This window comes from Lichenibacterium ramalinae, assembly GCF_004137085.1.
Lineage (GTDB): Bacteria > Pseudomonadota > Alphaproteobacteria > Rhizobiales > Beijerinckiaceae > Lichenihabitans > Lichenihabitans ramalinae.
Genome location: NZ_QYBC01000025.1, coordinates 1 through 56,019 on the forward strand (window position 1 = coordinate 1; position 56,019 = coordinate 56,019).

Sequence of the window (56,019 nt, forward strand, 5' to 3'; positions counted from 1 at the left end):
ATCGCCTTCGCCTGCGGCTTCAGCAGCCAGAGCCACCTGACGCGCGCCTTCAAGGCCGCCACGGGCGTGACGCCGGGGGCCTATCGGGGGCTGCTGTGAGAGGGCGGGACGGGCCGGTGGAGACGGCCGCGACGGGTCTTGAACCGATGAGAACTGGCCTGCCCGCATTCCGTTGATCGTGGAGCGCGGCCGGCCTGCGCCGGTTGCCTTCCGGCCGCTTCGACCCCAATCCTGCGGGAAGCGGGGGCGGATAGCGATGCGGGAGATCGGCGGTATTCAGGTGCTGCGAGGCGTCGCGGCGCTCGGCGTGGTGGCGTTCCATGCCCAGCAGGAACTGACGTGGCGCCACCTCCCCTTGTGGCTGCCGGATCTGCTCATCGGGGCGGCCGGGGTCGACGTTTTTTTCGTCGTGTCGGGCTTCATCATCCTCTACGCATCGGCCCCCCTGTTCGGTCGCGCGGCGTCGGTCATCCTCTTTGCCCGGCGGCGCGTGGCGCGGATCGTCCCTCTGTATTGGCTGACCCTGGCGGTTTACGCGCTCTACGCCGCCGCGTACCACCTGCCCCCCTACGACCTCCACGCCATCGAGCGCGGGCTGGTGCTGTCGATGCTGTTCGTTCCAGCCCACGACAACGCGCCACTGCTGACGACCGGGTGGACGTTGAACTTCGAGATGTTCTTTTACACGCTCTTCGCACTCGCGTTGCCGTTCGAGCGCCGCCGCGCGGTGGCGGCTTTGTCGGCGGGGCTCGTCGCCTACGGGGTTGCGGGAGTGCTCGGCTGGCTGCCCGGATGGGGCTCGGCCTTGGCAAGCTCACTCCTCTTCGAATTCGTGGCGGGCTTGTGGATTGCCGAGGTCTGCCTATCGGGGGTGCGGCTGTCACGCGTGGGTTCGGTCGCACTGGTCGGGGGCGGTGTTTTCGCCTTTGCCGTGATCGCGGCCTTCGACTTCGCATCCTATCAGCTGTGGCGCGGGGTCGTGTGGGGTCTGCCCGCCACGGCGCTCGTGGCAGGATGTGCCTTGGCCACGGGGAGGCAGGCCGGGCGGGTGCGCCGCATCTTCGAGCGGCTCGGGGACGTGTCCTATGCGCTCTACATCGTGCACTACGTCCTGTTTGGCTTCCTCTCACGCGTGGCGCTGCCGTGGTTCCCAACCGGGCGGCTCGGGGTGATGGCCTACTTCGCCCTGCTGATGGTGGCGGCGCTCGGCGCAGGGTGGCTCATCCACATCGCCCTTGAGCGGCCGATGTACCGTTGGATGACAGGCCGCCGGCTCCGCCCCACTGGGCCGAAACTGCCCGAAAGGGGCGCTCTCACCGACCTCGCGCTACCCCGAGTTGGTTTAGAGCGTATTTGAGAAGGGTTCCCTTGGGGGCTCGGGCGTGATTCGTGAGGGGTCGGATCGACCCTGTGAGCCGCTGATGATGCCAAGGATGAAGCTGCCGAGAAGGCGGGTCTACGACACCGATCTGAGTGACGGCCAGTGGGCGCTGATCGAGCCGATGATCCCACTGGCCGCACCTGGCGGTCGTCCGCGCAAAGCCGCGACGCGGGATCTCGTCGACGCCATTCTCTATGTCCTGCGTGCCGGCGGTAGCTGGCGCCTGCTGCCACACGATCTCCCACCATGGCAGACGGTCTACCACTACCTCCGCCGTTGGCAGCGGGAAGGCGTGTGGAACCGGGTCCACCATGCGCTGGTGATGGCGGATCGCGAACGGGTCGGCCGCGAGCCCTCGCCAAGCGCGGCCATCCTCGACAGCCAGTCGGTTCGCACCGCCGATCAAAGGGGAGGTCGAAAGGCTATGACGCCGGCAAGAAAATCAGCGGACGCAAGCGCCACATCCTGACCGACACCGACGGCCACCTGCTCGCCGTACATGTCCATGGCGCCGACATCCAGGACCGGGACGGCAGCAAAGGCGCGCTGAAGCGCTCGCGAGCGCGTTTCCCTTCGTGCAGCGTGTCTATGCCGATGGCGGCTATGCGGGGCGCCTCGTCGGATGGGCAAAGGACAAGACCTTCATCGTCCTGGAGATCATTCGCCGGAAGGCGATGGTCAAGAGCTTCGAGGTTCTGCCGCGCCGCTGGGTCGTCGAACGGACCTTCGCCTGGATCATGAAGAACCGCCGCTTCGCGCGCGACTGCGAGCGACCCACCAGCGTTGCTGAAACGCTCATCGTCATCGCGGCCTGCGCCACGCTCGTCAGGCGTTGGACGTGACAAGAAGCGGCCTTCTCAAACGCTCTCAGGTGGACGCTCCATGGGCCAGGGTCTCCACGGAAGCGCCACGACGACAGAGGCAGTCCCTCGCGCGATCCAATGACGTCAAAAGAGCGTGAGGGCCTTGGCCTGTCCGGCGGTCAGAAGCGGTAGCCGATGCCGCCGGTCACCAGTACGATGTCGCTGTGCAGACGCGTCTTGAGCGGCAGGACCGCTGGACCGCCCGGGACAGGTGCGGCGAGCCCCGACATGCGCTGTGCGACCCAGGCGTCCTTGATGTCGACGAACAGGCTCCATCGATCGTCGAGGTCGACGTCGACACCCCCGACCACGGCGCCCCCGACGCCGTCACGCAGGACGGGTTGGGCGATGGCGCCCGGGGCGTTGTGGAACACGACCGCGTAGGCCAAGCCGCCGCCGAGGTAGGGGTGGAGCCGGCCGTAGTCGAAGTGATAATGAGCCGTCGTCGTGATCGCGCCGACCCGCTCCCGCGCCAGGGTTCCGAAAGGAGCCAGCACGCCGGTGCCTTTCTCGGCGAGTTTCGGGGGCCAGCCACCCGAGATCGAGACCGCGATCTGCCGCGTGAAGAAATAGCCCGCTTCGGCGGCTGCGGTCACGACCGGACCCGTCTTCAGGCCACCGCCGATCACGGGCTGGCCAGCGATGCTGGCTCCGCCCAGGCCCTGGTCGAAGAAGGCGCCGGTCGCGCCGAGACGCACGAACACCGGACGGAACGGAGCCGGCGCGTCGGAGGCGATCGCCATCTGTGCCGGAACGTCGGCGGCCTGCGCGGGGCGGTCGAAACTGGCCGAGCCCATCAGCAACAAGACAGCCAGCCGCGAATGGGCTTTGGGACGTCGGACCATGAACAAGCCTGAAGTTGTCTGCGGTTCGCGCGACCCGACGCACCGGGCCCACGCGCCAGATGTGAAGAACCAGAAGTCTTAAGATGCAGCGTAGGTCGCCGAACCTGTCCCAGGCCTTTGCCGGACCTCGACAGGCCAGAGCCTTCGCGTCGGTCACGGCTGCGGTCGACACCCCTGCGACCGAGCGACGGGCGGTTGTCCGTCGCCCATCCCGGCCTTGCATTCGCAACGGCTGGACGGGGCGCATGCGGCCTTGGCCCGCGCCGTCTCCGGACAGCGTCTTCACGCCGCAGACCAAGAGCAGATCGCGATCAGGTCGCGTCACCTGATCGCGTGAAGGTGATCGCAAAACATGCCACTAGAGCTGAAGTCGCGAGCCAAGGCGAGCGGCGACGGCTCTAGCCCGCTCCGGGCGTCGCCGTCACCGCGACGGTGCGAGTTCTTTACGCTTGCCGCGTAAGGTCCTGGCGACCCACCGACGCCTCCTCGCACCTGTTCATCTCATGCCTTGTCCAAGAAGCTTGATCAGCGGTCTCGTGCTGTCCACGGTCTGGTTCGGCAGTTGCGCGGCCGGCACAGCGGGTGCGGAAGGCGTCTGGACGCGCGAGGACGGCGCGGGCAGCGTGCGGATCGCCCGCTGCGGGGACGCGCTCTGCGGGCACATCGTCTGGCTCAGGGATGCCGCCGGGCCGGGCCGCATGGGCGATCGGGTCTTCTACGACATGAAGGCGTCGGCAGCCGATCGGTGGTCGGGCTCGGCCCACAACCCGGAGGATGGACGCGACTACGCCGGGACCATGGTCCTGGCGGGCGATCGGCTCGTGACGGAAGGCTGTGCTCTCGGCGGCCTCGTCTGCAAGACCGTGCGCTTCCTCCGCCGGCCCTGAACCCGACGACGAGGGCGAAGCCTCGATCGGTCCCTGGCCCGCGCGACGCAGGCCGCTGAAAGGTCCACCATGTTGCTTTCCGCCGGCAAGCTTCAGGTTTGCTCGACACGTTCCACGACGCCGCTGGCGCAGGTCGGCGCGATCGCTCGGCTGCCCATGCAGATCGCCACGATGGTGCGAAGCCTCATCGACGTGTGGCCGGACGCGGTCTACTCGAAGGCGCTGGTCGAGACGCGACTGCTGGGGCGCACCACCGTCTTCGTCACGGACCCTCGGCTGATCCGGACCTTGCTGGTCGACCACGCGGATGCGCTGGCACGGGAGGAGGTCGCCCAGCGGGCCCTGGTGCCGGCGCTGGGGAATGGCATCCTCACCAGCGATGGGGCCGCTTGGCGCCTGCAGAGACGCACCGTCGCTTCGGCCTTCAGGCCGGACTGCATCCGCGCGCTGGTGCCTCGCATGCATGAGGCCGCCCGAAGGACCAGCGAGCGCTGGTCGCGCCGCAGCCCGCACGAACCGTTCGACCTGCTCAAGGACATGATGCGGACAGCGCTCGACATCGTCCTGGCGGCCCTCGTGTCGGGCGACAGCGCGCTCGACGTCGATGCCTTCGAGCAGGCGCTGGAGACCTACATCGGCACCACCAACTGGAAGATGGCCTATGCCATGGTGGGCGTGCCATCCTGGGTCCCGCATCCCCGCCAGGGGACGGGGGCCGAGGCGGCGGCGGCCTCCCGGGCCGCGATGGCCGCCATCGTGGCACGTCGGAGGACCTCGGGCGTGCAGGGCACGGACCTGCTCGGGATGCTGCTCGGGGCCCGCGACCCGGAGACCGGCACGCCGATGGACGACGCCGCCATCGTCGACAATCTCCTGACGTTCATCGCCGCCGGCCACGAAACGACGGCCCTCGCGCTCACCTGGACCTTGCGGCTGCTGCACGACCATCCGGAGGTCGAGCGGCGGGTCCTGGACGAGATCGAGGTGATCCGCCCCGATTTCACCGGCGATCCCGCCTGCGTCGATCGCCTCGTCTACACCCGGCAGGTGCTGATGGAGAGCATGCGGCTGTTTCCTCCCGCGCCGTTGATCGTTCGCCGGACGACCCGCCCGGTGCCGCTGGACGGGACGACCGTGCAGGCCGGCAGCTCGGTCCACATCCCGATCTACGCCCTCCACCGCCAGGAACGCCTGTGGCCCCGTGCCCAGACCTTCGACCCCGATCGTTTCGCGCCCGGTCCTGCGGCCGAACGGGAGCGCTTCGCCTACATGCCCTTCGGCGCGGGGCCGCGGGTGTGCATCGGCGCCGGGCTGGCGATGACGGAAGCCCTGGTCGTGCTGGCCAGCCTCCTCCCGAGCTACCGGCTGCGCCCCCGGCAGGCTACGCCGCCCCGCCCAGAGATGCGCATCACGTTGCGCCCCGCGGGTGGCATGTCGGTCACGATCGCGCGTCGCGGGTCCAGCCATGGGTAAGCCGGACCGACACGAGACGCCGATCCTGGCGGCGCTCGTCCACGAGACCGTGGTGGTGGCGAACTATTCCTCGATCGCCCACGTCGCCATCGCCCTGTCGATGAGCGTCTTCTTCTGGCAGAGCGCGCCCAAGCCCTATCTGATCTTCCTGGCGGCGGCCATGAGCGTCACCAATGCCGTCACGATCGCGCTCGCGATCAAGTTCAAGGACGCCATCCCCCAATCCAGTCCCTCGACGATCGAGCGCGGACGCCGCTTCGCGATCGGCCTCGCCTTCACGGTGGGGGCGATCTGGTCGACGATGCCCTACGCGCTGTTCAAGGATGCCGACGGTGGGCACCAACAGATCGTGATCGCCACCGCGGCGGGTCTCGTGTCCGACGCCTTCGTCGTCGGCCCCCTGCTGGCCGTCTCCATGGCCCTGGTGATCCCCATCGTGGCCGGCTCGGCCATAACTCTGTGCGTGCTGCAGCCGCCCTATTTCGAATACATCTCCGTCCTGCTGGCCATCTACGCGATCTTCGTCTTCGCCAGCCAGCGTCGCCTCGCGCGCTACGCCCGGGAGCGGATCCACGATCGCCTGCTGGTCGCCGAACAGGGCCAGACCATCGCGTTGCTCCTCAACGACTTCGAGGAAGGCGCGAGCGACTGGCTGTGGGAAACCGACGTCGAAGGCCGCCTGAGACACGCGCCCGCCCGCATGGCGGCCGCGCTGGGGTGCCGGATCGAGGACATCCAGGGCCAGGTCCTCGTCGCGGTCCTTGCGCGGCACACCCGCGGTGGTGACCCCGATGGCACGGTCGCGGCCGTCGCCCGGGCCATGGCCGGCCGCGACGCCCTCCAGGCCGCGACGCTGGCGTTGCGGATCGAGGGGATCGATCGCTGGTGGACCTTGAACGGCAAGCCGTACTTCTCCCTCGGCGGGGAATTCCGGGGCTATCGCGGCGTGGGATCCGACGTGACCCGCGATCGCGAGGCGGAGCTCCGCATCGGCTATATCGCGACCCATGACGTGCTGACCGGCCTGTCCAATCGCGCGGCCTTCCAGGACGCGCTCGCCACGGCCTGCGAGAGCGCCGATACCTGCGCGGCCGCGCTGCTCTGCATCGACCTCGACGGGTTCAAGGCCGTGAACGACCGGTACGGGCACGGCACCGGGGACATGCTGCTGGTTTCGGTCGCGAAGCTGCTGCAGGAACTCGCCCCGCGGGACGCCATGGTGAGCAGGCTCGGCGGCGATGAGTTCGCCATCCTGCTGACGGGCCAGGGACGGGGCGAGGCCGAAGCGCTCGCCACGGCCCTGGTGGCCCGCGTCGGCATGCCGTTTCGCATCGAGACCGAGCTTCTGGCCATCGGGGCGAGCGTCGGCGTCGCGGTCGCGCCCGAGGACGCGACCGATGCCGCGAAGCTCCTGGCGCGCGCCGATCTCGCCCTCTACAGCGCGAAGCAGGCGGGGAAGGGCCGGGCGGAGCACTACGACGTCATGCTCGATGAGCGCCTCGCGCGGCGCCGGCGCCTGGACCGGGACATGCGCCAAGCTTTGACCGACGGCGGCTTCGAGCTCCACTACCAGCCGCAGATCCGCCTGTCGGACGAGAGCGTCAAGGGCTTCGAGGCGCTGCTGCGCTGGCACCACGACGCCGAAGGCTGGATCTCCCCGGCCGAGATCATCCCGATCGCCGAGGCGACTGGCTTCATCGTCGAGATCGGGCGCTGGGCGCTGCATAAGGCCTGCGTGGATGCCCTGGCGTGGCAGGGTCGGCGCGTCGCCGTCAACATATCGTCCAATCACTTCAAGCTCCCCGACTTCGTCGAGAACGTCTTCGAGGTGCTCGACGTCACCGGATTGTCCCCACAACTGCTCGAGATCGAAATCACCGAGTCCATTCTGTTGGATCGCAGCTACGACGTCCTGGGTAACCTGGCACGCTTGCGGGTCCGCGGGGTGCGGATCGCGCTCGACGATTTCGGAACGGGATATTCGTCGCTGAGCTACCTCACGAGCTTCTCGTTCGACACGATCAAGATCGATCAGTCGTTCATCCGCAACCTTCGCGACCGTCCGGAAAGCGCCGCCGTGGTGGAAGCCGTCACGCTGATGGCTCGGGCCCTCTCCATGGAGGTCACGGCCGAAGGGGTCGAAGACGTCGAGCAGTTGAACCTGCTCCTGTCCAAGCGGTGCGACAACGTCCAAGGGTACCTCTACGGACGCGCCCAGCCCCTGTGCGCGCTGCCCCAAACCCTGCTGCAGATCCCGCAATATAGACAGGACGCCCGCTGGGTCGAGATGCCCGCCGTCGATGACCTGAATGCGCGGGTCGTTCGAAGCGCCTAGAGCAGTGTCGGCTTGCTCCGAGTCGCCGTGGCGACTCCGAGCCGACGACACTGCTCTCGATTCGAGAGCTGGAGCGAAAGCGCTCCAGGCGTCGACCGTGAACCGGCGACCACTGTGGATATCGTGTCGGAGCCGGCAGGCCCCAAGTCGCGCGGCGCAGCATGACACGAGCGCATCTCGTGACGGCCGGACCAGCCACGGAGCGGACCCACCGAGCGCGGTCCCTCTGAACCGTTCCGACCGGGAAGGCGCGCCGGTCGTGATGGTCCTCGGCAACGGCGTCATGACCGGCGAGACCTTGCCCATGGGTCGCGGCGCACGCTGGGTTCGACCTGCCCGATCCGCGACCACGCTCCACGGCGCTGACCGGCCAAGGCCCGCTTCCGGGAACGCCGCGAGTGGGCGTGTCCGACGACGTCGGGTCGATCGCCGAATGCGACGACGGGACGGCGTCACCGTCCCACAGTCGTCCCATGCGGCGGCCCTGGCCGGGCTTATGAGGCGGCCTGACGATCAGGCCGACGCTTTGGGTTTCCGAGCGCCCCGGCGACGAGTTTCGGGCCCGAGCACCAGCCACGCAGGCGCGTGATCGCTCGCGCCGGCTTTCCCTCTCACGTCGCGACTGACGTCGGCCTCGGTCAGGCGAAACGCCAGGTTGGGGCTGAGGAGCAGGTGGTCGAGTCGCATGCCCTTGTCGTTCGGCCAGCGCTGGTGGAGGTAGGCCCAGAAGGTCCAGAGCCGCCCCTCGGGGTGTCGTTGCCGCAAGGCGTCCGTCCAACCCTGGTCCACGAGCCGTGCGAATGCCGACCGGCTCTGCCCTGCCAGCAGGGCATTCTCCTTCTCGCGGTGCCCGGGATAGATGTCGGCCTCGGTCGGCACCACGTTGTAGTCGCCGGCGAGCACGACCGGCACGCCGGCAGCCATCAGCTCCGCCGCATGGGCGATGAGGCGCTCGAACCAGGCGAGCTTGTCGTCGAACTTGGGTCCGGGCCGGGGATTGCCGTTCGGCAGATACAGCGAGGCGACGAGGACGCCGTCCACCGCGGCCTCGATGTAGCGGGCCTGCGCGTCGTCGGGATCGCCGGGCAGCCTGCGGCGGGTGAGGACGGGGGTGGCGCCGCGGGCGAGGATGGCGACGCCGTTCCAGCTCCGCTGGCCCTGCCACACGGCGCCGTAGCCGGCAGCCTCGAGGGCCGCGAGCGGGAAGGCGTGCTGGTCGGCCTTCAACTCCTGCAGGCAGACGACGTCGGGTCGCTCGGCCTCGAGCCACTGCAGCAGGTTCGGCAGCCGCGTGTTGATGCCGTTGACGTTGAACGTCGCGATCCTCATCGCAGGCGGCCCCTGACCGGACCGAGCCTCTCGACGGCCTCGGCCAGGGATCGTTCGCCGTCGTCGTAGTCCGCCCACGCCTTGAGCTTGCGCACCAGAGCCGGGACGGTCCTGATCGTGTAGCGGGCCGGATCGAGCCCCTTCTTCACCTCCCTCCAGGTGATCGGCATGGAGACCGGCGCGCCCGGGCGCCCGCGTGGCGAGAAGGGCGCGACGGCGGTCGCCGTGCGGTCGTTGCGGAGGTAGTCGAGGAAGATGCGACCCGTCCGCTCCTTCTTGGCCATGGTGGTCAGGAAGCGCGTCGGGGCGTCCGCCGCCATGATTCTGCACACGTCCCGCGCGAAGGCCTTGGCGGCCGGCCAGTCGATACCCTCGGCCGACACCGGGGTGACGACGTGCAGTCCCTTGCCGCCCGTGGTCTTGCAGAAGCTGACGAGGCCGAGGAGGTCGAGGAGGTCGCGCAACTCCTTGGCGGCGGCGATCACCTCGGCGAAGTCCACGTCCGGCGCGGGGTCGAGGTCGAACACCAGCCGCCCCGGCTGCTCGGGGCGGGAGGCTTCGCAGTTCCAGGGGTGCAGTTCGACGGCTCCGGCCTGGGCCGCCGCGATGAGCGCCTCGACGCTGTCGAGTTCGATATAGGCCTCGCGTTCTCCCGGGATGGTCACCTCGGTGATCAGGGGAGACTGGTTCTGGCCGGTGTGGCGCTGGAAGAACTTCTGGTGCCCGTCGATGCCGTCCGGCATGCGGACGATGGAGCAGGGTCGGCCCTGGATATGGCGCAGGAGCCGGCCGCCGACCGCCTCGTAGTAGCGGGCGAGGTCGAGCTTGGTGACGGGTTTGCCGTCGCCGTCGTCGGGCCAGAGCGGCTTGTCGGCATGGGAAACGGTGACGCCCATCACGGGCACGGAACCGCGCGGCACGACGGTCCTGGCCTGGACCGTGCCCGCCACCGGCACGCGAGGCGCGGTGGCGGCCTCCGGCACCGGTGCTTCAGCCTCGACCTCCTCTGCGGGCTTGTCCTCGCGCAGGCCCTTGAAGGAGGCCTGGCGGGTCATGCCGTCCGCGGTGAAGCCGGCATGGTGGATCTCCGCCACCAGCTCCGGCCGAACCCAGTGGGCGCCGGCCGCCTTCTTCGGCGCGCCTCGGCCCGCGAAGGGGCTGTGCTCGGCCTCGACCGCCTTCAGTCGTGGCAGGATCACGTCGACGACGTCGCGCCCGAATCCGGTGCCGATCCGGCCCACGTAGACCAGGTCGCCGTCGCGGTAGACCCCGGCGAGCAGAGAACGGAAGTCCTGGCCCGTGGTGGTCCAGCCGCCGATCACCACCTCCTGGCCCTCCCGGGTCTTCGCCTTGCCCCAGCTCTCGCTCCGCCCGGACTGGTAGGGCGCGTCGAGGCGCTTCGAGATGATGCCCTCGAGACCCATGCGGCTGACCGACTCGAGCATCTCCTCGCCGGCCGTGACGAAATGCTCGACGTAGCGGACGTTGGGCGGCGCGCCCTCGACCAAGGCCTGCAGCCGGGTCTTGCGCTCCGACAGCGGCAGGGACCGCAGGTCGGCCTTGCCGGCGAAGAGCAGGTCGAAGACGAAGTAGGTCAGGCCGGCCGTCCTGCCGTCCGAGATGGCCGCCTGCAGGGCCGAGAAGCTCGGGGCACCCGCGTGGTCCAGCGCCACGACCTCGCCGTCGACGATGCCGTCCGGCAGGCTGGCGCCGGAAGCCACGATCTCCGGGAACCTGGCCGACCAGTCCAGCCCCTTCCGGGTCAGGAGGACGGCCTTGCCGCGCTCCACGCGCAACTGCATGCGGTAGCCGTCGAACTTGATCTCGTGGGCCCAGTTCGGGCCCGACGGCGGCTTCGACAGCGACTGGGCCAGCTGCGGCGCGACGAAGTCCGGCAGGCGGGACACGGTCGCGGCCTTCGCCGCCGCGGCCTTGGCCGGCGCCTTCCCGGCCCGCGTCGTGGCGCCGGCCCCGGTGTTCCTCTCTCCGCGATCGCCCTGCCATTCGGCCCCGGCATCGGCGCCCCCGGCGGTCATGAACGGCTTCGCGGCGTTTCCCGTGCCGGCGGTGATCTCGGGCATGGTTCGGCCGGACGCGACCGACCGGTCGGCGTCCGTCGGACCGGTGGCGTCGCCCTCGACCGCGGCCTCGTCGCGGTGCTTGATGAGGAGCCAGGCTTTCCCGGGCTTGTCGCTGCCCTTGCCCTTCATGCGCACCAGCACCCAGGAGCCGTGCATCCGCTCGCCCTCCATGACGAACTTCAGCTCGCCCTTCCGGAGCGCGGCCCCGACGTCCTCGAAGCCCGGCTCCGGCGCCCAGAAGCCGCGGTCCCACAGCATGACGGTGCCGCCACCGTACTGGCCCTTGGGGATGGTGCCCTCGAAGTCGCCGTAGTCGAGCGGGTGGTCCTCGACCTCCATCGCCATGCGGCGGTCCTTGGGGTCGAGCGACGGCGCCTTGGGGACGGCCCAGGAGCGGAACGTGCCCTCGGACTCCAGCCGCAGGTCGAAGTGGAGGTGGCTGGCGGCGTGCTTCTGGATCACGAAGCGCAGCGCCTTCGACGGCACCACCCGCGCGTCCTTTCCCGACGGCTCGCTCGTCCGGGAGAAGTCCCGCATGCTCTGGTAGGACTGAAGCTTCGTCGCCGTCATGGTCGCTCCGACCCGGGGTCAGTACCCCTAACGGACGTGCGGGCCGGCGTGATCCGGGCCGACCCAGGGCTTGGTGAATCCTTTCTCGGCGCGAGCGCGTTGACGAAAGGCAGGGAGACGCCAGCATGACAGAGGCAACCGAACAGACCCGCCGCTTCAGCGTGCAGGCCCGCCACGTCGACGCCCACCACGCCAGGGTGCTCGAGGAGACGTCCTTCGAGGCTGCCGCGGTCGCCTACGCCGAGGAGTTCGGCCTTCCCTTCGCGGACGAGCACGAGATGAGCGTCGTCGTGCGCGACCTCGACAACGGTCACCAGCACTCGTTCCGGATCGACCTCGACACGGGCGACACGACCGCCACCGGCTGACCGGAGCCACGTCGCTCGAACGATCCTTCCTCGGGATCGTTGTGACCCCGAGGAAGCGCATGATCCGCTTCGCCCGAGGGACATCGACATGGCGTATCGCCCGAGCTGGCAAGGTCATCTCAAGCTGTCGCTCGTGACCTGTCCCGTCGCGCTCTACACGGCGACCAGCGCCGGCGGAGACGTGCACTTCCACCTGATCAACCCGGACACCAACAACCGCATCAAGATGATCACGACCGATCCCGAGACCGGGCCGATCGAGCGGTCGAAGCTGGTGAAGGGCTACGAGGTTTCGAAGGGCGAGTATGTCCTGCTGACCCCCGAGGACATCGCCTCGGTCAAGCTCGAGAGCACGCGGACGATCGAGATCGAGCGGTTCGTGTCCGAATCGGAGATCGATCGCCTCTATTGGGACAACCCCTACTTCATCGCGCCGGACGGCACGCTCGCCCAGGAGGCCTTCGGGGTCATCCGCACCGCGATGGAGAAGACGGGACAGATCGCCCTCGGCCGCATCGTCCTGGCGACGCGCGAGCGCATCGTCGCGCTGGAGCCGCGCGGCAAGGGCATCCTCGCCTACACGATCCGCTCGGACGCCGAGGTGCGCAAGTCCGACGACATCTTCAAGGACATCGACGACGGCCACCCCGACCCGGCGATGATCGCCATCGCCGAGAAGATCATCGAGCAGAAGGAAGGGCCATTCGACCCGAGCCAGTTCGTCGACCGATACGAGGAGGCCCTCAAGGCGCTGATCGAGGACAAGAGGAAGGGCCATGCCTCGGCCAAGGTCGAGGAGCCCGAAGCCTCGAACGTGATCGACCTGATGGCGGCCCTGCGGGCGAGCCTCGCAGGCAAGCAGGAAACCGCGGCGAAGAAGCCGGCGCCCAAGGCCAAGCCCGCCGCCAAGGCGAAACCCGAGAAGGCCAAGGCGGCCGCCAAGCCGAAGGCCCGCAAGGCGGGCTGAAGGCCCGCAAGGCGGGCTGAAGGCCCGCAAGGCGGGCTGAAGGCCCGCAAGGCGGGCCGGACCGGCTCAGGCCCTTCCGGCCTTTCCATAGGCCGTGCGGGCGTCGAGGAGCGCCTGGGCGGCGGCCTTGTGACGCTCGACGTAGGAGGCCTGGGCGGCCCTGCGCTCGGCATCGAGTTCGTCCTGACGCCGCCGGAAGTCGGTCTCCTCCGACTTCCGCTCATCGTCGAGGTTGCGCAGGGCCGCCTCCGCCGCGTCGAGCGCCGACCGGTCCGGGGGCGGTTTCGGCGGCGGCGAGGGCTTGCCGCTCGGCTTGGCCCCGGTCCTCCTCGGTGCGTCCGGCACCTTGGGCAGGCTGACGGATTCGCGCGCGAAGGGATCGCCCGATCCCACGGCGCGCTTGAGCGGGACTTCCGGATGGGCCAGTGCCGCCTCGACAGCCTGCGGGTCGTCGGTGACGCGCGCCTGCCCGTCGGCGAACAGGTTCTGATGCGTCCCCCAGGCGCGCAGGGCCGCGGCCTGGCTCGGCGCGGCCACGACGGTGTCGAAGAACCCGAGGTGGGTTTGGAACACCTTCAGTCGGCGTCCCGTGGCCTGGGTCATGGGAACCTCCCGTGTCGTCCGAGCGTCGCGGGACGCCGCGGCACAACAGCGATCCGCGTCATCTCTCAGACCCCAGCGCCCGTCAACGCGGATCGGTCGACGCCGACAGCCTGGACGTCGTTGTCGGACATCAAGCCGATACAAGGTCTGCTGCGGAAGCGTGTGATCCTCGATCAGCCGGTCGCCGCAGCCCCGCTCGCCGTCGATCCGGGCCCCGGCTGCCGCAGGCTTGTCGATGTTTCGGTACAGCGAGCGAACGGAGACGCCAGCCTCCTGCGCGAGCCGTGCGGCCATCACGGGTGTGGGCAGCGTGCTCATCGCCTGGAGGAGGCAAAAGAGGCGGTCGCCCCGCGCCGTCAGCCTACTGCCGGTTTCTGTCAGGTCGGCGTTGGTCCATCCCGGTGACGGGGCACGACGACATGCCCCGCCTATCGGAGACTGCCGTGACCGTTCAGACGACGACCCACCTCGACTTCCGCGGGCAGGCCCGCGCGGCTCTCGACTGCTACTGCTCCGTCCTTGGGGGCGAGCGGACGATCGTCACCTATGGAGACCTTGGGGCGACGCAGGGCGTCGGGCAGGCCGAGCACATGATCTGAGGCCAGGCGGCTTCCGTTGAGGGGTTCCGGATCATGGCCTATGACATGCAGCCGGAGAAGCCTTTGAATTCCGGCGAGAACGCGTCCTACGTGTCGGTCCGCGGCGACCCGTCCGAGGAGATCGCGGCGCACTGGGAGAAGCTCCGCATGGACGCGTCGGTTCTGCAGCCGCTCGGCCCCTCGGCCTGGTCCCGCTCGACGGGATGGTGGACGATCGGTTCGGGGTGACCTGGGTCATCGATTCGATGATCGCCTGAGCTGACATGCCGATTGGCGGACAATCAAACGTCCAGCCGCTTTCCGGCATCAAAGCCGGAATCGTGGGCGACCGGGTCGGGTCGGCAGGAGCCGTCGGGCCTGAGCGTCGGTGGATCGGCTCGATCGCCTCGCGACCCGGCGCCGGGCACCCTGCGGAGGGCGCCTGGCGATCCTCGATTTCACCGGGCCTGTGTCGGCGCGCCGAGAGTCCATGTCGGGGTGACGCCCACGCTGTTCACGGTGGCCTTCAGCGCCCGCCGTTGCCTCCGGAAGGGCCGTCGAGCATGTGAGGCGATGGCCACCACGAAATCGTAAAAGCCTTGTAGGATGAAGCGCCGAGAGCTCGAGTGCCTGAAGGATCCATGTCGTATCGCCTGTTCCCGATCATCGTCGCCCTGGCACTCACGTCGAGCCCCGGGGTCGCCCAGACCCCTGATACCGTCTGGCTCGAGGGATTGACCTGGACCGAGCTGCGCGACCGCATCCAGAGCGGCACCACCACAGCCATGATCCCCATCGGAGGTGTCGAGCAGAGCGGGCCGGACATCGCGCTCGGCAAGCACGACGCGCGCGCCAAGGTGCTGGCGGAGCGGATCGCACGCGAACTCGGGCACACACTGGTCGCACCCGTCGTGGCCTACGTGCCCGAAGGCGGCATCGAGCCGCCGACCTCGCACATGCGCTTCCCTGGCACCCTCACGGTGCCGTCCAGCGTCTTCCGCGCCACCATCGAATCCATTGGCGCCAGCCTCAAGCTGCACGGGTTCAAGACCGTGGTGTTGATCGGCGAGCACGGCAGCTACCAGGGCGACCTCGCCTTCGTGGCGGCCGATCTCAACCGAAAATGGGCTGCGACCTCCGCGAGGGCCTATTTCGTGCCGGAATATTACCGGGCCGCGACAGTCGGGTTCAAATCCGTGCTGCGGAGCCATGGGTTTTCAGACGCCGAGATCGGCACCCATGCGGGCGTGGCCGACACCTCGCTGACGATGAGCTTGGCCCCGGACGACGTCCGTCAGGAGGGCCTCAAGTCCGGGGTCGATCTCGATGCCGCTCATGGTGTCTACGGCGAGCCGCGACGGTCCAATGCCGAGGTCGGCAAGCTCGGGGCAGACGACATCGTGCAGAAGACGGTCGCGGCCATCAGGGCCGACCTTTCGCGTGGAGCACGCCCATGACGATCACGCGACATCCCCTGCAGTCGCGCCGCGGCCGGCCGCTCGGCGTCCGCCCGCCGAGACGCCCTCTTCGGATCGGTCTGTGTGCCGTTGCGCTGGCGCTGTCGGGCTTGAGCACGGCGACTGCCGCCAGGGCCGGAGAGGCCGACAGGCCGGCGGATTTGCCGGAATGGCGGCTGATGCGCGAGGCCGCGATGGCTCCCGTCAACGTCTATGCGCTCACGACGGCCGGTCACCTCGCCGACGCGGTCGCCGGCATGCCCGAGCGCGTCTACGTGCCGAACATCAAGTCGCGGGACGTTTACGTGATCGATCCCGCGAACCTGAAGGTGGTCGATCACTACGGCGTCGGCCGGGCTCCCCAACACATCGTACCCTCCTGGGATCTGAAGACGCTTTGGGTGACGGGCAGTGCCGAGAGCGCCACGCTCTGGGGGAGCCTCGCCGCGATCGATCCCCGGACCGGCAAGCTGGCCGAGACGCTCCCGATCGAGGATGCCTACAACATGTATTTCACGCCGGACGGCGCGTCCGCCATCGTCGTGGCCGAGTCGCGCCGACGCCTGGAGTACCGCGACCCACACGCCATGACGTTGCAGGGCTCGCTGACGATCCCGGAGTGCGTCGGGCTCAACCACGCCGATTTCTCGGCCGACGGCCGCACGGCCGTCTTCACCTGCGAGTTCTCCGGCTCGCTCGCCCGCGTCGATGTCGCCAACCGCAAGCTGCTCGGGCTTCTCAAGCTGAAAAAGGGCGGCATGCCCCAGGACATCCGCATCTCGCCCGACGGTCGGCTGTTCTATGTCGCCAACATGATGACCGACGGCGTGCACCTGATCGATGCCGACACCTTCGAGGAAGTCGGCTTCATCCCGACCGGGATCGGCACGCATGGCCTTTATCCGAGCCGTGACGGCACCAAGCTCTATGTGGCGAACCGCGGCACCCACGTGGCCGGCGGTCCGCCTCATGGCCCGGGCAGCGTGTCGGTGATCGACTTCGCGACCCGCGCCGTGGTGGCGACATGGCCCATCCCCGGCGGAGGCAGCCCCGACATGGGCAACGTCAGCGCGGATGGTGCCCACCTGTGGCTGTCGGGTCGCTTCGATGGGGTCGCCTACCGCTTCGACACCGCGACAGGCGAGGTCGCCAAGATAAAAGTGGGCACCCAGCCGCACGGGCTGACGATCTGGCCTCAACCGGGGCGCTACTCGCTGGGGCATACCGGGGTCATGCGGTGATCGCCCAGACGAGACGCGCTCACCGTCGGTGCGGGATCGACCCCAGGCGTGGCGATCGTCACGCTCTCGCCCGGTGTGTCTTGTTCTTCAGAACGGTAGCGATGCCGGTCCGATGTCCCGTTCCGGCAGGATCATCCTCCGGAGTGCGTTGCATTCAGACGAATTCCTTCCAGGGTGCTCCATGAACAAGATGCCATATTTGCTACTGGTTCTCGTCGTCATGGCGAACGCGGCTCAGGCTGGCGAGATCGTGAGGACGGTCCCTTCCGGGAAAAACCAGCGCATCGACTTCCTGGCAAGCGTGAACCCGGACTGTTCGTCGATGGGCACACCGACTGTCCGCCTCGTCGAGGGACCGAACAACGGGGTCGTGACGACCGACAAGGCCAAGGATTTCCTACCCTTTCCCAAGGGGAATGTCCGCTCCAGGTGCAACGGCAGGCGCGTGTCGGGGTTGAAGATCTTCTACCAGTCGACGGTCGAGTTCTTCGGTGTCGACCGCGTGCGATTGCTGGTGATTTCAGCGTCAGGTGGGGAGCGTGAGGCCACCTACGTCATCCAGGTGAAGTGACGTCGTAACCTCATCCAAAACCCCTCGAGGCCACCGCCGGAAGGGTGGAGAGCGGAACGGCTGCTTTCAAGCGAAAGACCAACCAAGGCGGACCCTCGCGCTCCGGCAAGTCCTGGCCGAAAGTGAAGGATATGGTGTTGCCTTGGCTTCCCGCATCGGGTCGATGGCTAGGTCGCTCACGCTCCCGATCGGCATGAATCTACCGCCAGGTAGCTAAGGGCGAGACTCTTCGCGTCATCCTCGACAGTTGGGATCATGATCTTAGGCGGAACGCTCAGCCCGTCGCGTGCGGCGCGGATCGCCGGCGCGGCCTCGGCGTAGATGTTCGCGAAAGCCTCCAGATAGCCTTCGGGATGGCCGCCCGGCACGCGAGAAAAGCTGTGTTTCGTGCGTCAGCACCGGCGCTATTCTTTGTCGTTGCCCCCGCTGCGCCTTGCGTTGCATCGATCGGTACTGACCGAGCATCCGGCAAACGCAACGCCCGGACATGTTAAGCACGTCACGGACCTGCTCGAGGCCAACGCGTCGGCGCGCGCGGGGCTCATCAGTTTCCCCGGGATGCCTCTTGCAGGATCAGCATGACGAGCGTGAGATCAGCAGCCGTCCCAAGAAGCTGGCTAGAGCCGTCGCCGCTCGCCTTGACTCGCGACTTCAGCTCTAGTGCCATGTTTTTGCGAGCATCTTCACGCGATCAGGCGACTCGACCTGATCGCGATCTGCTCTAGAACCGTCGCCGCTCGCCTTGGCTCGCGACTTCAGCTCTAGTGCCATACTTTTGAGATCATCTTCACGCGATCAGATGACTCGACCTGATCGCGATCTGCTCTAGTCTCGATCTTGAGGTCCTTCAGCCGCGTGACCTGGTCCGACGTCAGCCGGCCGATCTTCTGCCGCCAACGATAGTACGTGACGTCCGGTGCCCCGTCCAGGATCGGCATAGCCAGCTGCGGCATGGCAGGGCGCGTCGACCGTTCGGACAACCCGAACGACGAGGCACCGAGCGGCTTGACGTGTCACATTCGGATGATACGAATGGCGCACTGAACGTGATTTCAAAACGCGTCAGTACCCAAGCATCACACAGGATGATGGTGGGCCGGGGAGGAAGTCGCGGAATGCCGGTGCAGACCGACGAATCGAACAGTTCTGAGGCGGGCCTGCGACCCGATGGGCCCAAGCCCGCGCTCGCGTTCAACCGGCTCTGCAAGAGCTTCGACGGTATCCCGGTGCTGCGCGAGATCACGGCGCGCTTCATGCCCGGGACCGTCAACGTGCTGGCCGGCGAGAACGGCGCAGGCAAGTCGACGCTGTTCAAGATCATCTCGGGCCAACTCGCGCCCGACAGCGGCATCCTCGTCGTCAAGGGCGCGCCGGTCCTGACCTTCGATCCGCGCCACGCCCGTGGGCTCGGCGTCTCGATCATCCCCCAGGAGCTGCTGCCGATCCCGGACATGAAGGTTTGGCAGAACCTTCTCGTCGGGCGCGAGCGCGTCTCGGCACTCGGCTTTCTGAAACGACGCGAGATGATGGCCGAGGCCCGGCGGCTGCTCGAAGAGTTTCACCTCGACATCGATCCGGAGGCGCCGATGCGCCGCCTCGGCGTGGCCGCCACTCAGATGATCGAGATCATCAAGGCGACGTCGCGCGACAGCGACGTCGTGCTGATGGACGAACCGAGCTCGTCGCTGAGTTCGCGCGAGACAGAGGAACTGTTTCGCGCCATCCGGCTCCTGCGGGCGCGAGGCGCCTGCATCCTCTACACGAGCCATCGCATGGAGGAGATCGAGCAGATCTCCGACACCGTCGCGATCATGCGGGACGGTGCCTTCATCCGCCAGGCGCCGACATCGACCCTCACGGAACGTCAGATCATCACCGACATGGTCGGCCGCGACATCGAGGATCTGTTCCCCAACCGGGTGATCGGCGCGAACCGGACGCCCGTCCTGGAGGTCCGGGACTTCAAGGTCGCGGGTTACCCGGCCAGCACATCCTTCACGGTCCACGCCGGCGAGATCCTGGGGCTCGGCGGCCTCGTGGGCGCGGGCCGCAGCGAATTACTGGAAGCGATCTTCGGCCTGCGCAAGGCGGATGGGGATATCCGGCTCGATGGCGCCCCAGTGGCGGGTTCCTCGCCGGCGAAATCGATCCGGCGCGGCATCGCCTTCGTGCCGGAGGATCGCAAGCTCGCCGGCGTACTCACCTCGCTGTCGATCCTCGACAACGTCACGCTGCCGCATCTTGCCGGCTTCACGGGCGGAGCCGGTTTCGTCGACAATGCCGCCCGCCGCGCCCGGACGCTCGACGTCCTGAGGCGGACGCGGACCAAGTATGCCCGCCTCGGCCAGATCGTGGCGCATCTCAGCGGCGGCAACCAGCAGAAGATCGCCCTGGCCCGCTGGCTCGTGACCGGCACGCCCCGACTGCTGATCCTCGACGAGCCGACGCGCGGCATCGATGTCGGGGCCCGCAGCGAGATCTACCAATTGATCCACGATCTCGCGGCCTCGGGCGTCGCGGTGCTGCTCGCCTCCTCCGACATGCCCGAGCTCATCAACCTCAGCCATCGCATCCTGGTCATGCGGGGCGGCGCCATCGCGGGAGAACTCACGCGGGACGCCGTCAACCAGGAAGGCATCCTGCGGCTCGCCATGGGAAAGACCAAAGATGCAGCCTGATCGCGCCACCATCCCGTCCGGGGATCTCGCCGCGCCGACGCCCGTGAGGACACGGGTGGACGTCCGGGCGCTGCTCTTGCGCTACGCCCTGGTCATCGTCCTCTTCGTCTTCGTCGGCGTGCTCGGGGTGTCGAACGCCAGCTTCTTCACGCTGTCGAACTTCAACGTCGTCCTGCTCCAGGTCTCGACCAACGCGCTGCTGGCCACGGGGGCCACCTATGTGATCCTGACCGGCGGCATCGATCTTTCGGTGGGCAGCGTCGTCGGCATGTCGGGCGTCGTGGCCGCCATGGTGGCGCAGCGTGACGGCCTCCCCTGGTCGACGGCGGCGGTCGCGGCCGGCGTCGCGGCGGGCGGCGCGGTCGGGCTGCTCAACGGTTCCCTGGTCGCGGTGGCCCGCGTGCCCGCCTTCGTGGCGACACTCGGGACCATGACGATCGCACTCGGCATCGCTTACGTGCTGAGCGACGGCCAGCCGATCTCCGGCCTGTCGGACGCCTTTCTGGCGGTCAGCGACCACTTCTACGGTTTCCCCGTGCCGGTCTTGCTGATGGTGGCGGCCGTGGTGGTGTCCTGGCTGCTGCTGTCGCGCACGCGGCTCGGGCTGCACATCTATGCGACCGGCGGCAATCCGCAGGCCGCGCGCGTGGCGGGCGTGAACCTCCGCGCGATCCGCCTCACCGTCTACACCATCAGCGGCCTGCTCGCGGGTCTCGCCGGCGTGGTCCTGGCCTCCCGGGCCACCGCCGGCATCGCCACGACGGGCACCGGCTACGAGCTCAACGCCATCGCGGCGGCCGTGATCGGCGGCATCAGCCTGATGGGCGGCCGCGGTTCCATCTTCGGCACCGTGTTCGGCTTCATGATCATCGGTGTTCTGGATAACGGCCTGAACATCCTCAATGTCTCGCCCTTCTACCAGCTCATCATCAAGGGCGCGATCATCATCGGCGCAGTCTTCATCGACTCGACGCTGAACCGGAAGGACGACTGAGCCTCGTCCCATCCGAGACACAAGGCTCACGAGAGGAAACAACCATGAAAGTCTCGAAGCGTTCCGGCCTGCGGACCGTTCTCGCCGCCACCGCGGCATTGCTCGCCGCCACGCCGGCTTTCGCCGACAAGGCCAAGCCCGTGATCGGTTTCACGGTCTACGACATGTCCTCGTTCATCGCCTGGGGCAAGCAGGGCGCCGAAGCCATCACCAAGGCCATCAACGGCACGCTGCTCTGGCAGAGCGCCCACAACGACGTCAACGCGCAGATCTCCCAGATCCAGCAGTTCATCAACCAGAAGGTCGACGTCATCATCATCGCGGCGGTGAATTCCGCCACGCTCGGCCCGCAGATCGAACAGGCCACCAAGGCGGGCATCCCCGTCATCGCCACCAATCTTTCGATCTCGGGGCCGGAAGCCGCGAAGCTCGTCTCCTACGTGGGGCCGAACGATGTCGGGGCGGGCGAGCAGGAAGCTCAGGCGGTCGTCGACGCGTTGAAGGGCAAGGGCAACGTCGTCATCATGCAGGGCCCCGTGGGTCAGTCGGGCGCCATCGACCGCACCAAGGGCATCCAGAACATCCTGGCCAAGAATCCCGGCATCAAGGTGCTCGCCATGCAGCCCGCCAACTGGGAGCGCACCCAAGCCTATAAGCTGATGCAGGACTGGCTGTCGCGCTACAACGGCCAGATCGACGGCCTCATCTCCGAGAACGACGACATGGCCATCGGCTCCATCCAGGCGCTGAAGGAGAAGGGCCTCGCCGGCAAGATCCCGGTCTCGGGCGTCGACGCCATCAAAGACGGCCTGCGCGCCATCCGCTCGGGCGACATCATCGAGACCAACCTGCAAAACGGCGCGCTGGAGCTCGGCATGGCGGTCCAGGTCGCGGTCGACCACCTCCAAGGCAAGCCCGTGCCCAAGGAGGCCATGCTGCAGATGCCCGCCATCACCAAGGCCAATGTCGACAAATTCTACGACCAGCTCTTCGATCATTCGGATAAGTTCATCGAAGGCCTGCCCGAACTGATCAAACAGAATATGGCGTCCGGGCAATATGCCAACGAGTGAAGGCGGCTCCACCGCCGAGTGAGGCTGGATGAGCGACGTCACGCCCCAAGGCACCGACCCGATCCGCAGCGCGCGCGCCATCGAGAACCGGCGCAAGCTCATGCTGGAGCAGATCATCCGATCCGGGTCGGCGCAGGTCGAGGATCTGGCGTCGCGGTTCGGGGTGAGCCGCATGACGGTCCACCGCGATCTGGACGCCTTGGTGGAGCGGGGCACCGTTCGCAAGCAGCACGGCGGCGTCACGCTGCACGAGACGGGTTCGGTGGAGAGCAGCTTCAGCTACCGGATTCACCTCGCCGAACGCCAGAAGGCCGCCATCGCCCGCGCGGCGGCGGCGCTCATCCAGCCCGGCCAGTCCGTCATCCTCGACGAGTCCACCACGACGCTGTGCATGGTTCCCCATCTGTCGAGCAAGACGCCGCTGACCGTGATCACCAATGGCATCGCAATGGTCGACGCGCTGAAGGAGGCTCACGGCATCCGCCTGGTCGGCCTCGGCGGTACCTACAACACGCGGCTCAACGCCTTTTTCGGCCTGATCTGCGAGACGACAGTGGCCTCCTTGAGGGCCGGCCTCCTGTTCATGTCCACCTCCTCGATCATCGACGGCTTTGTCCATCATCAGGACGAGGAGGTTCTCAAGACCAAGCGTGCCTTCATGGCCAGCGCGGCCCGCAGCGTCCTCATCGCCGACAGCTCCAAATTCGGCGCCACGGCGCTGAACCGCATGGCGGGGCTCGATGCCTTCCACGCCGTCATCACCGATTCCGGCTTGGCCGAACCCGTTCGCCAGCAGATGCGAGAGGCCGGTGCGGCCCTGACCATCGTCGACTGCTGACCCCCTCATCAGAAGTCCAAGGAGATGTCTCCCGTGCCCGAACTATCCACGACCTCGAAGGGCTTCTCGCTGGCGGGGCTCACCGCTCTCGTCACCGGAGGGGCGAGCGGCATCGGCCTGTCGATCGCAAGGGCCTTTGCCGACAGCGGCGCCCGCCTGGCCCTGGTCGACCGCGATCCCGGCGTCGCGGCGGCAGCCAGCGCTCTCGGTCCGGATCATGTCGGACTGGTGGTCGATGTCGCGGCCGACGGGGCTCCGAGCCGGACGGTCGACGAGGTGATCCGACGTCTCGGGTCGATCGACATCCTGGTCAACAATGCCGGCATCGTCCGGCTCGCCCCGGCCGTCGCGGCGAGCCGTTCCGATTGGGACGCGACGCTGGCCGTGAACCTGACGGCACCCTTCCTCTTCGCGCAGGCGGCGGGCGCCCACATGGTGGCGCGCGGCCGAGGCCGCATCATCAACATGGCGTCACAAGCTGCCAGCGTCGCCTTGCAGTCCCATGTCGCCTATTGCAGCAGCAAGGCCGCCATCGTCGGCATGACCAAGGTCCTGGCGCTGGAATGGGGCCCGCACGGCGTCACCGTCAACGCGATCAGCCCCACCGTCGTCGAGACCGATCTCGGGCGCCAGGCCTGGGCGGGCGAGGTCGGCGAGGCGATGAAGAAGCTGATCCCGTCGCGCCGTTTCGCCCAGCCGGAGGAGATCGCCCTCGCGGCCGTCTACCTCGCGAGTCCGGCTGCCGCCATGGTGAACGGCGCCGACCTCGCCATCGACGGCGGCTACACCATCCAATAAGGACGCCCACTCATGAACAGGATCATCAACGATCCCGACGACGTCGTCGAGGACGCGCTCAAGGGTCTCACGGCGGCGCATCCCGACCTCCTCGCCGGCACCGCCCATCCCCGCGTCATCCGGGTGGCCGGCGCCGGCGCCGTGGGGCGGGTCGGCGTCGTGACGGGCGGCGGTTCGGGCCACGAGCCGGCCTTCGTCGGCTATGTCGGGCCGGGCCTGCTCGACGCCGTCGCGATCGGCGAGGTCTTCGCCTCGCCGACGGCCCGCGCCTTCGAGGCGGCCTTCAAGGCCGCCGATGGCGGGCGCGGTGTCGCCTGCCTCTACGGCAATTACGCTGGCGACAACATGAACGTGAAGATGGCGGTCCGGCTCGCGGCGCGGGACGGGCTCGCGGTCAGGACGGTCGTGGCCAACGACGATGCCGCCTCGGCGCCCCCCGACGAGCGCGGCAAGCGCCGCGGGGTCGCGGGCGAGATCCTGATGTGGAAGACCGCGGCGGCGCTGGCGGCCGAAGGCGCCGACCTCGAAACCGTAATCGCGGTGGCGCAGAAGACCATCGACGCCACCCGCAGCGTCGGCATCGGCCTCTCGGCCTGCACCATCCCGGCCGCCGGCAAGCCGAACTTCAGCATCGCGGACGGCACCATGGAGGTCGGCATCGGCCATCACGGCGAGCCGGGTATCGCGGTCCGGCCGATCGCGCCGGCCCGGGCCATGGCGGCCACCATGATGGAGACGATCCTCGCCGATCTGCCCTTCGCCCGCGGCGACGACGTCGCCGTGCTGGTGTCGGGCCTCGGCGCGACGCCGGTGATGGAACTCTACATCCTTTACGCTCATGTCGCCGAGATCCTGGCCGAGGCCGGGATCCGCGTGCGGCATCGGTTCGTAGGCAATTACTTCACCTCGCTCGAGATGATGGGCGCCTCGGTGACGCTCACCCGGCTCGACGCAGAACTCGACCGCCTGCTCGGCGCCAAGGCGCGCTCGATCGGCCTCACCGTGACGGGAGACGCCTGATGTCGGACACGATCGATCTCGCGGCCGCCGGCCCGATCCTCCACGATATGATCAAGGTCATCGTGGACAACGCGGCACTGCTCAACGATCTCGACGGCGCCGTCGGCGACGGCGACCATGGGGTCAACATGAGCAAGGGCTTCCGCCGCACGGGGCAGAAGCTCGACGCCGCGCCCACCGGCCTCGGTGAAGGCTTCGGCGTCTTGGCCGAGACGCTTCTCGACGAGATCGGCGGCTCGATGGGGCCGCTCTATGGCAGCTTCTTCCTCGACATGTCGACGTTCCTTCGAGGCCGCACCACGCTCGATCGCGACGGCTTCGCCGCGATGTTGCGCGCCGGCGTCGCGGCGGTGGTCGACCTCGGCGAGGGTAGGCTCGGCGACAAGAGCCTCGTCGACGTGCTGGTGCCGGCGAGGGACGCCTTCGACGCCGCAGCGGGCCGGGGCGAAGACTTCTCCGCCTGCCTCGGCTCGCTCGACGACGCCGCTGAACGGGGCTTCGCATCGACCCGCGACCTCGTGGCGAAGATCGGCAGAGCCAGCCGCCTCGGCGAGCGTTCGCGCGGCCACCTCGACGCAGGCGCGGCCTCCTGCCGAATGTTGCTTCATGCCCTGGCGGATGGATTGCGGAGACAGTTGGACGACTGAGAACCCAAGAAGCGATCGAATATCGCGGTTGTCTCTCAGAAGCCTGCCTGCAGCCAGTCGCCGGCTCGTGGCGCCGCCGTCGGTGATCCGTCGCTCCATGGCCTGGCGCGCCGCGACAGCGTCGCGCGCCAGGCCTTTGTCGACCCGCACGAGAGAACCACTAGAGCCGTCGCCGCTCGCCTTGGCTCGCGACTTCAGCTCTAGTGCCATGTTTTTGCGAGCATCTTCACGCGATCAGGTGACTCGACCTGATCGCGATCTGCTCTAAGCGAAGCTCAGTCGAACACCTCCTCGAGTTCCACCAGCGTCCCGTGCAGGTCCTTCGGGTGGAGGAACAGCACCGGGTTGCCGTGGGCGCCGGTCTGCGGCTCGCCGGTGCCCAGCACGCGCAGGCCCTGGGCGACGAGCCTGTCGCGCGCGGCGCGAAGGTCGGGGACCTCGAAGCAGACGTGGTGCATCCCGCCGGCCGGGTTGCGGGCGAGGAACCCCGCCACCGGCGAGGCCGGGCCGAGCGGCGCCATCAGTTCCACCTTGGCGTTGGGCAGCGCCACGAACACCACCGTCACGCCGTGCTCCGGCAGGTCCCGCGGGGGCGAGACGGTTGCGCCGAGCCCCTCGGCATAGGTCCGCGCCGCGGCGGCGAGGTCCGGCACCACGATGGCGACGTGGTTGAGCCGCCCGATCATGCCGCGCTTCCCGCATAGGCGGCCGGGTCCTTCTGGACGTAGCCGAAGCGCTCCTCCAGGGCGGCCAGCAGCGCTTCGGCCGCCTCCGCCACCACCGTGCCGGGCGGGAACACCGCCGCCACGCCCGCCGCCCTCACGGCCGCGACGTCGTCCGGCGGGATGACGCCGCCGACCACCAGCAGGATGTCGGCACGCCCGGCGGCGTCGAGCGCGGCCCGCACCGCCGGCACCAGCGTCAGGTGCCCGGCCGCCAGCGACGACACGCCCACGATGTCGACCCCTTCCGCCACGGCCCGCGCCGCCACCTCGCCCGGCGTGGCGAAGAGGTCGCCGACCGTCACGGCGAAGCCGAGGTCGGCGAAGGCCGAGGCGATGACCTTCTGGCCGCGGTCGTGCCCGTCCTGGCCGACCTTGGCGACGAGGATGCGGGGCTTGGCGCCGTGGTCCTCCGTGAAGTCCGCCACCCTGCGCGAGACCCGCGCCACCGCGGGGCTGTCGCCGGCGGCGCGCCGGTAGACGCCGGAGATCAGCTGCCCGGTCGCGGCATGCCGGCCGAAGGCGGCTTCGAGCGCCGCCGAGATCTCGCCCACAGTCGCCTGGGCCCGGGCGGCGTCGACGGCGAGCGCCAGAAGGTTGCCGGTGCCGTCCCGCGCCGCGCCCGTCAGCGCCGCGAGGCTGCCGGAGACGGCGGCCCCGTCGCGCCCGGCCCGGAGCCGGGCCAGCTTGGCGAGCTGGGCCTCGCGCACCGCGGCATTGTCGATGCGCAGCACGTCGAGCGGCGGCTCGGCGGCGGGGCGGTGACGGTTGACGCCCACCACGGCCTGGGTGCCGGCGTCGATGCGGGCCTGCGTTTCCGCCGCCGCCTCCTCGATGCGCCGCTTGGGCAGGCCCGCCTCGATGGCGCGGGCCATGCCGCCCAGCGCCTCGACCTCGGCGATATGGGCGGTGGCGCGGGCCGCGAGGTCGGCCGTCAGCCGCTCGACGAAGAAGGACCCGCCCCAGGGGTCGATGACGCGGGTCGTGCCGCTTTCGCGCTGCAGCACCAGCTGGGTGTTGCGGGCGATGCGGGCCGACATGTCGGTCGGCAGCGCCAGCGCCTCGTCGAGCGCGTTGGTGTGGAGCGACTGGGTGCCGCCCTGCGTCGCCGCCATCGCCTCCACCATGGTGCGGGTGACGTTGTTCCACACGTCCTGCGCGGTCAGCGACCAGCCCGAGGTCTGGCAATGGGTGCGCAGCGCCAGCGACTTGTCGGAGCGCGGCGCGAAGGGCGCGACGAGGCGCGACCACAGCAGCCGCGCGGCCCTGAGCTTCGCCACCTCGGTGAAGAAATCCATGCCGACGGCGAAGAAGAAGGACAGGCGCGGGGCGAAGTCGTCGATCTTCAGCCCGGCCGCCAGTCCCGCCCGGATGTAGTCGACGCCGTCCGCCAGCGTATAGGCGAGTTCGAGGTCGGCCGTCGCCCCGGCCTCCTGCATGTGGTAGCCGGAGATCGAGATGGAGTTGAAGCGCGGCATGCGCGTCGACGTGTAGGCGAAGATGTCCGACACGATCCGCATGGAGGGCCCGGGCGGGTAGATGTAGGTGTTGCGCACCATGAATTCTTTGAGGATGTCGTTCTGGATGGTGCCGGCGAGCTGTTCGGGCGCGACGCCCTGCTCCTCGGCCGCCACGATGTAGAGCGCCATGATGGGCAGCACGGCGCCGTTCATGGTCATCGACACGCTCATCCGGTCGAGCGGGATGCCGTCGAAGAGCTGGCGCATGTCGAGGATGGAATCGATGGCGACGCCCGCCATGCCGACGTCGCCGGCGACGCGGGGATGGTCGCTGTCGTAGCCCCGGTGGGTGGCGAGGTCGAAGGCCACCGACAGGCCCTTCTGGCCGGCCGCGAGGTTGCGCCGGTAGAAGGCGTTGGAGGCTTCCGCCGTGGAGAAGCCGGCATATTGCCGGACCGTCCAGGGCTGGGTGGCATACATGGTGGGATAGGGGCCGCGCAGGAACGGCGCCTGGCCGGGGAAGCCGTCGATGCCGGCGAGCCCGGTGCGGTCCTCCGGTCCGTAGCTGGGCCGGATGGCGATGCCCTCGGGCGCGATGCGGGGCGTGCCGGTGCGGCCCGAGCCCGGCGCGGCGGCCGGGCGCCACGGCAGGGCGGCGAAATCCGGGATGGCGCTCATGGCAGGGCTCCCTCGGGGCCGACGAGCTGGTCGTCGCGCAGGCACGGCAGGGCGGCGGGCGCGCGGGGCGCGGCGCGCGGCATCGGGCGCAGCACGGCGGGCGGCGGCTCCGCGTCGAGCGGATAGGCGGTGGTGCCGACGAGGGTGCGGGCGCCGGAGGCGAAGTCGGCGATGCGCCGCCCCTGCGTCACGGCGAGCCGCAGCGCCCAGGAGCCGTCGGCCAGGGCCGCCGGCAGGCCGCCGGCCCGCTCGGTGGCGGCGAGAACGTCCCAGGCGGCCGCGCAGAGGCCCTCGGTCAAGGCTTCGAAGGCGCCCGCGCCGGCGGCGGGGTCGGCGACGCGGTCGAGCCCCGCCTCGTCGCGCAGCACGAGGGCGGTGTTGCGGGCGAGCCGGCGCGCGCCGGCCTCCGGCAGGCCCAGCGCCGCCGTGTGGGGCAGCACCGTGACGCCGTCCGCCCCGCCCAGCATGGCGCCGGCGACGGCGAGGGCGTTGCGCAGCAGGTTGGTGGGCGGGTCGCGCCGCGCCAGCATGCGCCAGGACGTCTCGGCCTGGAGGCGGATCGGCGCGGGATCGAGCCCGCAATCCGCCTCGACCCGGGCCCAGAGCCGGCGCAGCGCACGGAACTTGGCGATCGTGAGGATCTTGTCGGCGTCGGCCGGGAGCAGGAAGGACAGGCTGCGCCGGGCCGCGTCGAGCGGCGTGCCGGCGGCCTCCAGCAGGCGCAGGTAGGCGAGGCCGGTGCCCAGCACGGCGGCGAGCTCCTGCGCCTCGGAGGCGCCGGCCTCGTGGTGGGGCCGGCCATCGGCCAGCAGGAGCGGCCCCGCGAGGCCGCGGCCGCGCACCGCCGCCACGACCTCGGCGACGAGGCCGGACAGGACCCGCCAGGGCTCCGGGGCCTCGCCGGTGCGCGCCATGGCGCCCAGGGGATCGATGCCGGCGTCGAGGTCGAGCGCGGCGGCGTCGACGCGGCGGGCATCCGCCAGTTCGAGCAGCGCCCGCACGGCTTCGAGCCCGCCGTAGGGCGCGGGTTCGAGCCGCAGCGGCAGGTGCGCGATGGCGACGCCCTCCAGCGCCGGCGCCAGCGCGGCGGGCTCGAGCCCGAAGCCCCGGGCCGTGCCGGCCCCGGCGAAGACCAGCACGAGGGCGTCGGCGCCGTTCTCGACGTCGTCGAGGGGCGAAACCTCGTCGGCGTCGAGCCGCGCCGCCACCGTGCAGGGCGGCCTCGCGCCGGACGGCCCGGGGGCGGCGGCGGGCGGGTAGAGCGGCGCGACCGGGATGCCGTCGAGGGTCCGGCCGACGAGGCGCTCGGCCGCGTCCTCGCCCTTGAGCACCTTGGCGACGGCGGCGCGCCACGCGGCCTCGCCTGCAGGGTCGGGAAAGGCGTGGTTGGGAGAAGCGGGGTCGGGCGCGGTCATGCGGGCTCCCTCACGCGAATTCGAGGATCACGGCTTCGAAGCCGAGGCTGTCGCCGGGTTTGACGAGGATCTTCGCCACCGTGCCGTCGCGCTCGGCCTTGAGCACGTTCTCCATCTTCATGGCCTCAACCACCGCCAGCGACTCGCCCGTCTTGACGGCCTGGCCTTCGCCCACCAGCACCTCGCGCAGGAGGCCCGGCATGGGACACAGCACCTGCTTGCCGGAGCCGCCCGCCACCTTCTCGGGCATCAGCCGGGCGAGTTCCGCCTCGCGCATCGTGTAGACGCGGGCGTCCGCGAAGGCGCCGGCATGGGACAGGAGGGCGCCGTTCGGCACCGGCACCACGCCGACCGCGATGCGCTCGCCCGCCACCGTGCCGTGCCACACGGGTTCGCCCGGCCGCCACGCGCCCTCGACCGCCACCGGCCCGCCGCCCTCGACGTGCAGGGTCCAGCGGTCGCCGCCCCCCTCGCCGCTCTCGATTGTGAAGACGATGTCGCGCCCCCCGATCGCCACGGTGCGGCGGCGCTCGAAGACCACGGGGCGCGCCACCGGCATCTGGCCCGAGATGCGCCGCTTGCGGTCGTTGAGCTTGGCGTCCACCGCCGCCGCCACGGCGGCGAGCCGCAGCGCCACGGCGCCGGTGGGGACGGGGTTGACGAACTCGGCCCCGAACTCCTCGGCGATGAAGCCCGTCGACAGCCGGGCCTCCTTCCAGCGCGGATGCGCCATGAGGGCGGACAGGAAGGGGATGTTGTGGCGGATGCCCTGGATGGCGAAACTGTCGAGCGCGTGGGACTGAGCCGCCACGGCCTCGTCGCGCGTCGGCGCGTGGGTGACGAGCTTGGCGATCATGGGATCGTAGAAGATCGAGATGGCGCCGCCCTCGCCCACCCCCGTGTCGACCCGCACCGTGGCGCCGTCCCGGGTGCCGGTGGCGGGCGGCCGGTAGGTGGTGAGGCGGCCCGTCGAGGGCAGGAAGCCGCGCGTCGGGTCCTCGGCGTAGATCCGGGCCTCCACGGCCCAGCCCCGCATCCGCACGTCCTCCTGGCGGATCGCCAGGGGCTCGCCGGCGGCGATGCGGATCATCTGCTCGACGATGTCGATGCCGGTGACGAGTTCGGTCACGGGATGCTCGACCTGCAGCCGCGTGTTCATCTCGAGGAAGAAGAAGCTCTTGTCCTGCCCCGCCACGAACTCGACCGTGCCGGCGGAATCGTAGTCGACCGCCCTGGCGAGGGCCACGGCCTGGGCCCCCATCAGCGCCCGGGTCTCGGGGTCGAGCAGGGGCGAGGGCGCCTCCTCCAGGACCTTCTGGTTGCGGCGCTGGATCGAGCATTCGCGCTCGCCGAGGTGGATGACGTTGCCGTGCCGGTCGCCCAGCACCTGGATCTCGATGTGGCGCGGGTTCTCGATGAACTTCTCGATGAAGACCCGGTCGTCGCCGAAGGAGGCGGCGGCTTCCGACGTGGCGCGGGCGAAGCCGTCCGCCACCTCCGACGACGCGTGGGCGATCCGCATGCCCTTGCCGCCGCCCCCGGCGCTGGCCTTGATCATCACGGGATAGCCGATGGCCTCGGCGATGGCGACGGCGTGGGCGGCGTCGCGGACCACGTCGAGGTTGCCCGGCACGGTGGAAACGCCGGCGGCGCGGGCGAAGCGCTTCGACGCGATCTTGTCGCCCATGGCGGCGATGGCGTGCGGGTTGGGGCCGATGAACGCGATGCCGGCGGCGCGCAGCGCTTCGGCGAAGGCTTCGCGCTCGCTGAGGAAGCCGTAGCCCGGGTGGACGGCCTCGGCCCGGGTCGCCCGGCAGGCCTCCACGATGGCGTCGATCACGAGGTAGGATTGCGCCGCCGGGCTCGGCCCGATGGCGACGGCCTCGTCGGCCATCTCGACGTGCAGCGCATCCCGGTCCGCCTCCGAATGGACCGCCACGGTGGCGATGCCCATCGCCCGCGCCGTGCGGATGATGCGGCAGGCGATCTCGCCCCGGTTGGCGATGAGGATCTTCTTGAACATGGGCGCGGATCCGTCGTCGTCACAGGGGGATGTTGTCGTGCTTGCGCCAGGGCTTCTCGGCCGCCTTCGATCGCAGCATGGCGAAGGCCCGGGCGACGCGCCGGCGCGTCGAGCGCGGGCGGATCACCTCGTCGATGTAGCCGCGCTCGGCCGCCACGAAGGGCGACAGGAACCGCTCCTCGTAGTCCCGCGTGCGCCCGGCGATCTTGCCCGGATCGCCGATGTCCTGGCGGAAGATGATCTCGACCGCGCCCTTGGCGCCCATCACGGCGATCTGGGCGGTGGGCCAGGCGTAGTTCACGTCGGCGCCGACGTGTTTCGACGCCATCACGTCGTAGGCGCCGCCGAAGGCCTTGCGGGTGATCACCGTCACCATCGGCACCGTCGCCTGCGAATAGGCGAAGAGCAGCTTCGCCCCGTGCTTGATGAGCCCGCCGTATTCCTGCGCGGTGCCGGGCAGGAAGCCCGGCACGTCGACGATGGTGAGGATGGGGATCTCGAAGCTGTCGCAGAAGCGCACGAAGCGGGCGGCCTTGCGCGAAGCGTCGCTGTCGAGCACGCCCGCCAGCACCAGGGGCTGGTTCGCCACCACGCCGACCGTGCGGCCGCCGATGCGGGCGAAGCCCGTCACGATGTTGCGGGCGAAGGCGCCCTGGATCTCGAACAGGTCGCCCTCGTCGACGACCTTCGCCACCAGCTCCTTGATGTCGTAGGGCGTGTTGGGGTTCTCGGGCACCAAGGTGTCGAGCGCGTCCTCGCGCCGCTCGACATCGTCGAAGGAGGGCCATTCGGGGACGCCCGCCCGGTTGTTGGCGGGCAGGAAGTCGACGAGCCGCCGCACCTGCAGCAGCGCCTCGACGTCGTCGTCGAAGGCCATGTCGGCGATGGAGCTCCGGGTGGTGTGCACCCGGGCGCCGCCGAGGTCCTCGGCCGAGACGCTCTCGTTGGTGACGGTCTTCACGACGTCCGGGCCGGTCACGAACATGTAGCTGGTGTCCCGCACCATGACGATGAAGTCCGTCATGGCGGGGGAATACACGTCGCCGCCCGCGCAGGGGCCCATGATGACGGAGATCTGCGGGATGACGCCGGACGCCTCGGCGTTGCGGCGGAACACCTCGCCGTAGCCGCCCAGCGCCGCCACCCCCTCCTGGATGCGGGCGCCGCCGGCATCGAACAGGCCGATGATGGGGGCCCGGATCTTCATGGCGAGATCCTGCACCTTGGTGATCTTGCCGGCATGCGTCTCGCTGAGCGAGCCGCCGAAGACCGTGAAGTCCTTCGAGAAGACCACGACGGCGCGGCCGTTGACGGTGCCCCAGCCCGTCACGACCCCGTCGCCCGGGATCCTGGTCTTCTCCATGCCGAAGTCGACCGACCGGTGCTCGACGAAGGTGTCGTATTCCTCGAAGGAGCCGGGGTCGAGCAGCAGTTCGATGCGCTCGCGCGCCGTCAGCTTGCCCTTGGCGTGCTGCGCCGCCACGCGCCGCTCGCCCCCGCCCGCCGCCGCCTCGGCGCGCCGCCGATCCAGGTCGACCAGAACATGTCGCATGCGAGACTCTCGGTGGAGGGGCGCGCCGGCCGGGCGCGTCCCGTTGTGCGTCCAATGGGACCGACCGGCGTGGCGTTGCAAAGGCTTTCGCGCTAACTTGCAAATCTGTTAACGACGCGGATCCACAAATGAAGCGTAAGATCTTCGTCGGGAGCCTCATCCGCGAACGCCGCGAGGCCGCCGGCATCAGCCAGGCCGACCTGGCGCGGCGCCTCGGCATCTCGCCGAGCTACCTGAACCAGATCGAGGGCAACCAGCGCGCCCTGACGGCGGTGCTGCTCGTGGACGTGGCGCGGGCGCTGCGCATCGAGGTCGCCGAACTCTCGGACGACGGGGCCGAACGGCTGGCGGCGCACCTGCGCGAGATGCTGGCCGATCCCCTGTTCTCCGGGCTGGCGGTGGGGCCGCGCGAACTGCGAACCCTCGCCGTGTCGGCCCCCAAGCTCGGCCGCGCCATCCTCGACCTCCACGCCGTCTACCGCAGGACGGAGGAGAAGCTGCGCGACCTCGACGCCGTGATCGACGGCGGGCGCTCCGACGGGTCGGCGCACCTCCCCTTCCCGTTCGACGAGGTCCGGGACTATTTCCACGACGTCGGCAACTACATCGACGCGCTCGACCGCAGCGCCGAGGCGCTGGCCGCCTCGCTCTGGGGCGAGGCGGGCGTGTCCTACGACGGCCTCGTCGGCTACCTCGCCACGGACCTGCGCACCCGCGTGTCGACCGTCGGGGTCGCCGACGCGGGGGGTGACCGCAGCCGCTTCGACCCCGTCGAGCGGCACCTGCGGCTCAGCCGGGGCGAGAGCCTGCCGTCCCGCAAGTTCCTGCTCGCCTGCCACATCGCCGCCGAAACGCAGGGCGACATCATCGAGCGCGAGATCGCCTCGGCGCCCTTCCGCACCGAGGCCGCACGGGCCGTCGCCCGCCTGGCGCTCGAGAACTTCTTCGCCGGCGCGCTGCTGATGCCCTACCGCCGCTTCCGCGAGGAGGCCGCGCGCCAGCGCCACGACGTGGAGGTCCTGTCCGACACGTTCGGCGTCAGCGTCGAGCAGGTATGCCACCGGCTTTCGACGCTGCAGCGGCCGGCGCACGAGGGCGTGCCGTTCTACTTCCTGCGGATCGACCGGGCCGGCAACATCACCAAGCGCCACAGCGCGACCCGGCTGCAGTTCGCCCGCACCGGCGGGGCCTGCCCGCTGTGGAACGTGCACGAGGCCTTCGAACGGCCCGGCCACTTCCTGGTGCAGGTCGTCGAGATGCCGGACGGGGTGCGCTACCTGTCGGTCGCCCACGCCATCACCAAGGCCGGCGGCGCCTTCGGCGCCATGCGGCGGCACTATGCCGTGGGGTTCGGCTGCGAACTGACCCATGCGGGCGCGCTGGTCTACGCCGACGGCATCGACCAGCGCGCCCCCGCCGAGGTGGCGCTGATCGGCACCAACTGCCGGCTCTGCGAGCGCGCCGATTGCCACCAGCGCGCGGTGCCGCCCTACGACGGCACCATCGGCGTTCCCTCCGGCCGGCGCGGCGTCCTGCCCTACGGCATGGTGCGGCGCTGAGCCGGGTACGGGCCACCGGCTCCCCGCCTCAATAAACCAGGCGCGCCCGCATCGTGCCGTCGATGGCACGCAGCTGCTCCAGCAGGCTTTCCGAGCGCTCGCCGAGGTCCACGGCCTCGACCACCACGTAGCCGACGTCCCCGTCGGTCTGCAGGAACTGGCCCGTGATGTTGATGTCGCGCGAGGAGAACACCTCGTTGATCTTGCGCAGCATGCCGGGCAGGTTCTGGTGGACGTGGATGAAGCGCGTGCCGTTGGGCCGGGGCGGCAGCTGCACCTGCGGGAAGTTCACCGCCCCCACCGTCGAGCCGCCGTCCGAATATTCGACGAGCTTGCGGGCCACCTCGGCACCGATGCGCTCCTGCGCTTCCAGCGTCGAGCCGCCGACATGCGGCGTCAGGATCACGTTGTCGAGGCTCTGGAGCGGCGAGGTGAAACGCTCGGCGTTGGACCCCGGCTCCACCGGGAACACGTCGACGGCCGCGCCGTGCAGGTGCCCGTCGCGCAGGGCGCGGGCCAGCGCGTCGATGTCCACCACGGTGCCGCGGCTGTTGTTGATGAGGTAGGCGCCGGGCTTCATGGCCCGCAGTTCGCTTTCGCCGATCATGTTGTGGGTGGCGGGCGTCTCGGGCACGTGCAGGCTGACGACGTCGCTCTGGGCCAGCAGCTCGCCGAGGCTGTCGACCGGGTCGGTGTTGCCGTGGCGCAGCTTGTCGGACGTGTCGAAATACACCACCCGCATGCCCATGGCCTCGGCGAGGTTCGACAGCTGCGTGCCGATGTTGCCGTAGCCCACGATGCCCAGCACCTTGCCCCGCACCTCGTGGCTGAAGGTGGCGGACTTGTCCCAGCCGCCCTCGTGCGCCGCGACCGAGCGCGGGAACACGCGGCGCAGCAGCATCACGATCTCGCCGATCACGAGTTCGGCGACCGAGCGCGTGTTGGAGAAGGGCGCGTTGAACACCGGGATGCCGACCTCGCGGGCGGCGTCGAGGTCGATCTGGTTGGTGCCGACGCTGAAGCAGCCCACCGCCATCAGCCGGTCGGCCGCCGCCGTCATGGCCCGCGTCATCTGGGTGCGGGAGCGGATGCCGAGGATGTGGGTGCCCTGCAGGGCTTCCACGAGCTTCTCGCCGTCGAGCGCGGTCTTGAGGCGCGTCACGTTCGTGTAGCCGGCCTGGGTGAAGAGGTCGACGGCGGTCTGGCTGATGCCCTCCAGAAGGAGGACGCGGACCTTGTCCTTCGACAGGGAGTAGCGCGGAATCATCGGATCTCTCGTGTGCCTCGGGCGGGCGCGGGCCGGGCCCGTCCGGCGGCAGGGCTAGCCGAGAGGCGACGCCGCGTCGACCCATTTCGACGTGGGGTCAGCATCGTGGACCGCGCATCGGCGGGAACGCCGGACACGACGGCGCGTTGCGCTTGGCACCCCCGACCCGGGCCGCAGCGGAACGGAGCCGCCGCCATGATCATGATCCTCATCTGCTTTCTCGCCCCCTGGCTGGCCATGTTCCTGCGCGGCCACGCCGTCCAGGGCGTCCTGTGCATCCTGCTCCACCTCAGCCTGATCGGCTGGATCCCGGCGACGATCTGGGCCCTCATCGTGTGCCGCGACCGGCAGGCCGCCTGAGACTCCACCGATGTCGGCCTTCCCCCCGACGGCGATCCGGGCCAAGCTCCCGCTTCCGGGCCGAAGGTGCGCCGGAGGTCGAGGGGAGGATGCATGCCGGGCGACGGCTTGACGGCGGAGCTGCGCGGCCGCGTCGCCCTGGTGACGGGGGCTTCGGGCGGGCTCGGCGCGCATTTCGCGGGGGTGCTGGCGCGCGCCGGCGCCAGCGTGGCGGTGGCGGCCCGGCGGCACGAGGCCTGCGGGGCGGTGTGCGACGCCATCGCGGCGGGGGGCGGCGAGGCCGCGCCCTTCGCCCTCGACGTCGCCGACGCGGCCTCGGTGCGGGCCGCCGTCGCGGCCGTGGCGCAGCGCTGGGGCCGGCTCGACATCCTGGTCAACAATGCCGGCATCGCCACGACGGCGCCCGCCCTCGACCTCGCCGAGGCCGATTGGGACGCCGTGGTGGACACCAACCTCAAGGGCGCCTTCCTGGCGGCACAGGCCGCCGCCGGGCTGATGAAGGGCGCGGGCGGGGGCAGCATCGTCAACGTCGCGTCGATCCTGGGCCTGCGCGTCGCCGGCGGCGTCGCCGCCTATGCGGCGTCCAAGGCCGGCCTCCTGCAGCTCACCCGGGCGCTGGCGCTCGAATGGGCGCGGCACGGCGTGCGGGTCAACGCGCTCTGCCCCGGCTACATCGAGACCGACATCAACCGCGACTTCTTCCGCTCCGAGGCCGGCGCCGCCATGCTGAAGCGCGTGCCGCAGCGGCGGCTCGGCCAGCCCGGGGACCTCGACGGCCCCCTGCTGCTGCTGTGCTCGGGGGCGTCGCGCTACATGACGGGTGCCGAGATCGCGGTCGACGGCGGCCACCTCGTCTCGTCGCTCTGAGGAGGACACCATGGACTTCACGATCCCGCCCGAGCTCGACCGGCTGCGCGCCCGCATCGCGGATTTCGTGGCGGACCGGCTGCTGCCGCTCGAAGCCGATCCCGCCTCCTTCGACGCCCACGAGAACATCGACCTCGCCCTGCTGGCGCGGCTGCGGGCCGAAGCCCGGGCCGAGGGCCTGTGGTGCCTGCAGCTCCGCCCCGAGACCGGCGGCCTCGGCGTCGGGCGGGTCGGCATGGCGGTCTGCTACGAGGCCATGAACCGCTCGATCTTCGGGCCCGTCGTGTTCAACGCGGCGGCGCCCGACGACGGCAACATGATGATGCTCGAAGCGATCGGCACGCCGGACCAGAAGGCGCGCTGGCTGGAGCCGCTGGTGCGGGGCGAGGTGCGCTCCGCCTTCGCCATGACGGAGCCGCACCCGGGCGGGGGCTCCGACCCCTCCATGATCCGCACCCGCGCCGAGCGCCAGCCGGACGGCTCCTACCGGATCACCGGGCACAAGTGGTACATCACGGGCGCGGCCGAGGCGACGCACTTCACCCTCATGGCCCGCACGTCGGACGACCCGCGCCGGGGCCTCACCGCCTTCCAGTTCCACCGGGACCAGCCCGGCTGGCGCATCCTGCGCCGCATCCCCATCATGGGGCCGGAGGAGCACGGCGGCCATTGCGAGCTCGCCTTCGACGGCCTCGTGGTGCCGCCCGAGGACGTGCTGCTCGGCGAGGGCGACGGCCTCAAGGTGACGCAGATCCGCCTCGGGCCGGCGCGCCTCACCCATTGCATGCGCTGGCTCGGGCTCGCCAAGCGCTGCGTCGAGATCGCCGAAGCCTATGCGGCGGAGCGCACCGGCTTCGGGGTGCGGCTCGCCGACCGGGAAAGCGTGCAGCTGATGCTGGGCGGCCTCGCCATGGAGATCGAGATCGGCCGCCTGCTGGTGATGAAGGCCGCCTGGGAGCTCGACCGCGGCGGCTTCGCCAGGGTGGAGGTGTCGATGGCCAAGGTGCAATGCGCCGGCGTGCTGCACCGCGCCGCCGACACCGGCATCCAGATCACCGGCGCCAAGGGCTATTCCAAGGACACGGTCCTCGAATGGATCTACCGCTATGCCCGGCAGGCCCGCCTCGTCGACGGGGCCGACGAGGTCCACCGCATGGTGCTGAACCGTGCCCTGCAGGCGGAGGGTCGGGATTTCTGGCGCTGGCCGGTGGCGGGGGCGGCCGGAGGGGCCTGAGCTCTGCGCGGAGCCGGAGGACGGCTTCGAGAAGCTCGTGAGGGGCCTCCCCTATCGTCTAGAGCCGTCGCCGCTCGCCTTGGCTCGCGACTTCAGCTCTAGTGCCATGTTTTTGCGAGCATCTTCACGCGATCAGGTGACGCGACCTGATCGCGATCTGCTCTAGCCTATGATATCGTGGCGACGCCGAACGGCGACGACGGGCGTATCATCGTCCTTCACGTCATCCACGCCGCCCGGAACCGGCGTCCGGACCATTGGCCACCGGCGTGAACGCGGCCTCGCCTGCAGGGAACGAGCAATGGTCGCCGAAGATCGCGCCCTGGAATTCGAACCCGCCCGGCTCGACGCCTACCTGCGGGCCCACATCCCCGGCCTCGCCGGCCCCCTGCGCCTCGCCCGCATCGCCGGCGGGCAGTCCAACCCCACCTTCTTCGTCACCACCGACACCCACCGCCTCGTACTCCGCAAGCAGCCGCCCGGGACCCTCCTGCCCTCGGCCCATGCGGTCGACCGCGAATACCGCGTCGTGTCGGGCCTGCGCGGCAGCCCCGTGCCGGTGCCCGACGCGCTGCACTTCTGCCACGACCGGAGCGTCGTCGGCACGCCCTTCTACGTCATGGCGCGGCTCGACGGCCGGGTGTTCCACGATTGCGCCCTGCCGGGCTGCGCCCCGGCGGAGCGCCGCGCCATCTACCGCGCCATGGCGGAGACCTTGGCGGCGCTGCATGCCGTCGACCCCGCCGCCCACGGCCTCGGCGACTATGGCCGGCCGGCGGGCTTCTACCCCCGGCAGGTGCGGCGCTGGTCCGAGCAGTGGCGAACGGTGCGGACGCGCGAGGATCCCGCCATCGAACGGCTGATCGCCTGGCTGCCGGGCAGCATCCCGGAGGATCCCCGCGGCGGCATCGCCCACGGCGACTACCGGCTCGGCAACCTGATGGTCGCGCCCGACGCCCCCCGCGTCGCCGCCGTGCTCGACTGGGAGCTGTCGACGCTGGGGCCGCCGCTGTCCGACCTCGCCCATTCCTGCATCGCCTGGCATTCGGCGCCGGACCAGTACGGCGGGTTGCTCGGCCTCGACCTCGTCGCCCTGGGCATCCCGAGCCAGGCCGAATACGAGGCCGACTATTACGCGGCGCTCGGCCGCCACGGGGTCGCGGCGAGGCCCCGGCTGTCGCGCTTCCACATGGCCTTCGCGCTGTTCCGCTGGTCCATGATCTTCGAGGGGATCGCGGCCCGGGCGAAGAACGGCACCGCATCGGCGTCCGACGCCGGCAGCGTCGGCGGCCTCGCGGCGAGTTTCGCGGCGCGGGCCGCCGCTTTCATCGCCTGACGCCGGCCCGGGACCTTCTGCGGCGGCCGTCGACGGCCGAGCCCCCATCCCGGCGCAGCAGCGCACCGCCGGGCTCGAAGCCATCCTCGCCTGGACCCGCAGTCCCGCCGGCTGCTAGACCGGCCGCGTCCGGAGACCGCCATGAACCCATCGCATCCCGTCACCTACGCCGACGTCGAGCGGGCCGCCGGCCGCATCGCCGGCGCCGCCCACCGCACCCCGGTGATGACGTCCCGCACGGCGGACGCGCTCACCGGGGCCGAGCTGTTCTTCAAATGCGAGAACCTGCAGCGCGTCGGCGCCTTCAAGTTCCGCGGCGCCTACAACGCCATCGCGGCGCTGGACGCGGGCCAGCGCGCCCGCGGCGCCGTGGCCTTCTCCTCCGGCAACCACGCCCAGGCCATGGCGCTGGCCGGCCGGCTGCAGGGCGCGCCGGTGGTCATCGTCATGCCCGAGGACGCGCCGGCGGCGAAGATCGCGGCGACGCGCGGCTACGGCGCCGAGGTCGTGCTCTACGACCGCTACACGGCCGACCGCGAGGTCCTCGGCCGCCGGATCGCCGAGGAGCGCGGGCTCGCCCTGATCCCGCCCTACGACCATCCCGAGGTCATCGCCGGCCAGGGCACGGCCGCGAAGGAGCTGATCGAGGAGGTCGGGCCGCTCGACCTGCTGCTGGTCTGCCTCGGCGGCGGCGGCCTGCTGGCGGGCTCGGCCCTCGCCGCCGAGACGCTGGCGCCGGGCTGCCGGGTGATCGGCGTGGAACCCGAGGCCGGGAACGACGGGCAGCGCTCGTTCCGCTCGGGCGCCATCGTCCACATCCCGGTGCCCCGCACCATCGCGGACGGCGCCCAGACGCAGCACCTCGGGCAGATCACCTTCCCGATCATCCGCCGCCTCGTCGCCGACGTCGTCACGGTGCCGGACCCGGCGCTGGTCGACGCCATGCGGTTCTTCGCCGAACGCATGCGGATCGTGGTGGAGCCGACGGGCTGCCTGGCGGCCGCGGCGGCCCTGTCGGGCGCCGTCGAGGTCCGGGGCCGGCGCGTCGGGGTGCTGGTGACGGGCGGCAACGTCGACCTCGCGCGCTTCGCCGCGCTGGTGGGCGGGGCGGGGTGAGGGCGCCGATCAGCCGCGACGCGGCCATGGCGGGGCGCGTCGCCTCGCCTCAGCCGTGCATCACCCCCTTCAGCACCTCCGTGACGCCGCCGAGCGTGATCTGGGTGCCGATGCACAGCAGCAGGAAGGCCGACAGCCGCGACATCACCCGCGCCCCCGCCGGGCCGAGCCAGCCGAGGATGCGGTCGGTCGAGCCATAGGCGATCCACACCAGGGCGGCCACGGCGAGGGCCGCCGCCGAGGAGCCCAGGATGAAGGGCAGCATGCGGGGCGAGCCGACGGGCAGGTTCGAGCCCAGCGCGATCGCCACCGACATGGTGCCGGGCCCGGTGGTGAACGGCATGGTGAGGGGGAAGAAGGCCACGTCCGGCGCGCCGGAGGCCTGCGCGGCCTGGCCTTCCTTGCGCTCCTCGTGGTCCTCGGCCGCCGCCAGCATGGTCCAGGCCTGGCCCGCCACGACGGCACCGCCCGCGATGCGCAGGGCCGAGAGCGAGATGCCGAAGAAGTCGAGCACGTAGGCGCCGCCCCACAGCGACACCAGCATGACGAGGGCCGAATAGACCCCGACGCGCCGGGCGAGGTCGAGCCGCTCGGCATGGCTCCGCTCCGCCGTCACCCGGGCGAAGATCAGCGCGGCCCCGATCGGGTTGACGATGGAGAACAGCGCCGAAAGCGCGAGGAGGAAGTTCTGCAGACCGCTGCCGACCGTCGCCATGCCGTCTCCCCCGTCGTGTCGCTGGCCCGGCCGCGCACCCCGCAGCGACATGTCGGCGCGTGTCCCGGACTGTAGGTCGCCGAGCCGTCGAGGTCGTGGGAAATCCCCGGCGACGCGCGGCCGAGTGCGATCGATCGGCGCCGACAGTGGTGCCGTCCCATCGCGCCCGCCGCCGCACCGCAGCATACGTCATTCGACGTATGTCCCCCCGCCGAACCCCGCACCAAAGTGCCGCCGGCTCAACGCGGCACCGGCCGCCCGACACGGGGACCACCATGGATCGCTTCTCGATGAACCGCCGCCAGGCGCTGCTCGGTGGCTCGGCGCTTGCCGCGAGCGCGACGCTCGGCGGCGTGTCGCGCGCCTTCGCGGCGGACGAGACCGTCAAGGTCGGCGTGCTGCATTCGCTGTCCGGCACCATGGCGATCAGCGAGACGACCCTGAAGGACGTCATGCTGATGCTCATCGAAGAGCAGAACAGACGCGGCGGCGTGCTGGGCAGGAAGCTCGAGGCCGTCGTGGTCGACCCCGCCTCCAACTGGCCGCTCTTCGCCGAGAAGGCCCGCGAGCTGATCTCCAAGGACAATGTCGCGGCCTGCTTCGGCTGCTGGACCTCCGTGTCGCGCAAGTCGGTGCTGCCGGTGTTCAAGGAACTCGACAACATCCTGTTCTACCCCGTCCAGTACGAGGGCGAGGAATGCGAACGCAACGTGTTCTACACGGGCGCGGCGCCGAACCAGCAGGCCATTCCCGCCGTCGACTACCTGATGAGCGCCGACGGCGGCAACGTGAAGCGCTGGGTGCTGGCCGGCACCGACTACGTCTATCCGCGCACGACCAACAAGATCCTCGAAGCCTACCTGAAGCTCAAGGGCGTCAAGCCCGAAGACATCATGATCAACTACACGCCCTTCGGCCAGTCCGATTGGCAGACGATCGTCTCCGACATCAAGAAGTTCGGCTCGGCCGGCAAGAAGACCGCCGTGGTGTCGACCATCAACGGCGACGCCAACGTGCCCTTCTACAAGGAACTCGGCAACCAGAACATCAAGGCGACGGACATCCCGGTGGTGGCCTTCTCGGTCGGCGAGGAAGAGCTGGCCGGCATGGACACGAAGCCGCTGGTCGGCCACCTCACGGCGTGGAACTACTTCGAGTCGATCGACACGCCCGAGAACAAGGCGTTCATCGACAAGTGGCACGCCTTCACCAAGAACCCGAAGCGCACCACCAACGACCCGATGGAAGCCCACTACATCGGCTTCAATGCCTGGGTGAAGGCGGTCGAGAAGGCCGGCACCTTCAAGGCCGACCCCGTGATCGACGCGCTGATCGGCGTCTCGGTGCCGAACCTGTCGGGCGGCTACGCCACCGTGATGCCGAACCACCACATCACCAAGCCGGTCTACATCGGCGAGATCGGGGCCGACGGCCAGATGAACACCGTGTGGCAGACGCCCGGCCTCGTCGTGGCGCAGGAATGGTCGCCCTATCTCGAAGGCTCCAAGGACCTGATCGGCGATTGGCGCTCGCCCATGAGCTGCGGCAACTACAACGTCAAGCTCGGCAAGTGCGGCGGCGCGGCCTGACCATGGCTTAGAGCAGTATCGGCTTTCTCCGAGTCGCCTTGGCGACTCCAAGCCGACGACACTGCTCTCGATCGGGAGCCGGAGCGAGTTCGCCGAAGGCGAAAGCGCTCCAGCGCGTGTCTCGTCGATCCCGACACACGCCCGATCCCGAACCCGGGCCTGTCCGCAGGCTCGGGTCGATGCTCCGCTTCGACGACGGCCCGGCGGGCTTCCGAACAGGCCCCGCCTGCCCCGCAGGCCGGCGGGGGAGATCCAAACGCCCCGGCTCGAGGAGCCCGTCCATGCCCCGCAAGCGGATGCCCAGCACCCGGATCGTCGCGGCCCTGCTCGCCCTGCTGGCCGGGATCGGGGCCGGCCTCGGCGCCGCCCGGGCCGCGCCGGTCGACGACGCCCTGGCGCATTTCGCCGCCGACAAGTTCCCCGAGACCGACGTCGGCATCGACGCGCTCGTGGCCAGCGGCGCCCCGACGGCCCCGGCCGTGCTCGGCGCCCTGTCGGACGGGCGGCTGTTCTTCGATCCCGGCAGCCGCAAGGTCTACGTCGTCGACGCCGCCGGCACGCTCGACGATGCCGCAACGGGCGCGAAGGCCGCCGACGTGACGCAGGGCGGGCTGAAGAAGGTCCGGCTCAACAACGCCATCCGCTCCAAGATCGCCGCCGCGGTCGGGGGCCTCGACCTCGTCTCGCCCGACCGGACGAAGCGGCTCGCCGCCGCCGACACGGCCTTCGCGGCGCATGACGCCAAGGCCCGGGGCGCCGTCGAGGCCGCCCTCGCCAAGGAGGAGGATCCCGCCATCAAGGCCATGCTGGTGCAGGCGCGGGCCGCCATCGTGGCGGCCTCCGGCACGGGCCCCGAGGCGGAGCGGCTCGACGCCATCGCGACGCTGAAGGCGCGGGGCGACGGCGACGCGCTGAACCTCGTCGACCAGGCGGGCGCCGCCCCGGACGCGTCGCCGGCCGTCAAGGCCGCGGCGGCCTCGGCCGCGGCCGCCATCCGCTTCACCCTCGCGGTGTGGCAGGCGCTGCAGAACGCCTGGTACGGCCTGTCGCTCGGCTCGGTTCTGCTGCTCGCCGCCATCGGCCTCGCCATCACCTTCGGCGTGATGGGCATCATCAACATGGCCCACGGCGAGATGGTGATGATCGGCGCCTACACGACCTACGTGGTGCAGCAGGCCCTCGCGTCGTCGGCGCTCGGCGGCGCCTCGCTCCTCGTCGCCGTGCCGGCCGCCTTCCTGGTCGCGGGCGCCGTCGGCATCGCCATCGAGCGGCTCATCATCCGCCACCTCTACGGCCGGCCGCTCGAAACGCTGCTCGCCACCTGGGGCGTGTCGCTGATCCTGCAGCAGCTCGTCCGCACGGTCTTCGGGGCCGACAACCGCCCCGTGGCGGCGCCGGCCTTCATGGCGGGGTCCTTCCACGTCGGCGGGCTCGAGATCACGGCGGGCCGCATGTGGATCGTGGTCTTCACCGTCGGGGTCTTCGCGGCCCTGCAGATCGTGCTGCGCGCCACGCCCTTCGGGCTGCGCATGCGGGCCGTGACGCAGAACCGCCGCATGGCCTCGGCCATGGGCATCTCCACGGGGCGCATCGACGCGCTCGCCTTCGGCCTCGGCTCGGGCATCGCCGGCATCGCCGGGGTGGCGCTCTCGCAGATCGACAACGTGTCGCCGAACCTCGGCCAGAGCTACATCATCGACAGCTTCATGGTGGTGGTGTTCGGCGGCGTCGGCAACCTGTGGGGCACGCTGGTGGCGGCCCTGTCGCTCGGCGTCGCCGACAAGTTCCTGGAGCCCTTCGCCGGCGCCGTCCTGGCCAAGATCGCCATCCTGGTCTTCATCGTGCTGTTCATCCAGAAGCGCCCGCGCGGGCTCTTCGCCCTCAGGGGCCGGGCGGTGGAGGCCTGACATGCCGAGCCAACGCATCCTGTCCGGGCGCGGCCTCGTCTTCCTCGCCGTGCTGGTCGCCGCCGCCGTGCTGGTGCCGGTCCTGTCGCTGGCCGTGCCGCCCGCCTCGCCCTTCCACCTGTCCGCCTATGCGGTGACGCTGGTCGGCAAGTACCTGTGCTACGCGCTTCTGGCGCTCGCGCTCGACCTCGTCTGGGGCTATTGCGGCATCCTGAGCCTCGGCCACGGCGCCTTCTTCGCCCTCGGCGGCTACGCCATGGGCATGTATCTCATGCGGCAGATCGGCGCCCGCGGCACCTATGCCAACCCGAACCTTCCGGACTTCATGGTCTTCCTCAACTGGCACGACCTGCCGGTGACCTGGTGGGGCTTCTCGTCCTTCACCTATGCCATGGCCATGGTGCTGCTGGTGCCGGGGCTGCTCGCCCTGGTGTTCGGTTACTTCGCCTTCCGGTCGCGCGTGACCGGCGTCTACCTGTCGATCATCACCCAGGCGCTGACCTACGCGCTGCTGCTCGCCTTCTTCCGCAACGAGATGGGTTTCGGCGGCAACAACGGCCTCACCGACTTCAAGGACATCCTGGGCTTCGACATCCAGTCGGCCGGCACGCGCGCCGCCCTCTTCTCGGCCTCCTGCGCGGCGCTGGCGCTGGGATACGTCGTGGCGGCCGCCGTCACGGCGTCGAAGTTCGGCCAGGTGCTGGTGGCGATCCGCGACGCCGAAAGCCGAACGCGCTTCCTCGGCTACCGGGTCGAAACCTACAAGGCGGCGGTCTTCACCCTGTCCGCCATGATGGCGGGCGTCGCCGGCGCCCTCTACGTGCCGCAGGTCGGCATCATCAACCCGGGAGAGTTCGCCCCCGCCAATTCCATCGAGGCCGTCATCTGGGTCGCGGTCGGCGGGCGCGGCACGCTGGTGGGGGCGGCGCTCGGCGCCGTGCTGGTCAACTGGGGCAAGACGTTCTTCACCGGCGTCTTCCCGGAATATTGGCTGTTCCTGCTCGGCGGGCTCTTCGTCGGCGTGACGCTGTTCCTGCCGCAGGGCATCCTGGGCCTCGTCGACCGGCTCACCGCCCCCCGCCGCCCCGAGCCGCCGGCCGAGCGGCCGGTGGCGCCCGACGAACAGGTCCTGCCGGCGCCGGTGGCGGAGTGACCCCATGACCGACCCCGTCCTCACCTCGTCGCTGCTGTATCTCGACGACGTGCGCGTCTCCTTCGACGGCTACAAGGCGCTGCGCGGCCTCTCGCTCGTGCTGGCGCCGAACGAGATGCGCGCCATCATCGGCCCCAACGGCGCCGGCAAGACCACCATGATGGACGTCATCACGGGCAAGACGCGGCCCGACACCGGCACGGTGTTCTTCGGCGGCAGCGTCGACCTCACCAAGCGGGACGAGGCCGAGATCGCCAATCTCGGCATCGGCCGCAAGTTCCAGAAGCCCACGGTCTTCGAGAACCACAGCGTCGACACCAACGTGCTGCTCGCCCTGAAGGCGCCCCGCGGCGCCTTCGACACGCTGTTCGGCAGGGCCGCCCGCGACAGGCGCGAGCGCATCGACGGCATCCTGCGCCGCATCCGCCTGTGGGACCACCGCGCCCGCCGCGCCGGCGACCTCAGCCACGGCCAGAAGCAGTGGCTGGAGATCGGCATGCTGCTGGCCCAGGACCCGAAGCTGCTCCTCGTCGACGAGCCCGTGGCCGGCATGACGGACAGCGAGACGGCGACGACGGCCGAACTGCTGCGCGAGATCGCCCGCGACCACGCCGTCGTGGTGGTCGAGCACGACATGGCCTTCGTGCGCGACCTCGGCGTCAAGGTGACGGTGCTGCACGAGGGTGCCGTGCTGGCCGAGGGGCCGCTCGACCAGGTCTCGGCCGACCCGCGGGTGGTGGAAGTATATCTCGGGCGGTGACCCCCACGCCGTTCTCCGGCCCGCGGGAGACGCCATCCCGCGCCAAAACCTGCGAGGTCCGACCGGCATGTTGAACGTCGATTCCATCGACCTTTTCTACGGTGCCGCGCAGGCGCTGCGGAAAGTGTCGCTGACGGCCGAACTCGGCCGCGTCACCTGCGTGCTCGGGCGCAACGGCGTCGGCAAGTCCTCGCTGCTGCGCGCCATCGTGGGCCAGCAGCCGATCCGCGGCGGCACCGTCAGCCTCGCCGGCGAGGACGTGTCGCGCCTGCCGACCCATGCGCGGGCCAGGCGCGGCATCGGCTACGTGCCGCAGGGGCGCGAGATCTTTCCGCTGCTCACCGTGAAGGAGAACCTCCACACCGGTTTCGCGCCGGTCGGCCGGGCGCTGCGCCACGTGCCCGAGGAAGTCTTCGACCTCTTCCCGGTGCTGAAGACCATGATGCACCGGCGCGGCGGCGACCTGTCGGGCGGGCAGCAGCAGCAGCTCGCCATCGGCCGCGCCCTGGTGACGCGGCCGAAGCTCCTCGTCCTCGACGAACCGACCGAGGGCATCCAACCCTCCGTCATCAAGGACATCGGCCGCGCCATCGACTACCTGCGCGGCCGCGGCGACATGGCCATCGTGCTGGTCGAGCAGTATTTCGAGTTCGCCCGCGACCTCGCCGACAGCTTCGCCGTGATGGACCGCGGCGCCGTGGTCCTGGCGGGCGCCAGGGCCGACATGGTGGAGCACGAGGTCCGGGCCCACCTCAGCGTGTGAGGGGTTGGGCGGCGGCGCGGCGCGGCAGCATGAGGATCAGCGCCGAGCCGAGCACCGCCGAGACCGCCAGCGCGTAGAGGCTGGCGGACGGCACCCCGAAGGCGGCTTCGGCCCAGACGCGCAGGTTCGGCGCCAGGAACCCGCCGAGGTTGCCGACCGAGTTGATCAGCGCGATGCCGCCCGCCGCCGCGACCCCGGACAGGTAGTTGGTGGGGAAGGTCCAGAAGATCGGCTGCGCCGAGGCGAGGCCCGCCGTCGTGATGCACAGGGCCGCGATGGCGAGGAGCGGGGGCGCCGAGGCCGCGATGACGAGGCCGAACGCGATGGCGAAGACCGAGATGGCGCCGTAGAGCCGCTCGCGGCCGCTCGTCACCGCCATGTGGGGCCAGACCGCCATGGCGAGCAGCGCCACCGCCCAGGGGATGGCCGACACGAAGCCCACGAGCGGCCCGACCTTGACGCCGAGCAGCGCCGAGACCTGGGTCGGCAGGTAGAAGGCGACGCCGTAGCTGCCGACCTGCATCAGGAAGTAGATCACGACGAAATGCAGCATGCGGGGGTCCGCGAAGGCCGCCTTGAGCGAGGCCGGGCCGTGGCTGGCCTTGTCCTCCTCCTCCTGGGCGATCTGGCGCGCCACGGCGGCGCGCTCGCCGTCGTCGAGCCAGGTCGCCTGTTCGGGCCGGTCGGTCAGGACGAAATAGGCGAGCACGCCGACCGCCGAGGCCGCCAGGCCCTCGATCAGGTACATCCACTGCCAGCCGTGCAGGCCGAGCGCGCCGTCCAGCACCAGCAGCAGCCCGCTGGCCGGGCTGCCGAACATGAGGGACAGGGGATAGCCGAAGTAGAACATCCCCAGGATGCGGCCGCGCTCGCGCCGGGGGAACCAATAGGTCACGAAAAGGATCACGCCCGGGAAGAAGCCTGCCTCGGCCATGCCGAGCAGCACGCGCAGCACGTAGAAGGACGTGTCGCCGGTCGCCAGCATCATGCCGGCCGCCACGATGCCCCAGGTCACCATGATGCGGCACAGCCAGCGCCGGGCGCCGACCCGGTGCATGATGAGGTTCGACGGGATCTCGAGCAGCGCATAGCCCACGAAGAACAGCCCCGCCCCGAAGGCGAAGGCGGCGTCGCTGACGCCCGTGTCGGCCTGGAACGCCTGTTTGGCGAAGCCGACGTTGGATCGGTCGAGGAAGGCCATGGTGTACATGAGGATCAGGAAGGGCACGAGCCGCGCCCGCGCCTTGGCCACCGCCGAGGCGAGATCGCCCCCGGCCCCCAGCCGGGCCGCCTCCCCCGTGAGAGCCGTCATGTCCTGTCCTCCCCAGATCTGGCCGCGTCTTCGCGGTCCGGTTTCGGCGAGTATGACGGGCGGAACGCCGGGCGCAAGCGGGGAGCCGCGCCCCCGTCAGTGTTTCGCCGGGTCGAGCCCCATCCTGGCCATCACGGGGGCGGCGGCGGGCGACGCCATGTAGGCGACGAGGGCGCGGCCGGCCGCCGGATGGCGGGCCGCGACGGCGATCCCGGCCGAGAAGACCGTGTTCTTCTGCACGGCCTCCGGCAGCTTGCCGGCGAAGGCGATGCCGGGCACGGGCAGCAGTTCCGCCACCTGCTGGAAGCCGAGCTCGGCCTCGCCCCGCGCCACGATCTCCGCCACCGGCGTCGCCGGGATCATGCGGGCCTTGCCCTGCATCTCGGCCTCGATCCCGAGCCGTTTGAACAGTTCGTCCCGGATGTAGACGCCGCTGGCGCTGTCCGAATAGGCGACGGATCGCGCCGCCAGCAGGGCGGCCCTGAGCTTGTCGACCGTGCCGATGTCGGGCACGGGTGCGCCCGCCTTGACCGCCATGCCGATGGGCGACAGCGCGAGGTCGACCCTGCTGCCGGGCACGGCCTTGCCGTCGGCCACGAGCGCGTCGAGGGCGCTGCCCACCATGATGAGCACGTCGTCGGGTTCGCCCCGGGCGAGGCGCTGCGGGATGGCGTCGTGCGTCGTCCCCATGGACGGGCCGGGCAGCGTCGTCACGTGGTCGCCGCTCGCCGCCTCGAATCCCGGCAGCAGGGCCTGGTAGGTGGATTTGAAGCCGCCGGAGATCATCACGGCGACGTCATCGGCCTTGGCCCCGGTGCAGGACAGGAGCAGGGCGGCGAGGGCGAGAGGGCGCAGGACAGGGGTCATCCGATGGTCTCCGGTGGATGGGAACCGCCATGCCACGTCCGGCACGGCGCCGGAAGGCACGACGCCACAAGACACGGGGCCACAAGACACGACGCCACAAGACATGGGGCCACAAGACATGAGGCCGACACCGGATCCGGCGGCGCGGTCGCGGGTCGACGACCCGAAACCGGCCGGTTGCCGTCCATGACCTCGACCACGCTCCGCCCCCTGTGCCGGCCCATGGGGGGACACGCGCAGCACCATCCCGCGCACCCGCGCCATGATCGTCCAGTCGCGCCGCGCGTGCGCCGGGCGCAGGCGTGGGGCGGGCCGGAGCGTCACCGCCCCGATTTCAGGAACAGCTCGAAGGCGTCGAGCGTCGCCGCCGAGACGTGGTGCTCGATGCCTTCGGCGTCGATCTCGGCGGCTTCGGGCGGCACGCCCACGGCGACCAGCAGCTTGACCACGGTGCGGTGGCGGGCGCGGCAGCGTTCCGCCATGGCCTGGCCGGCCGCCGTCAGGAACACGCCGCGGTAGGGCTTCGAGGTGGCCAGGCCCTCGCGCTTCAGCCGGGCGATCGCCTTGTTGGCGGTGGGATGGGTGACGCCGAGCGCGCGGGCGATGTCGGTCGTGCGGGCCTCGCCCTGCCCCGCCTGGAGGTCGGCGATCAGTTCCGTGTAGTCTTCCAGCACGGCCGAGGAGCGGGCCGAGCGGGCCTTGCCGAAGCGGTCCGCCGCCGCGCCGTCATCCCCCTCGTCCGCGGCCGGCACCGCTTCGTCCGCCATGGATCCCCGTCCCGTCAGCGTCATCTCCCGCCCGGTTTGGGCCGTTTCACCTCCGGCCGTCAATCGATGAAGCCCGTTGACGATGGTGTAGCCGAGGCTACATCTAGACCGTCGCAGGATGGACGGACGATGGGGGCACGGGATGGTGGCGCGGGACGCGACGGCGGTGGCCGGCATGGGTGAGCGGACCGACGCCGCCATCCGCGAGGTCCTGGCGGGCCGACGGCGCGGCATCGGGTCGACCCTGGTGATGGTGGGGCCGGCGGTCGTGGCGTCGATCGCCTACATGGACCCCGGCAACTTCGCCACCAACATCCAGGCCGGTGCCCGGTTCGGCTATGCCCTGCTCTGGGTGGTGGTGGCGGCCAACCTCGTCGCCATGCTGTTCCAGGCGCTGTCGGCCAAGCTCGGCATCGTCACGGGATCGAACCTCGCCGAACTGTGCCGCCGCCACCTCCCGCCCTGGGCCGTGGTGCCGATGTGGCTCGCCAGCGAGGTGGCCGCCATGGCGACGGACCTCGCCGAGTTCCTCGGGGGGGCCATCGGCCTGTCGCTTCTGGCCGGCATCCCGTTGCTGGCCGGCATGGTGGTGACGGGCCTCGCCACCTATGCCCTGCTGATGCTGGAGCGCCGCGGCTACCGCTCGCTCGAGATCGGCATCGCCGTGCTGGTCGGGGTGATCGGGCTGTCGTATCTCGCCGAGGTGCTGATCGCGCCGGTCGACTGGGCGGCGGCGGGCCTCGGCGTGGTGGTGCCGCGCATCCCGTCGCCCGAAGCCCTGACGGTCGCGGTCGGCATCATCGGCGCCACCGTCATGCCGCACGCGCTCTACCTCCATTCCGGCCTGACCCAGAACCGCGCCCCGGCACGGAACGACGACGAGCGCGCCGCCCTGGTGCGCTACTCCAACGGCGAGGTGCTGGTGGCGCTGTCGGTCGCCGGCCTCATCAACATGGCCATGGTGGTGATGGCGGCGGCGGCCTTCCACCTCGGCCACGACGACGTCGCCGAGATCGGCACGGCCTATCACACGCTGACGCCCCTGCTCGGGCCGGCGGCGGCGGGCCTCTTCCTGGTGTCGCTGCTGGCTTCGGGCCTGTCCTCCTCCGCCGTCGGCACCATGGCGGGGCAGATGATCATGCAGGGCTTCGTGGGCTTCGCCATCCCGCTCTGGGCGCGGCGGCTCGTCACCATGGTGCCGGCCTTCGTGGTGGTCTGGCTCGGCATCGACAGCACCAAGGCGCTGGTGCTGAGCCAGGTGGTGCTGAGCTTCGTGCTGCCCCTGCCCATGATCGCGCTGGTGAGCTTCACCCGGCGCCGCGACATCATGGGCCGCTTCGCCACCCCGCCGCTCGTCCATGCCGCGGCCGTGCTGGGCACGGCCGTGATCGTGGCGCTGAACGTCGTCCTGGTCATGCAGGTGCTCGGCGTGCCGATCCCCTTCCTGCCCGACGCCGGCTGACGGGGCTCGGCCGGCGGGGTTCGGCGCCGGTCACCGCCGCCGCCGCCGCCGCTCCTCCACGCGCCGCCGCAGCGCCAGCGAGGGGTCGGCATCGAAGGCCAGGGCGCTGGCGTCCTGCAAATCGAGGCGGGTCAGGCCCATGTCGCGCAACTCGTGGTCGCCCAGGCTGCCGAGCTGCAGCATGATCCGCCGGGCCTCGTAGACCCGCAGCGGCCAGGCCAGGGCACGAAGCAGGGCACGGGCCAGGGCGTGGCCGCATCGCGCCCAGAGCCGGCGCGCCCGGCCGGTTCCTAGACCGGCCCCAAGGCCGACCCCAAGGCCGACCCCAAGACCGGCCTCGCCCCGCCCTATTCCCGAACTCTCCGTCGAACTCGTCATGGCGATCCCTCCCGATGCCACGCAGGATGGGGGGAAACGGCTGGCCAGGACAGGGACAGTCCCGTACACTTCGGCCGAACTGTCCGGCCGAAGGTCCATCACAGATGCCGCTCCCGGTCCCTCCGATGCCGCTGCGCGCCGCGGCGACGCGGGTCGACGCCGTCATGGGCGAGATCCGCGCCCGCATCGCGTCGCGGCGGCTGGCGCCCGGGGCACGGCTGCCCTCGGTGCGGGACTTCGCCGAAAGCGCCGGCGTGTCGAAATCGACCGTGGTGGACGCCTACGAGCGGCTGGTGGCGGAGGGCGCCGTCACGTCGCGCCGCGGCTCCGGCTTCTTCGTCGCGGGGGCGACCCGGCCCCTGTCGCTGCAGAGCCTGCACCCGGACCTCGACCGCGCCATCGACCCGCTGTGGGTCACGCGCCAAAGCCTCAGCTGCGGCCCGCAGGTGCTGAAGCCCGGCTGGGGCATCCTGCCCGAAAGCTACTCACCCGACGTTTCGGTGCAGCGGGCGCTGCGGAGCCTTGCCCGCGAGGGCGCGGCCGGCGACCGCTTGAGCTATGCCAGCCCGCTCGGCCATCCGCCCCTGCGCGCGCTGATCGCGCTGCGGCTCGGCGAACGCGGCGTCGCCCTGGATCCCGGGCAGATCATGCTCACCGACTCGGCGACCCAGGGCCTCGACCTGCTGCTGCGCCTGCTCATCGAGCCGGGCGACACGGTGCTGGTCGACGACCCCTGCTACTTCAACTTCCTCGCCATGCTGCTCAGCCACCGGGCGACGGTCGTGGGCGTGCCCTTCGGGCCGGCCGGCGTCGACGTGGACGCGCTGGAGCGTGCCATGGCGGCCGGCCGTCCGCGCATCTACCTCACCACCGCGGGACCGCAGAACCCCACGGGCGCCGTGACGTCGGCCGCCACCGCCCACCGCGTCCTGACGCTGGCGGAGCGCCACGACGTGATCGTCATCGAGGACGACACGTTCGCGGATTTCGAGACCGAACCCTCGCCCCGCCTCGCCGGGCTCGACGGGCTCGCCCGCGTGGTGGGGACGGGCTGCTACTCGAAGACGGTGTCGGCCGCGATACGGTGCGGCTACGTCATCGCCAGGCCGGACTGGATCGAGGCGCTGGTCGACCTCAAGCTGTCGACCAGCCACGGCAACGGCCACATGGCCTCGGTGCTGCTCCACACGGTTCTCACCGGCGGGACCTACAAGCGCCACGTCGAGGCGCTGAGGACCAAGCTCGCCCGCGACAGGGGAGAGACGCTCGGCCGGTTGCGGGCCTTCGGGCTCACGCCGCTGATCGAGCCTCGGGCCGGCATGTTCGTCTGGGCGGAACTGCCGGACGGCCTCGACGCCGCCGCCGTGGCGCGGCGCGCCCTGGCGGAGGATGTGCTCTTCGCCCCCGGAAACGTGTTCAGCGCCTCGCATCGGGTCGCGGGATTTCTGCGCTTCAATGTCGCAGGCAGCGCCGACCCGCGCATCTTCGACGTGCTCGACCGCACGATGCGGGCCTGCCGCGCCGGAAAATAGTCACGCTCAAGCCGGGTCAACCTATGATCGGAACGGTCCGGCGCTCTACATTGCGAGGGGCTGGTCCCACGATCCTCCGTGGCCCGGCCCACACGAGGAAACACCCATGAAGACCCTGAGAATCGCCGCCGCCGCGGTCGCCGTCGCGCTCTCGCTCGGCGCTGCCGCGCCGGCCCTGGCCGCCGACATGCCCGGCCCCGGCCCCATGATGGCGGCGCCGATGATGCACCACGGCATGATGCACCGTCCGATGATGCGTCACGGCATGATGCACCGGTCCATGATGCACCGGTCCATGATGCGTCACCACATGATGCGTCATCACATGATGCGTCACGGCATGATGCACCACGGCATGATGCACCACATGGCCCGCCCGATGCACCACGGCATGACGCGCCCGATGTGATGCCGCGCCGGTCCGCCGCCCGGCGGACCGGCACCCCCGTCGGCCCGGTCAGGCCGGCGCCGTGCCCCGTCCCGCCAGGAACGCCACGTGATCGGCGATGAGCCCGCCGTCGAGCGCCCGGCGGATCAGCGCACGGGTTTGCGGGATGCCGTAGAGCACCGCGAAGGACCCGAAGCGCGGCCCCCGCTCCTCGCCCAGCAGCACCTGGTAGAGGGTGTTGAACCATTCGTTCGACACGCCCGGCCGCTCCGGCGTCGCCGTCTTGGCCTTGAAGTCCTGGTACCGGGGGATGGGACGCGCCACGTCGTAGAGTGCGGTCTGCACCTCCTCGGCGCTCGCGCCCTCCGGCAGGGCCGCCAGGGCGGCGTCGAGGCCGAGCAGCGCATCGCGCTCGATGTCGTCGGGCGCACGGTAGCGCTTCGCCGGCCGCACGAAATCGCGGTAGTAGCGCACCGCGTAGCCGACGAGCCCGTCGAGCCGGGGATGGGTGGCGGGCGACACGCCCGGCGCGTAGCGGCGCAGGAAGGCCCAGAGCACCGCCGGGTCCTCGCTGTTGGCCACGGCGGCGAGGTTCAGCAGCATGGCGAAGGACAGGGTCGTGCCCGCCCCGCCCTCGGGCTGCAGCTTCTCGGCCGCCGGCGGCTCGCCCGCATGGACGTGCCACACGGGATTGCCGAGCTTCTCCTTGTCGGCCTGGCGCGGGAAGGCGTCGAGGAAACCCAGGTAGTCGTCGACGGCGCGCGGGATGACGTCGAAATACAGGCGCTTCGCCGCCGACGGCTTCTGGAACATGAACAGCGACAGGCTTTCCGGCGAAGCATAGCGCAGCCAGTCGTCGATGCTGAGGCCGTTACCCTTGGACTTCGAGATCTTCTGGCCGTTCTGGTCGAGGAAGAGCTCGTAGTTGAAGCCTTCGGGCGGCTCGGAGCCGAGCGCCCGCACGATCTGGCCCGACAGCTTCACCGAATCGATAAGGTCCTTGCCGGCCATCTCGTAATCGACGCCGAGCGCGTGCCAGCGCATCGCCCAATCGGGCTTCCACTGCAGCTTGCAGTGCCCGCCCGTGACGGGCGTCTCGAACAGCGCGGCGGTGGCGGGGTCGCGCCACGAGATGGTGCCGGCGGCGACGTCGTGCGACACGAGCGGCACCTGCATGACGACGCCGCTTTCGGGGTGGATGGGCAGGAAGGGACAATAGGTGGCGGCCCGCTCCGCCCCG

Annotated in this window: 50 protein-coding genes and 3 pseudogenes (1 of these 53 only partly in view); 34 read left to right on the forward strand and 19 right to left on the reverse strand. The window is 70.2% G+C overall.

Going from position 1 to position 56,019, the window contains the following annotated elements:
• From D3272_RS23210 to D3272_RS23220, 3 genes and pseudogenes are all read left to right on the forward strand, one after another.
• Positions 1–99 (forward strand): AraC family transcriptional regulator (locus tag D3272_RS23210; RefSeq protein ID WP_165361493.1); only part of this gene is annotated, 99 nt, incomplete at its 5' end.
• 157 nt (positions 100–256) lie between these two features.
• Entirely contained in the window at positions 257–1,357 is a 1,101-nt protein-coding gene (locus tag D3272_RS23215; protein ID WP_129221600.1) for an acyltransferase family protein, read from the forward strand.
• Between the two features lie 64 nt (positions 1,358–1,421).
• Positions 1,422–2,223 (forward strand): annotated as a pseudogene (locus D3272_RS23220) (IS5 family transposase).
• A 140-nt stretch (positions 2,224–2,363) separates the two neighbouring features.
• On the opposite strand, the gene D3272_RS23225 reads toward D3272_RS23220, so the two are convergent.
• A complete protein-coding gene (locus tag D3272_RS23225; RefSeq protein WP_245496751.1) occupies positions 2,364–3,089 on the reverse strand; it encodes an OmpW family outer membrane protein in 726 nt (241 codons plus the stop codon).
• A gap of 521 nt (positions 3,090–3,610) precedes the next feature.
• Between D3272_RS23225 and D3272_RS23230 the strand changes: the two genes are divergently transcribed.
• The 3 genes from D3272_RS23230 (at position 3,611) to D3272_RS23240 (ending at position 7,784) form a co-directional block, all read left to right on the forward strand.
• The gene (locus D3272_RS23230) at positions 3,611–3,976 is read left to right on the forward strand and encodes a DUF2147 domain-containing protein (RefSeq protein WP_165361494.1); all 366 of its coding nucleotides are present in this window, start codon (positions 3,611–3,613) and stop codon (positions 3,974–3,976) included.
• 69 nt (positions 3,977–4,045) lie between these two features.
• Positions 4,046–5,449, forward strand: coding sequence for a cytochrome P450 (locus D3272_RS23235; protein ID WP_245496744.1), 1,404 nt, complete (start codon positions 4,046–4,048; stop codon positions 5,447–5,449).
• Complete coding sequence (locus D3272_RS23240; protein ID WP_129221603.1) at positions 5,442–7,784, forward strand: putative bifunctional diguanylate cyclase/phosphodiesterase; 2,343 nt, start codon at positions 5,442–5,444, stop codon at positions 7,782–7,784. Before D3272_RS23235 ends, D3272_RS23240 begins: the two co-directional genes overlap by 8 nt.
• Positions 7,785–8,297: 513 nt before the next feature.
• Here the strand turns inward: D3272_RS23240 and D3272_RS23245 are convergent.
• The gene (locus D3272_RS23245) at positions 8,298–9,113 is read right to left on the reverse strand and encodes an exodeoxyribonuclease III (RefSeq protein ID WP_129221604.1); all 816 of its coding nucleotides are present in this window, start codon (positions 9,111–9,113) and stop codon (positions 8,298–8,300) included.
• On the reverse strand, positions 9,110–11,764 hold the full coding sequence (gene ligD / locus D3272_RS23250; protein ID WP_129221605.1) for a DNA ligase D: 2,655 nt from the start codon (positions 11,762–11,764) through the stop codon (positions 9,110–9,112). The genes D3272_RS23245 and ligD overlap by 4 nt, the downstream gene beginning before the upstream one ends.
• A gap of 125 nt (positions 11,765–11,889) precedes the next feature.
• Here ligD and D3272_RS23255 point away from each other — a divergent pair, with 125 nt between their 5' ends.
• Both D3272_RS23255 and ku read left to right on the forward strand, forming a co-directional pair.
• Positions 11,890–12,132, forward strand: a complete 243-nt coding sequence (locus D3272_RS23255; RefSeq protein WP_129221606.1) for a DUF5961 family protein — start codon at positions 11,890–11,892, stop codon at positions 12,130–12,132.
• A gap of 88 nt (positions 12,133–12,220) precedes the next feature.
• Positions 12,221–13,099, forward strand: coding sequence for a non-homologous end joining protein Ku (ku, locus tag D3272_RS23260; RefSeq protein ID WP_129221607.1), 879 nt, complete (start codon positions 12,221–12,223; stop codon positions 13,097–13,099).
• Positions 13,100–13,165: 66 nt separating this feature from the next.
• Here the strand turns inward: ku and D3272_RS23265 are convergent, their stop codons facing one another.
• Together D3272_RS23265 and D3272_RS28125 are read right to left on the reverse strand one after the other, a co-directional pair.
• A complete protein-coding gene (locus tag D3272_RS23265; RefSeq protein WP_129221608.1) occupies positions 13,166–13,702 on the reverse strand; it encodes a hypothetical protein in 537 nt (178 codons plus the stop codon).
• 126 nt (positions 13,703–13,828) lie between these two features.
• Positions 13,829–14,020: pseudogene (locus D3272_RS28125) on the reverse strand (transcriptional regulator); the annotation flags it as partial.
• Positions 14,021–14,145: 125 nt separating this feature from the next.
• Here D3272_RS28125 and D3272_RS27745 point away from each other — a divergent pair.
• The 5 genes from D3272_RS27745 (at position 14,146) to D3272_RS23285 (ending at position 17,549) form a co-directional block, all read left to right on the forward strand.
• Complete coding sequence (locus tag D3272_RS27745; RefSeq protein WP_207210294.1) at positions 14,146–14,301, forward strand: VOC family protein; 156 nt, start codon at positions 14,146–14,148, stop codon at positions 14,299–14,301.
• Between the two features lie 33 nt (positions 14,302–14,334).
• Positions 14,335–14,529: a VOC family protein gene (locus D3272_RS27750; protein WP_207210295.1), complete on the forward strand. Its 195-nt coding sequence runs from the start codon at positions 14,335–14,337 to the stop codon at positions 14,527–14,529.
• 392 nt (positions 14,530–14,921) lie between these two features.
• Positions 14,922–15,737 carry a creatininase family protein gene (locus tag D3272_RS23275; protein WP_129221609.1) on the forward strand — a complete coding sequence of 272 codons (816 nt, stop codon included), beginning with the start codon at positions 14,922–14,924 and terminating at the stop codon, positions 15,735–15,737.
• Entirely contained in the window at positions 15,734–16,978 is a 1,245-nt protein-coding gene (locus tag D3272_RS23280; protein WP_245496745.1) for a YncE family protein, read from the forward strand. Before D3272_RS23275 ends, D3272_RS23280 begins: the two co-directional genes overlap by 4 nt.
• Before the next feature lie 181 nt (positions 16,979–17,159).
• Positions 17,160–17,549 (forward strand): hypothetical protein, encoded by a 390-nt coding sequence (locus tag D3272_RS23285; protein ID WP_129221610.1) that lies wholly within the window; start codon positions 17,160–17,162, stop codon positions 17,547–17,549.
• A 420-nt stretch (positions 17,550–17,969) separates the two neighbouring features.
• Here the strand turns inward: D3272_RS23285 and D3272_RS28465 are convergent.
• Positions 17,970–18,147: pseudogene (locus tag D3272_RS28465) on the reverse strand (IS3 family transposase); the annotation flags it as partial.
• A 163-nt stretch (positions 18,148–18,310) separates the two neighbouring features.
• Positions 18,311–18,502 (reverse strand): hypothetical protein, encoded by a 192-nt coding sequence (locus tag D3272_RS23295; protein WP_129221611.1) that lies wholly within the window; start codon positions 18,500–18,502, stop codon positions 18,311–18,313.
• Positions 18,503–18,664: 162 nt separating this feature from the next.
• Between D3272_RS23295 and D3272_RS23300 the strand changes: the two genes are divergently transcribed.
• Genes D3272_RS23300 through dhaL form a run of 7 tightly spaced genes read left to right on the forward strand, consistent with a single transcriptional unit; the run spans position 18,665 to position 25,597 of the window.
• Positions 18,665–20,227 (forward strand): sugar ABC transporter ATP-binding protein, encoded by a 1,563-nt coding sequence (locus D3272_RS23300; RefSeq protein ID WP_129221612.1) that lies wholly within the window; start codon positions 18,665–18,667, stop codon positions 20,225–20,227.
• Positions 20,217–21,221 (forward strand): ABC transporter permease, encoded by a 1,005-nt coding sequence (locus tag D3272_RS23305; RefSeq protein WP_129221613.1) that lies wholly within the window; start codon positions 20,217–20,219, stop codon positions 21,219–21,221. Before D3272_RS23300 ends, D3272_RS23305 begins: the two co-directional genes overlap by 11 nt.
• A 44-nt stretch (positions 21,222–21,265) precedes the next feature.
• Positions 21,266–22,294 carry a substrate-binding domain-containing protein gene (locus tag D3272_RS23310; RefSeq protein ID WP_129221614.1) on the forward strand — a complete coding sequence of 343 codons (1,029 nt, stop codon included), beginning with the start codon at positions 21,266–21,268 and terminating at the stop codon, positions 22,292–22,294.
• A gap of 28 nt (positions 22,295–22,322) precedes the next feature.
• Positions 22,323–23,132 (forward strand): DeoR/GlpR family DNA-binding transcription regulator, encoded by an 810-nt coding sequence (locus D3272_RS23315; RefSeq protein ID WP_129221615.1) that lies wholly within the window; start codon positions 22,323–22,325, stop codon positions 23,130–23,132.
• Between the two features lie 24 nt (positions 23,133–23,156).
• Positions 23,157–23,930, forward strand: coding sequence for a GolD/DthD family dehydrogenase (locus tag D3272_RS23320; protein ID WP_129221616.1), 774 nt, complete (start codon positions 23,157–23,159; stop codon positions 23,928–23,930).
• Positions 23,931–23,942: 12 nt separating this feature from the next.
• Positions 23,943–24,950 (forward strand): dihydroxyacetone kinase subunit DhaK, encoded by a 1,008-nt coding sequence (locus tag D3272_RS23325; protein WP_129221617.1) that lies wholly within the window; start codon positions 23,943–23,945, stop codon positions 24,948–24,950.
• On the forward strand, positions 24,950–25,597 hold the full coding sequence (gene dhaL, locus D3272_RS23330) for a dihydroxyacetone kinase subunit DhaL (RefSeq protein WP_129221618.1): 648 nt from the start codon (positions 24,950–24,952) through the stop codon (positions 25,595–25,597). The genes D3272_RS23325 and dhaL overlap by 1 nt, the downstream gene beginning before the upstream one ends.
• A gap of 275 nt (positions 25,598–25,872) precedes the next feature.
• Here dhaL and mce read toward each other — a convergent pair whose 3' ends face one another.
• From mce to D3272_RS23355, 5 genes are read right to left on the reverse strand one after another with little or no spacing between them, the layout of a single operon-like run.
• Positions 25,873–26,283 carry a methylmalonyl-CoA epimerase gene (mce, locus tag D3272_RS23335; RefSeq protein ID WP_129221619.1) on the reverse strand — a complete coding sequence of 137 codons (411 nt, stop codon included), beginning with the start codon at positions 26,281–26,283 and terminating at the stop codon, positions 25,873–25,875.
• On the reverse strand, positions 26,280–28,457 hold the full coding sequence (scpA, locus tag D3272_RS23340) for a methylmalonyl-CoA mutase (RefSeq protein WP_129221620.1): 2,178 nt from the start codon (positions 28,455–28,457) through the stop codon (positions 26,280–26,282). Before scpA ends, mce begins: the two co-directional genes overlap by 4 nt.
• Complete coding sequence (locus D3272_RS23345) at positions 28,454–29,872, reverse strand: methylmalonyl-CoA mutase family protein (protein ID WP_129221621.1); 1,419 nt, start codon at positions 29,870–29,872, stop codon at positions 28,454–28,456. Before D3272_RS23345 ends, scpA begins: the two co-directional genes overlap by 4 nt.
• A 10-nt stretch (positions 29,873–29,882) precedes the next feature.
• On the reverse strand, positions 29,883–31,895 hold the full coding sequence (locus D3272_RS23350; RefSeq protein ID WP_129221622.1) for an acetyl-CoA carboxylase biotin carboxylase subunit: 2,013 nt from the start codon (positions 31,893–31,895) through the stop codon (positions 29,883–29,885).
• Between the two features lie 19 nt (positions 31,896–31,914).
• The gene (locus D3272_RS23355) at positions 31,915–33,447 is read right to left on the reverse strand and encodes an acyl-CoA carboxylase subunit beta (RefSeq protein WP_129221623.1); all 1,533 of its coding nucleotides are present in this window, start codon (positions 33,445–33,447) and stop codon (positions 31,915–31,917) included.
• A gap of 128 nt (positions 33,448–33,575) precedes the next feature.
• Between D3272_RS23355 and D3272_RS23360 the strand changes: the two genes are divergently transcribed.
• The gene (locus D3272_RS23360; RefSeq protein WP_129221624.1) at positions 33,576–35,006 is read left to right on the forward strand and encodes a short-chain fatty acyl-CoA regulator family protein; all 1,431 of its coding nucleotides are present in this window, start codon (positions 33,576–33,578) and stop codon (positions 35,004–35,006) included.
• 28 nt (positions 35,007–35,034) lie between these two features.
• Here D3272_RS23360 and serA read toward each other — a convergent pair whose 3' ends face one another.
• Positions 35,035–36,273: a phosphoglycerate dehydrogenase gene (gene serA / locus D3272_RS23365; RefSeq protein WP_129221625.1), complete on the reverse strand. Its 1,239-nt coding sequence runs from the start codon at positions 36,271–36,273 to the stop codon at positions 35,035–35,037.
• A gap of 195 nt (positions 36,274–36,468) precedes the next feature.
• Here serA and D3272_RS23370 point away from each other — a divergent pair, with 195 nt between their 5' ends.
• The 5 genes from D3272_RS23370 (at position 36,469) to D3272_RS23390 (ending at position 41,186) form a co-directional block, all read left to right on the forward strand.
• On the forward strand, positions 36,469–36,633 hold the full coding sequence (locus tag D3272_RS23370; RefSeq protein WP_129221626.1) for a YqaE/Pmp3 family membrane protein: 165 nt from the start codon (positions 36,469–36,471) through the stop codon (positions 36,631–36,633).
• Positions 36,634–36,726: 93 nt separating this feature from the next.
• Positions 36,727–37,500, forward strand: a complete 774-nt coding sequence (locus D3272_RS23375) for an SDR family NAD(P)-dependent oxidoreductase (protein WP_129221627.1) — start codon at positions 36,727–36,729, stop codon at positions 37,498–37,500.
• A 10-nt stretch (positions 37,501–37,510) separates the two neighbouring features.
• Positions 37,511–38,734: an acyl-CoA dehydrogenase family protein gene (locus tag D3272_RS23380; RefSeq protein ID WP_129221628.1), complete on the forward strand. Its 1,224-nt coding sequence runs from the start codon at positions 37,511–37,513 to the stop codon at positions 38,732–38,734.
• Positions 38,735–39,035: 301 nt separating this feature from the next.
• Complete coding sequence (locus D3272_RS23385; RefSeq protein WP_129221629.1) at positions 39,036–40,070, forward strand: phosphotransferase family protein; 1,035 nt, start codon at positions 39,036–39,038, stop codon at positions 40,068–40,070.
• Positions 40,071–40,211: 141 nt separating this feature from the next.
• Positions 40,212–41,186 carry a threo-3-hydroxy-L-aspartate ammonia-lyase gene (locus D3272_RS23390; protein WP_129221630.1) on the forward strand — a complete coding sequence of 325 codons (975 nt, stop codon included), beginning with the start codon at positions 40,212–40,214 and terminating at the stop codon, positions 41,184–41,186.
• A 49-nt stretch (positions 41,187–41,235) separates the two neighbouring features.
• Here the strand turns inward: D3272_RS23390 and D3272_RS23395 are convergent, their stop codons facing one another.
• Positions 41,236–41,901 (reverse strand): MarC family protein, encoded by a 666-nt coding sequence (locus tag D3272_RS23395; protein ID WP_129221631.1) that lies wholly within the window; start codon positions 41,899–41,901, stop codon positions 41,236–41,238.
• Between the two features lie 275 nt (positions 41,902–42,176).
• Here D3272_RS23395 and urtA point away from each other — a divergent pair, with 275 nt between their 5' ends.
• From urtA to urtE, 5 genes are all read left to right on the forward strand, one after another.
• Positions 42,177–43,490 carry an urea ABC transporter substrate-binding protein gene (urtA, locus tag D3272_RS23400; RefSeq protein WP_428978016.1) on the forward strand — a complete coding sequence of 438 codons (1,314 nt, stop codon included), beginning with the start codon at positions 42,177–42,179 and terminating at the stop codon, positions 43,488–43,490.
• A gap of 281 nt (positions 43,491–43,771) precedes the next feature.
• Complete coding sequence (gene urtB, locus D3272_RS23405; RefSeq protein ID WP_428978017.1) at positions 43,772–45,397, forward strand: urea ABC transporter permease subunit UrtB; 1,626 nt, start codon at positions 43,772–43,774, stop codon at positions 45,395–45,397.
• Position 45,398: 1 nt separating this feature from the next.
• The gene (urtC, locus tag D3272_RS23410) at positions 45,399–46,550 is read left to right on the forward strand and encodes an urea ABC transporter permease subunit UrtC (RefSeq protein ID WP_129221632.1); all 1,152 of its coding nucleotides are present in this window, start codon (positions 45,399–45,401) and stop codon (positions 46,548–46,550) included.
• Positions 46,551–46,554: 4 nt separating this feature from the next.
• Positions 46,555–47,310 carry an urea ABC transporter ATP-binding protein UrtD gene (gene urtD / locus D3272_RS23415; protein ID WP_129221633.1) on the forward strand — a complete coding sequence of 252 codons (756 nt, stop codon included), beginning with the start codon at positions 46,555–46,557 and terminating at the stop codon, positions 47,308–47,310.
• Between the two features lie 67 nt (positions 47,311–47,377).
• A complete protein-coding gene (gene urtE, locus D3272_RS23420; RefSeq protein WP_129221634.1) occupies positions 47,378–48,073 on the forward strand; it encodes an urea ABC transporter ATP-binding subunit UrtE in 696 nt (231 codons plus the stop codon).
• On the opposite strand, the gene D3272_RS23425 is transcribed toward urtE, so the two are convergent.
• The 3 genes from D3272_RS23425 to mntR all read right to left on the reverse strand — a co-directional run bounded on the left by D3272_RS23425 (position 48,063) and on the right by mntR (position 51,019).
• The gene (locus D3272_RS23425) at positions 48,063–49,385 is read right to left on the reverse strand and encodes an MFS transporter (RefSeq protein ID WP_129221635.1); all 1,323 of its coding nucleotides are present in this window, start codon (positions 49,383–49,385) and stop codon (positions 48,063–48,065) included. The two genes, urtE and D3272_RS23425, sit on opposite strands and share 11 nt — an antisense overlap.
• A 96-nt stretch (positions 49,386–49,481) precedes the next feature.
• Entirely contained in the window at positions 49,482–50,252 is a 771-nt protein-coding gene (locus tag D3272_RS23430; protein ID WP_129221636.1) for a substrate-binding domain-containing protein, read from the reverse strand.
• A 320-nt stretch (positions 50,253–50,572) separates the two neighbouring features.
• Positions 50,573–51,019: a manganese-binding transcriptional regulator MntR gene (mntR, locus tag D3272_RS23435; RefSeq protein ID WP_129221637.1), complete on the reverse strand. Its 447-nt coding sequence runs from the start codon at positions 51,017–51,019 to the stop codon at positions 50,573–50,575.
• 142 nt (positions 51,020–51,161) lie between these two features.
• Here mntR and D3272_RS23440 point away from each other — a divergent pair, with 142 nt between their 5' ends.
• Complete coding sequence (locus tag D3272_RS23440; protein ID WP_129221638.1) at positions 51,162–52,481, forward strand: Nramp family divalent metal transporter; 1,320 nt, start codon at positions 51,162–51,164, stop codon at positions 52,479–52,481.
• Between the two features lie 30 nt (positions 52,482–52,511).
• Here the strand turns inward: D3272_RS23440 and D3272_RS23445 are convergent, their stop codons facing one another.
• Positions 52,512–52,859 (reverse strand): YjiS-like domain-containing protein, encoded by a 348-nt coding sequence (locus tag D3272_RS23445; protein ID WP_165361495.1) that lies wholly within the window; start codon positions 52,857–52,859, stop codon positions 52,512–52,514.
• A gap of 104 nt (positions 52,860–52,963) precedes the next feature.
• Here D3272_RS23445 and D3272_RS23450 point away from each other — a divergent pair, with 104 nt between their 5' ends.
• Positions 52,964–54,391 carry an aminotransferase-like domain-containing protein gene (locus D3272_RS23450; protein WP_245496749.1) on the forward strand — a complete coding sequence of 476 codons (1,428 nt, stop codon included), beginning with the start codon at positions 52,964–52,966 and terminating at the stop codon, positions 54,389–54,391.
• 106 nt (positions 54,392–54,497) lie between these two features.
• Positions 54,498–54,800 (forward strand): hypothetical protein, encoded by a 303-nt coding sequence (locus D3272_RS23455; protein WP_207210296.1) that lies wholly within the window; start codon positions 54,498–54,500, stop codon positions 54,798–54,800.
• A 48-nt stretch (positions 54,801–54,848) separates the two neighbouring features.
• Here D3272_RS23455 and D3272_RS23460 read toward each other — a convergent pair whose 3' ends face one another.
• Positions 54,849–56,019, reverse strand: the 3' portion of a protein-coding gene (locus D3272_RS23460) for a lysine--tRNA ligase (protein ID WP_129221640.1). The gene runs 533 nt beyond the window's last position; only the last 1,171 of its 1,704 coding nucleotides appear in the window; its start codon lies off the right edge, out of view; the stop codon is at positions 54,849–54,851.

Excerpts from the sequence above, each read along its gene's own strand:
- D3272_RS23215 (WP_129221600.1), top strand. The coding sequence starts at position 257 with ATGCGGGAGATCGGCGGTATTCAGGTGCTGCGAGGCGTCGCGGCGCTC.
- D3272_RS23225 (WP_245496751.1), bottom strand. The coding sequence starts at position 3,089 with ATGGTCCGACGTCCCAAAGCCCATTCGCGGCTGGCTGTCTTGTTGCTG.
- D3272_RS23235 (WP_245496744.1), top strand. The coding sequence starts at position 4,046 with ATGTTGCTTTCCGCCGGCAAGCTTCAGGTTTGCTCGACACGTTCCACG.
- D3272_RS23240 (WP_129221603.1), top strand. The coding sequence starts at position 5,442 with ATGGGTAAGCCGGACCGACACGAGACGCCGATCCTGGCGGCGCTCGTC.
- D3272_RS23245 (WP_129221604.1), bottom strand. The coding sequence starts at position 9,113 with ATGAGGATCGCGACGTTCAACGTCAACGGCATCAACACGCGGCTGCCG.
- ligD (WP_129221605.1), bottom strand. The coding sequence starts at position 11,764 with ATGACGGCGACGAAGCTTCAGTCCTACCAGAGCATGCGGGACTTCTCC.
- D3272_RS23255 (WP_129221606.1), top strand. The coding sequence starts at position 11,890 with ATGACAGAGGCAACCGAACAGACCCGCCGCTTCAGCGTGCAGGCCCGC.
- ku (WP_129221607.1), top strand. The coding sequence starts at position 12,221 with ATGGCGTATCGCCCGAGCTGGCAAGGTCATCTCAAGCTGTCGCTCGTG.
- D3272_RS23265 (WP_129221608.1), bottom strand. The coding sequence starts at position 13,702 with ATGACCCAGGCCACGGGACGCCGACTGAAGGTGTTCCAAACCCACCTC.
- D3272_RS27750 (WP_207210295.1), top strand. The coding sequence starts at position 14,335 with ATGGCCTATGACATGCAGCCGGAGAAGCCTTTGAATTCCGGCGAGAAC.
- D3272_RS23275 (WP_129221609.1), top strand. The coding sequence starts at position 14,922 with ATGTCGTATCGCCTGTTCCCGATCATCGTCGCCCTGGCACTCACGTCG.
- D3272_RS23280 (WP_245496745.1), top strand. The coding sequence starts at position 15,734 with ATGACGATCACGCGACATCCCCTGCAGTCGCGCCGCGGCCGGCCGCTC.
- D3272_RS23285 (WP_129221610.1), top strand. The coding sequence starts at position 17,160 with ATGAACAAGATGCCATATTTGCTACTGGTTCTCGTCGTCATGGCGAAC.
- D3272_RS23295 (WP_129221611.1), bottom strand. The coding sequence starts at position 18,502 with ATGCCGCAGCTGGCTATGCCGATCCTGGACGGGGCACCGGACGTCACG.
- D3272_RS23300 (WP_129221612.1), top strand. The coding sequence starts at position 18,665 with ATGCCGGTGCAGACCGACGAATCGAACAGTTCTGAGGCGGGCCTGCGA.
- D3272_RS23305 (WP_129221613.1), top strand. The coding sequence starts at position 20,217 with ATGCAGCCTGATCGCGCCACCATCCCGTCCGGGGATCTCGCCGCGCCG.
- D3272_RS23310 (WP_129221614.1), top strand. The coding sequence starts at position 21,266 with ATGAAAGTCTCGAAGCGTTCCGGCCTGCGGACCGTTCTCGCCGCCACC.
- D3272_RS23315 (WP_129221615.1), top strand. The coding sequence starts at position 22,323 with ATGAGCGACGTCACGCCCCAAGGCACCGACCCGATCCGCAGCGCGCGC.
- D3272_RS23320 (WP_129221616.1), top strand. The coding sequence starts at position 23,157 with ATGTCTCCCGTGCCCGAACTATCCACGACCTCGAAGGGCTTCTCGCTG.
- D3272_RS23325 (WP_129221617.1), top strand. The coding sequence starts at position 23,943 with ATGAACAGGATCATCAACGATCCCGACGACGTCGTCGAGGACGCGCTC.
- dhaL (WP_129221618.1), top strand. The coding sequence starts at position 24,950 with ATGTCGGACACGATCGATCTCGCGGCCGCCGGCCCGATCCTCCACGAT.
- mce (WP_129221619.1), bottom strand. The coding sequence starts at position 26,283 with ATGATCGGGCGGCTCAACCACGTCGCCATCGTGGTGCCGGACCTCGCC.
- scpA (WP_129221620.1), bottom strand. The coding sequence starts at position 28,457 with ATGAGCGCCATCCCGGATTTCGCCGCCCTGCCGTGGCGCCCGGCCGCC.
- D3272_RS23345 (WP_129221621.1), bottom strand. The coding sequence starts at position 29,872 with ATGACCGCGCCCGACCCCGCTTCTCCCAACCACGCCTTTCCCGACCCT.
- D3272_RS23350 (WP_129221622.1), bottom strand. The coding sequence starts at position 31,895 with ATGTTCAAGAAGATCCTCATCGCCAACCGGGGCGAGATCGCCTGCCGC.
- D3272_RS23355 (WP_129221623.1), bottom strand. The coding sequence starts at position 33,447 with ATGCGACATGTTCTGGTCGACCTGGATCGGCGGCGCGCCGAGGCGGCG.
- D3272_RS23360 (WP_129221624.1), top strand. The coding sequence starts at position 33,576 with ATGAAGCGTAAGATCTTCGTCGGGAGCCTCATCCGCGAACGCCGCGAG.
- serA (WP_129221625.1), bottom strand. The coding sequence starts at position 36,273 with ATGATTCCGCGCTACTCCCTGTCGAAGGACAAGGTCCGCGTCCTCCTT.
- D3272_RS23370 (WP_129221626.1), top strand. The coding sequence starts at position 36,469 with ATGATCATGATCCTCATCTGCTTTCTCGCCCCCTGGCTGGCCATGTTC.
- D3272_RS23375 (WP_129221627.1), top strand. The coding sequence starts at position 36,727 with ATGCCGGGCGACGGCTTGACGGCGGAGCTGCGCGGCCGCGTCGCCCTG.
- D3272_RS23380 (WP_129221628.1), top strand. The coding sequence starts at position 37,511 with ATGGACTTCACGATCCCGCCCGAGCTCGACCGGCTGCGCGCCCGCATC.
- D3272_RS23385 (WP_129221629.1), top strand. The coding sequence starts at position 39,036 with ATGGTCGCCGAAGATCGCGCCCTGGAATTCGAACCCGCCCGGCTCGAC.
- D3272_RS23390 (WP_129221630.1), top strand. The coding sequence starts at position 40,212 with ATGAACCCATCGCATCCCGTCACCTACGCCGACGTCGAGCGGGCCGCC.
- D3272_RS23395 (WP_129221631.1), bottom strand. The coding sequence starts at position 41,901 with ATGGCGACGGTCGGCAGCGGTCTGCAGAACTTCCTCCTCGCGCTTTCG.
- urtA (WP_428978016.1), top strand. The coding sequence starts at position 42,177 with ATGGATCGCTTCTCGATGAACCGCCGCCAGGCGCTGCTCGGTGGCTCG.
- urtB (WP_428978017.1), top strand. The coding sequence starts at position 43,772 with ATGCCCCGCAAGCGGATGCCCAGCACCCGGATCGTCGCGGCCCTGCTC.
- urtC (WP_129221632.1), top strand. The coding sequence starts at position 45,399 with ATGCCGAGCCAACGCATCCTGTCCGGGCGCGGCCTCGTCTTCCTCGCC.
- urtD (WP_129221633.1), top strand. The coding sequence starts at position 46,555 with ATGACCGACCCCGTCCTCACCTCGTCGCTGCTGTATCTCGACGACGTG.
- urtE (WP_129221634.1), top strand. The coding sequence starts at position 47,378 with ATGTTGAACGTCGATTCCATCGACCTTTTCTACGGTGCCGCGCAGGCG.
- D3272_RS23425 (WP_129221635.1), bottom strand. The coding sequence starts at position 49,385 with ATGACGGCTCTCACGGGGGAGGCGGCCCGGCTGGGGGCCGGGGGCGAT.
- D3272_RS23430 (WP_129221636.1), bottom strand. The coding sequence starts at position 50,252 with ATGACCCCTGTCCTGCGCCCTCTCGCCCTCGCCGCCCTGCTCCTGTCC.
- mntR (WP_129221637.1), bottom strand. The coding sequence starts at position 51,019 with ATGGCGGACGAAGCGGTGCCGGCCGCGGACGAGGGGGATGACGGCGCG.
- D3272_RS23440 (WP_129221638.1), top strand. The coding sequence starts at position 51,162 with ATGGTGGCGCGGGACGCGACGGCGGTGGCCGGCATGGGTGAGCGGACC.
- D3272_RS23445 (WP_165361495.1), bottom strand. The coding sequence starts at position 52,859 with ATGACGAGTTCGACGGAGAGTTCGGGAATAGGGCGGGGCGAGGCCGGT.
- D3272_RS23450 (WP_245496749.1), top strand. The coding sequence starts at position 52,964 with ATGCCGCTCCCGGTCCCTCCGATGCCGCTGCGCGCCGCGGCGACGCGG.
- D3272_RS23455 (WP_207210296.1), top strand. The coding sequence starts at position 54,498 with ATGAAGACCCTGAGAATCGCCGCCGCCGCGGTCGCCGTCGCGCTCTCG.